Annotated in this window: 50 protein-coding genes (2 of these 50 running past the window's edge); 16 read left to right on the top strand and 34 right to left on the bottom strand. The window is 70.5% G+C overall.

The features are described 5' to 3' along the window. Positions 1 to 502: the start of a trypsin-like serine peptidase gene (locus tag ACIBQX_RS22540; RefSeq protein WP_397007459.1), read on the bottom strand. It extends 575 nt beyond the left edge of the window; 502 of the gene's 1,077 nt are visible here — the first part of the coding sequence; the start codon lies at positions 500 to 502; its stop codon lies off the left edge, out of view. 149 nt (positions 503 to 651) lie between these two features. Between ACIBQX_RS22540 and ACIBQX_RS22535 the strand changes: the two genes are divergently transcribed. The 5 genes from ACIBQX_RS22535 (at position 652) to ACIBQX_RS22515 (ending at position 8,130) form a co-directional block, all read left to right on the top strand. Beyond that, positions 652 to 1,209: a carboxymuconolactone decarboxylase family protein gene (locus ACIBQX_RS22535; protein WP_397007457.1), complete on the top strand. Its 558-nt coding sequence runs from the start codon at positions 652 to 654 to the stop codon at positions 1,207 to 1,209. A 138-nt stretch (positions 1,210 to 1,347) separates the two neighbouring features. After that, positions 1,348 to 3,444, top strand: a complete 2,097-nt coding sequence (locus ACIBQX_RS22530; RefSeq protein ID WP_397007455.1) for a PQQ-dependent sugar dehydrogenase — start codon at positions 1,348 to 1,350, stop codon at positions 3,442 to 3,444. A 15-nt stretch (positions 3,445 to 3,459) separates the two neighbouring features. After that, the gene (locus tag ACIBQX_RS22525; protein ID WP_397007453.1) at positions 3,460 to 4,356 is read left to right on the top strand and encodes a sugar phosphate isomerase/epimerase family protein; all 897 of its coding nucleotides are present in this window, start codon (positions 3,460 to 3,462) and stop codon (positions 4,354 to 4,356) included. 177 nt (positions 4,357 to 4,533) lie between these two features. Continuing rightward, positions 4,534 to 6,465, top strand: coding sequence for a hypothetical protein (locus ACIBQX_RS22520; RefSeq protein ID WP_397007451.1), 1,932 nt, complete (start codon positions 4,534 to 4,536; stop codon positions 6,463 to 6,465). Between the two features lie 114 nt (positions 6,466 to 6,579). After that, complete coding sequence (locus ACIBQX_RS22515) at positions 6,580 to 8,130, top strand: ABC transporter substrate-binding protein (protein ID WP_397007449.1); 1,551 nt, start codon at positions 6,580 to 6,582, stop codon at positions 8,128 to 8,130. 97 nt (positions 8,131 to 8,227) lie between these two features. Here the strand turns inward: ACIBQX_RS22515 and ACIBQX_RS22510 are convergent, their stop codons facing one another. The 7 genes from ACIBQX_RS22510 to ACIBQX_RS22480 form a co-directional block, all read right to left on the bottom strand. Continuing rightward, positions 8,228 to 9,208 carry an ABC transporter ATP-binding protein gene (locus tag ACIBQX_RS22510; RefSeq protein ID WP_397007447.1) on the bottom strand — a complete coding sequence of 327 codons (981 nt, stop codon included), beginning with the start codon at positions 9,206 to 9,208 and terminating at the stop codon, positions 8,228 to 8,230. Next, entirely contained in the window at positions 9,205 to 10,176 is a 972-nt protein-coding gene (locus tag ACIBQX_RS22505) for an ABC transporter ATP-binding protein (RefSeq protein WP_397007445.1), read from the bottom strand. Before ACIBQX_RS22505 ends, ACIBQX_RS22510 begins: the two co-directional genes overlap by 4 nt. 8 nt (positions 10,177 to 10,184) lie before the next feature. Then, positions 10,185 to 11,078, bottom strand: a complete 894-nt coding sequence (locus ACIBQX_RS22500; RefSeq protein WP_397007443.1) for an ABC transporter permease — start codon at positions 11,076 to 11,078, stop codon at positions 10,185 to 10,187. Then, on the bottom strand, positions 11,044 to 11,970 hold the full coding sequence (locus ACIBQX_RS22495; RefSeq protein ID WP_397007441.1) for an ABC transporter permease: 927 nt from the start codon (positions 11,968 to 11,970) through the stop codon (positions 11,044 to 11,046). Before ACIBQX_RS22495 ends, ACIBQX_RS22500 begins: the two co-directional genes overlap by 35 nt. Position 11,971: 1 nt before the next feature. Beyond that, on the bottom strand, positions 11,972 to 13,567 hold the full coding sequence (locus ACIBQX_RS22490; RefSeq protein ID WP_397007439.1) for an ABC transporter substrate-binding protein: 1,596 nt from the start codon (positions 13,565 to 13,567) through the stop codon (positions 11,972 to 11,974). Between the two features lie 99 nt (positions 13,568 to 13,666). After that, positions 13,667 to 15,139, bottom strand: a complete 1,473-nt coding sequence (locus tag ACIBQX_RS22485; protein WP_397007437.1) for an amidohydrolase — start codon at positions 15,137 to 15,139, stop codon at positions 13,667 to 13,669. A gap of 78 nt (positions 15,140 to 15,217) precedes the next feature. Continuing rightward, a complete protein-coding gene (locus tag ACIBQX_RS22480; RefSeq protein WP_397007435.1) occupies positions 15,218 to 16,825 on the bottom strand; it encodes a PucR family transcriptional regulator in 1,608 nt (535 codons plus the stop codon). Between the two features lie 103 nt (positions 16,826 to 16,928). Here ACIBQX_RS22480 and ACIBQX_RS22475 point away from each other — a divergent pair, with 103 nt between their 5' ends. Then, complete coding sequence (locus ACIBQX_RS22475) at positions 16,929 to 18,257, top strand: M14 family zinc carboxypeptidase (RefSeq protein ID WP_397007433.1); 1,329 nt, start codon at positions 16,929 to 16,931, stop codon at positions 18,255 to 18,257. A 53-nt stretch (positions 18,258 to 18,310) separates the two neighbouring features. On the opposite strand, the gene ACIBQX_RS22470 is transcribed toward ACIBQX_RS22475, so the two are convergent. The 12 genes from ACIBQX_RS22470 to ACIBQX_RS22415 all read right to left on the bottom strand — a co-directional run bounded on the left by ACIBQX_RS22470 (position 18,311) and on the right by ACIBQX_RS22415 (position 33,109). Next, positions 18,311 to 18,907: an FMN-binding negative transcriptional regulator gene (locus tag ACIBQX_RS22470; protein ID WP_397007431.1), complete on the bottom strand. Its 597-nt coding sequence runs from the start codon at positions 18,905 to 18,907 to the stop codon at positions 18,311 to 18,313. A 92-nt stretch (positions 18,908 to 18,999) separates the two neighbouring features. Beyond that, a complete protein-coding gene (locus ACIBQX_RS22465) occupies positions 19,000 to 20,622 on the bottom strand; it encodes a cytochrome bc complex cytochrome b subunit (RefSeq protein WP_397007429.1) in 1,623 nt (540 codons plus the stop codon). 118 nt (positions 20,623 to 20,740) lie between these two features. After that, the gene (locus ACIBQX_RS22460; RefSeq protein ID WP_397007427.1) at positions 20,741 to 21,787 is read right to left on the bottom strand and encodes a S1C family serine protease; all 1,047 of its coding nucleotides are present in this window, start codon (positions 21,785 to 21,787) and stop codon (positions 20,741 to 20,743) included. A gap of 22 nt (positions 21,788 to 21,809) precedes the next feature. Beyond that, complete coding sequence (locus ACIBQX_RS22455) at positions 21,810 to 22,961, bottom strand: SDR family oxidoreductase (protein ID WP_397007425.1); 1,152 nt, start codon at positions 22,959 to 22,961, stop codon at positions 21,810 to 21,812. Between the two features lie 75 nt (positions 22,962 to 23,036). Beyond that, positions 23,037 to 23,609 carry a TetR/AcrR family transcriptional regulator gene (locus ACIBQX_RS22450; protein WP_397007423.1) on the bottom strand — a complete coding sequence of 191 codons (573 nt, stop codon included), beginning with the start codon at positions 23,607 to 23,609 and terminating at the stop codon, positions 23,037 to 23,039. Between the two features lie 20 nt (positions 23,610 to 23,629). After that, complete coding sequence (locus ACIBQX_RS22445; protein ID WP_397007421.1) at positions 23,630 to 23,935, bottom strand: DUF3040 domain-containing protein; 306 nt, start codon at positions 23,933 to 23,935, stop codon at positions 23,630 to 23,632. 70 nt (positions 23,936 to 24,005) lie between these two features. After that, complete coding sequence (narI, locus tag ACIBQX_RS22440; RefSeq protein WP_397007419.1) at positions 24,006 to 24,728, bottom strand: respiratory nitrate reductase subunit gamma; 723 nt, start codon at positions 24,726 to 24,728, stop codon at positions 24,006 to 24,008. Further along, positions 24,725 to 25,348, bottom strand: coding sequence for a nitrate reductase molybdenum cofactor assembly chaperone (narJ, locus tag ACIBQX_RS22435; protein ID WP_397007417.1), 624 nt, complete (start codon positions 25,346 to 25,348; stop codon positions 24,725 to 24,727). Before narJ ends, narI begins: the two co-directional genes overlap by 4 nt. Continuing rightward, positions 25,345 to 27,006, bottom strand: coding sequence for a nitrate reductase subunit beta (gene narH, locus ACIBQX_RS22430; RefSeq protein WP_397007415.1), 1,662 nt, complete (start codon positions 27,004 to 27,006; stop codon positions 25,345 to 25,347). The genes narJ and narH overlap by 4 nt, the downstream gene beginning before the upstream one ends. Before the next feature lie 82 nt (positions 27,007 to 27,088). Then, positions 27,089 to 30,760: a nitrate reductase subunit alpha gene (locus ACIBQX_RS22425; protein ID WP_397007413.1), complete on the bottom strand. Its 3,672-nt coding sequence runs from the start codon at positions 30,758 to 30,760 to the stop codon at positions 27,089 to 27,091. A gap of 126 nt (positions 30,761 to 30,886) precedes the next feature. Then, positions 30,887 to 32,101 carry an MFS transporter gene (locus ACIBQX_RS22420; protein WP_397007411.1) on the bottom strand — a complete coding sequence of 405 codons (1,215 nt, stop codon included), beginning with the start codon at positions 32,099 to 32,101 and terminating at the stop codon, positions 30,887 to 30,889. 93 nt (positions 32,102 to 32,194) lie between these two features. Next, positions 32,195 to 33,109: an aminoglycoside phosphotransferase family protein gene (locus ACIBQX_RS22415; RefSeq protein WP_397007409.1), complete on the bottom strand. Its 915-nt coding sequence runs from the start codon at positions 33,107 to 33,109 to the stop codon at positions 32,195 to 32,197. A 186-nt stretch (positions 33,110 to 33,295) separates the two neighbouring features. Between ACIBQX_RS22415 and ACIBQX_RS22410 the strand changes: the two genes are divergently transcribed. Both ACIBQX_RS22410 and cpt read left to right on the top strand, forming a co-directional pair. Then, a complete protein-coding gene (locus ACIBQX_RS22410; RefSeq protein WP_397007407.1) occupies positions 33,296 to 34,156 on the top strand; it encodes a TIGR03619 family F420-dependent LLM class oxidoreductase in 861 nt (286 codons plus the stop codon). Between the two features lie 68 nt (positions 34,157 to 34,224). Further along, a complete protein-coding gene (gene cpt, locus ACIBQX_RS22405) occupies positions 34,225 to 34,788 on the top strand; it encodes a chloramphenicol phosphotransferase CPT (RefSeq protein WP_397007405.1) in 564 nt (187 codons plus the stop codon). A 238-nt stretch (positions 34,789 to 35,026) separates the two neighbouring features. Here the strand turns inward: cpt and ACIBQX_RS22400 are convergent, their stop codons facing one another. The 3 genes from ACIBQX_RS22400 to ACIBQX_RS22390 all read right to left on the bottom strand — a co-directional run bounded on the left by ACIBQX_RS22400 (position 35,027) and on the right by ACIBQX_RS22390 (position 36,657). Next, positions 35,027 to 35,230, bottom strand: coding sequence for an SMI1/KNR4 family protein (locus ACIBQX_RS22400; protein ID WP_397007403.1), 204 nt, complete (start codon positions 35,228 to 35,230; stop codon positions 35,027 to 35,029). A 90-nt stretch (positions 35,231 to 35,320) separates the two neighbouring features. Further along, on the bottom strand, positions 35,321 to 35,785 hold the full coding sequence (locus ACIBQX_RS22395; RefSeq protein WP_397007401.1) for a hypothetical protein: 465 nt from the start codon (positions 35,783 to 35,785) through the stop codon (positions 35,321 to 35,323). Between the two features lie 449 nt (positions 35,786 to 36,234). Continuing rightward, complete coding sequence (locus tag ACIBQX_RS22390) at positions 36,235 to 36,657, bottom strand: hypothetical protein (RefSeq protein WP_397007399.1); 423 nt, start codon at positions 36,655 to 36,657, stop codon at positions 36,235 to 36,237. A gap of 123 nt (positions 36,658 to 36,780) precedes the next feature. On the opposite strand from ACIBQX_RS22390, the gene ACIBQX_RS22385 reads away from it, so the two are divergent. Continuing rightward, positions 36,781 to 37,596, top strand: a complete 816-nt coding sequence (locus ACIBQX_RS22385; RefSeq protein WP_397007397.1) for a helix-turn-helix domain-containing protein — start codon at positions 36,781 to 36,783, stop codon at positions 37,594 to 37,596. Between the two features lie 172 nt (positions 37,597 to 37,768). On the opposite strand, the gene ACIBQX_RS22380 is transcribed toward ACIBQX_RS22385, so the two are convergent. Together ACIBQX_RS22380 and ACIBQX_RS22375 are read right to left on the bottom strand one after the other, a co-directional pair. Beyond that, the gene (locus ACIBQX_RS22380; RefSeq protein ID WP_397007395.1) at positions 37,769 to 38,284 is read right to left on the bottom strand and encodes a TetR/AcrR family transcriptional regulator; all 516 of its coding nucleotides are present in this window, start codon (positions 38,282 to 38,284) and stop codon (positions 37,769 to 37,771) included. A gap of 137 nt (positions 38,285 to 38,421) precedes the next feature. After that, on the bottom strand, positions 38,422 to 39,876 hold the full coding sequence (locus tag ACIBQX_RS22375) for an aldehyde dehydrogenase family protein (protein WP_397007393.1): 1,455 nt from the start codon (positions 39,874 to 39,876) through the stop codon (positions 38,422 to 38,424). 244 nt (positions 39,877 to 40,120) lie between these two features. Between ACIBQX_RS22375 and ACIBQX_RS22370 the strand changes: the two genes are divergently transcribed. After that, positions 40,121 to 40,939 carry a hypothetical protein gene (locus ACIBQX_RS22370; RefSeq protein WP_397007391.1) on the top strand — a complete coding sequence of 273 codons (819 nt, stop codon included), beginning with the start codon at positions 40,121 to 40,123 and terminating at the stop codon, positions 40,937 to 40,939. Positions 40,940 to 41,052: 113 nt separating this feature from the next. Continuing rightward, positions 41,053 to 43,170, top strand: coding sequence for a transglycosylase domain-containing protein (locus tag ACIBQX_RS22365; protein WP_397007389.1), 2,118 nt, complete (start codon positions 41,053 to 41,055; stop codon positions 43,168 to 43,170). On the opposite strand, the gene ACIBQX_RS22360 is transcribed toward ACIBQX_RS22365, so the two are convergent. Further along, positions 43,167 to 43,667, bottom strand: a complete 501-nt coding sequence (locus ACIBQX_RS22360; protein WP_397007387.1) for a hypothetical protein — start codon at positions 43,665 to 43,667, stop codon at positions 43,167 to 43,169. The genes ACIBQX_RS22365 and ACIBQX_RS22360 overlap by 4 nt on opposite strands. Before the next feature lie 117 nt (positions 43,668 to 43,784). Then, positions 43,785 to 44,831, bottom strand: coding sequence for a class I SAM-dependent methyltransferase (locus ACIBQX_RS22355; protein WP_397007385.1), 1,047 nt, complete (start codon positions 44,829 to 44,831; stop codon positions 43,785 to 43,787). A 152-nt stretch (positions 44,832 to 44,983) separates the two neighbouring features. Here ACIBQX_RS22355 and ACIBQX_RS22350 point away from each other — a divergent pair, with 152 nt between their 5' ends. From ACIBQX_RS22350 to ACIBQX_RS22340, 3 genes are all read left to right on the top strand, one after another. After that, positions 44,984 to 46,123 (top strand): acyltransferase family protein, encoded by a 1,140-nt coding sequence (locus ACIBQX_RS22350; protein WP_397007383.1) that lies wholly within the window; start codon positions 44,984 to 44,986, stop codon positions 46,121 to 46,123. Between the two features lie 111 nt (positions 46,124 to 46,234). Beyond that, positions 46,235 to 46,588, top strand: coding sequence for a YciI family protein (locus tag ACIBQX_RS22345; RefSeq protein ID WP_397007381.1), 354 nt, complete (start codon positions 46,235 to 46,237; stop codon positions 46,586 to 46,588). After that, the gene (locus ACIBQX_RS22340; RefSeq protein ID WP_397007842.1) at positions 46,585 to 47,823 is read left to right on the top strand and encodes an RNA polymerase sigma factor; all 1,239 of its coding nucleotides are present in this window, start codon (positions 46,585 to 46,587) and stop codon (positions 47,821 to 47,823) included. The genes ACIBQX_RS22345 and ACIBQX_RS22340 overlap by 4 nt, the downstream gene beginning before the upstream one ends. On the opposite strand, the gene ACIBQX_RS22335 is transcribed toward ACIBQX_RS22340, so the two are convergent. From ACIBQX_RS22335 to ACIBQX_RS22325, 3 genes are all read right to left on the bottom strand, one after another. After that, positions 47,794 to 49,146 (bottom strand): TrkH family potassium uptake protein, encoded by a 1,353-nt coding sequence (locus ACIBQX_RS22335; protein ID WP_397007379.1) that lies wholly within the window; start codon positions 49,144 to 49,146, stop codon positions 47,794 to 47,796. The two genes, ACIBQX_RS22340 and ACIBQX_RS22335, sit on opposite strands and share 30 nt — an antisense overlap. A gap of 39 nt (positions 49,147 to 49,185) precedes the next feature. Further along, positions 49,186 to 50,544 (bottom strand): TrkH family potassium uptake protein, encoded by a 1,359-nt coding sequence (locus ACIBQX_RS22330; RefSeq protein ID WP_397007377.1) that lies wholly within the window; start codon positions 50,542 to 50,544, stop codon positions 49,186 to 49,188. A gap of 200 nt (positions 50,545 to 50,744) precedes the next feature. Then, positions 50,745 to 51,737 (bottom strand): epimerase, encoded by a 993-nt coding sequence (locus ACIBQX_RS22325; RefSeq protein WP_397007375.1) that lies wholly within the window; start codon positions 51,735 to 51,737, stop codon positions 50,745 to 50,747. Positions 51,738 to 51,876: 139 nt separating this feature from the next. Here ACIBQX_RS22325 and ACIBQX_RS22320 point away from each other — a divergent pair, with 139 nt between their 5' ends. After that, positions 51,877 to 52,467: a hypothetical protein gene (locus ACIBQX_RS22320; RefSeq protein WP_397007373.1), complete on the top strand. Its 591-nt coding sequence runs from the start codon at positions 51,877 to 51,879 to the stop codon at positions 52,465 to 52,467. Between the two features lie 151 nt (positions 52,468 to 52,618). Next, positions 52,619 to 54,241, top strand: coding sequence for an AMP-binding protein (locus ACIBQX_RS22315; protein WP_397007371.1), 1,623 nt, complete (start codon positions 52,619 to 52,621; stop codon positions 54,239 to 54,241). On the opposite strand, the gene ACIBQX_RS22310 is transcribed toward ACIBQX_RS22315, so the two are convergent. From ACIBQX_RS22310 to pstC, 4 genes are all read right to left on the bottom strand, one after another. Continuing rightward, positions 54,232 to 54,921, bottom strand: a complete 690-nt coding sequence (locus ACIBQX_RS22310; RefSeq protein ID WP_397007840.1) for a response regulator transcription factor — start codon at positions 54,919 to 54,921, stop codon at positions 54,232 to 54,234. The genes ACIBQX_RS22315 and ACIBQX_RS22310 overlap by 10 nt on opposite strands. Positions 54,922 to 55,048: 127 nt before the next feature. Continuing rightward, positions 55,049 to 55,897: a phosphate ABC transporter ATP-binding protein PstB gene (pstB, locus tag ACIBQX_RS22305; RefSeq protein ID WP_397007369.1), complete on the bottom strand. Its 849-nt coding sequence runs from the start codon at positions 55,895 to 55,897 to the stop codon at positions 55,049 to 55,051. Positions 55,898 to 55,906: 9 nt separating this feature from the next. Further along, a complete protein-coding gene (gene pstA / locus ACIBQX_RS22300; RefSeq protein ID WP_397007367.1) occupies positions 55,907 to 56,797 on the bottom strand; it encodes a phosphate ABC transporter permease PstA in 891 nt (296 codons plus the stop codon). After that, positions 56,797 to 56,995, bottom strand: partial view of a phosphate ABC transporter permease subunit PstC gene (pstC, locus tag ACIBQX_RS22295; protein WP_397007365.1) — the 3' end only. It continues 740 nt past the right edge of the window; 199 of the gene's 939 nt are visible here — the last part of the coding sequence; its start codon lies beyond the right edge, outside the window; its stop codon occupies positions 56,797 to 56,799. The genes pstA and pstC overlap by 1 nt, the downstream gene beginning before the upstream one ends.

The following is a 56,995-nucleotide window of genomic DNA, read 5'->3' as shown; positions in this document are numbered from 1 at the left end:
TCGTCACGGCGGTGCCCGAGCAAGAGGAGTTCTGGCCGTCGGCGGTGGTGAAGAAGACCCGTCCGCTGGTGCGCACGATGGCGCCGTCGTCGGTCCACCGAAGGCCGGGACTGTTGGGCACCTGGGCCTGCCGGCGGGCGACGGTGGACATGGTGCCCTTGACCGCCCACGGTTTGCCCTGCGTGGCGGCGCCTTGGGTGACCCAGGGGGTGCGCTGGCCGGTGGTGGTCGAGGCGCCGCGCGTGGACCAGGGGTTGCCCCGGGTCGGGCCGTTCGATCGGGTGCGCCGCGGGGCGAGGGCGTCCAGTGGCTCGGCCGCCAGCATGCGCCGCGAGGTCCAGTAGTTCGAGACGGTTCTGCGTTCCTGCCAGGAGTCGGCGGCGGACCACCGGACCGGCTGTGGATCGAGGCCGGTCGAGGCGCCGGCCTGGGCGCCCATGGGGATCAGGGCGCCTGTGACGGCCAGCGCGACGGCGGAGAGCAGGGCGACTCTGCGGTGCATGACGTACCTCCCGAAACCGGAATCTGCCGTCAGGAGGTACGCACCGCGCTTCGGATCTGCCTCAAGGTATGCAGATATGGATATAGCAGCAATACAGCGGGTATACGGGCTGTCGCCCAGCGTGGTGGTCGATCGGCGACACTGATCCCATGACGAACCGGTTGCACCGCCCCACCCCCGACGAGCTCGACCCGGCGCAGCGTGAGCTGTACGAGACCATCACCGGCGGCCCACGCGCGGCCGGCCCGTCGCCGTTCGCCCTGGTGGACGCGGCCGGGCGGCTGAACGGGCCGTTCAACGCGATGCTGCTCGCGCCGGAGCTCGGGCAGGCGCTCCAGGCGCTCGGGGCGGCGATCCGCTACCGGTCCTCGCTCTCCCCGCGCGTCCGTGAGATGGCCGTCCTGGCGGTCGCAGCGCGGTGGGACAGTGAGTTCGAGCGCCACGCGCACGAGCCGGCCGGGCGGGCGGCCGGGCTCACCGAGGACGAGCTGGCCGCGCTGCGCGGCGGCTCGGTGCCCACGCTCGCCGACCGGGCGGAGGCGGCCGCCATGGAGCTGGTGTCGGCCCTGCTCGACGGGGACGCGGACGAGGTGACGTACACGCACGCGGTCGCCGCCGTCGGCGAGCGGGCGGTCTTCGAGCTGACCACGCTGGTCGGCTACTACGCGACGCTGGCGCTGCAACTGCGCGTCTTCCGGGTCGTCTAGGGGCCGGTCACTTCGGCCGATCAAGCGCGGAAGTCGATCGTTAAACCGCGATTAGGTCCTCCTCTTTCGGCATAACTCGGGTTACATTCACGGTGCTTTGCCCTCTCTTATCCCCCCACATCGACCGAAGGGAGAGGTATGAGAGCGAGAACCGCGATCGCGGCCGTAGCTGCTGCGGTGATCCTCCTGCCGGCAGGCGGTGCCCAAGCCGTCGGCGGCACGGCTCCGCCGCCGGACGACCGGTTCCAGAAGGTGACGCTCAACGACAACCCGGGTGAGCCCGTCGACCTGGCGGTGTTACCGGACTCGCGGGTGCTGCACACCACCCGCGCCGGCGTGGTCTGGCTGCACGATCCGAAGACCGGCCTCAACACGGTGGCCGCCGAGCTCGACGTCTACCAGCACGACGAGGAAGGCCTGCAGAGCATCGCCCTCAGCCCCGGCTTCGGCAAGGGCTCCAAGAAGGACGACTGGGTCTACCTCTACTACTCTCCGCCGCTCGACACCCCGATCGACGACCCGGCGACGCCCGACGTCAACGAGGGCGACGCCCCCTTCACCGGCACGCCGGAGGACTTCGAGCCCTTCAAGGGGCTGATCCGGCTGTCCCGGTTCCGCCTCACCGGCTCCACCCTCGACCTCCGTACCGAGCAGCGCGTGCTCGACGTGCCGGTGGACCGCGGCATCTGCTGCCACGTCGGCGGGGACATCGTCTTCGACGCCCACGGCAACCTCTACCTGTCGACGGGCGACGACACCAACCCGTTCTTCTCCGACGGCTACACCCCCATCGACGAGCGGGCCGACCGGAACCCCGCCTTCGACGCCCAGCGCAGCTCCGGCAACACCAACGACCTGCGCGGCAAGATCCTGCGCATCAAGGTCGGCTCGGACGGGTCCTACACGATCCCCCGGGGCAACCTCTTCCGGCCCGGCACGGCGCGCACCCGGCCCGAGATCTACGCGATGGGCCTGCGCAATCCCTTCCGGATCGAGCTGAACCGGTCCACCGGCGAGCTGTACGTCGCCGACTACTCGCCGGACGCGGGCGAGGCCGACCCGCAGCGCGGCCCGGCGGGAACCGGCAAGTGGATGACGATCCGCAAGGCCGGTAATTACGGCTGGCCGTATTGCGCGACCGCGCAGCTCCCTTACACCGACTACGACTTCGCGACCGAGACGTCGGGCGAGCCGTTCAGCTGCACCGCGCCGGTGAACGAGTCACCGCACAACACCGGCCTGCGCGAGCTGCCACCGGTCTCCCAGCCGGACGTGTGGTACTCCTACAGCGCGTCGCAGGAGTTCCCGGAGCTCGGCACCGGCGGCATCGGCCCGATGGCCGGACCCGCGTACGACTACGACTCGCGTGACGCACGCGGCCGCGCGACCGTGGCCTGGCCGCGCCACTACGACGGCGTCCCGCTCTTCTACGAGTGGACCCGCGACTACGTCAAGGCGTTTCACCAGGACGGGCGGCGGATCGAGGACGTGCTCTCGTCGATCGTCTTCGACAACCCGATCGACCTGGAGTTCGGCCCCGACGGCGCCCTCTACGTGCTGGAGTACGGTGACGGCTACTTCCGGGAGAACCCGGACGCCCAGCTGGCGCGGATCGACTACATCGGCCGCGACGGAAACCACTCGCCCCTCCCGGTGGCCTCGGCCTCGGTGACCGCCGGCCTCGCGCCGCTCACCGTCCAGTTCACCAGCCAGGGCACGACCGACCCGGACGGTGACAGGCTCCAGTACGCGTGGGACTTCGACGCCGACGGCAGGGTCGACTCCCGCAGGGCGGAGGCGTCGTACACCTTCGAGAAGAACGGCCTGTACAACGCCACGCTCAGGGTCAGCGACAGCCGTGGCCGGTCCGCCGCCACGTCGGTGCGGATCGTGATCGGCAACGCCACCCCGGTCGTGGAGCTGGTCCGTCCCGCCACCGGAGACGCGTTCGCCTTCGGCGACGTGGTCGAGTTCGAGGTGCGGGTCACCGACGACCAGCCGGTGGACTGCGCCCGCGTGACCGTGGACTACATCCTCGGCCATGACGACCACGGCCACGGCCAGTCCACGGCCCGCGGCTGCACGGGATCCATCCAGACCACCGTGCCGAGCGGGCACGACCCGGGCACCGACGACCTCACCGGCGTCTTCGTCGCCAGTTACACCGACTCCGGCGAAGGCGACCTGCCTCCGTTGACCGGCACCGCCAGGGTCGTTCTGGATCCCACCCCCTAGGAAGAGGAGATCTCCATGTGCTACGGCTACGGCCCCAGCAGGCGGTCCCTGCTCGCCGCGGGCCTGGGGCTGGGGGCGGCCGCCGTCGCCGCCGCCTCTCCCGCCGCGGCGGCGCACCCCGACCGCCCCGGCTGGCGCCGCCACATCCCCCCGAGCCAGATCAGCATGCAGCTGTGGACGGTGCGCGACGACCTGGCCAAGAACTACGACACCACCCTCCAATACCTGGCGGAGATCGGCTATCCGAGGATCGAGGTCGCGCTGGGCTACTTCGGCCGTACGGCTCAGCAGCTCCGCGAGTTCCTGGACGGGCTGGGCATCCGCGCCACGTCCAGCCATGACGGCATCGCCCCCGACGCCGCCGCCCTGGACACGAAGATCCAGAACGCGCTGACCCTCGGCCAGAAGTACATGGTGGTGCCGTACCTGGCCTCCGACAGCCTGGACCAGTGGAAGACGTGGGCCGAGCAGATGAACGTCGAGGCGGCGGCCGCCCGGCGGGCCGGCCTTCGGTACGGCTACCACAACCACGCCCACGAGTTCACCACCGACCTCGGCGGCGGGAAGGCGCCGTGGGACGTGCTCACCTCCGAGCTCGACCCGCGCCTGGTCCACCTGGAGATCGACCTCTACTGGGCGGTCACCGGCGGCGTCGGCCGCGGCGCCCCTGACCCGGTGCGCTTCGCCCTCGACGTCATCCGCAAGGCGCCGCAGCGCGTCCTGCAATTCCACGTCAAGGACCGGCACCTGGACGGCGACATGGCCGACCTCGGGACCGGGACCATCGATTTCCGGCGCATTTTCGACAAACACCGGGTGCAGGAGTACATCGTGGAGAACGACACCCCCGATGTCACTCCTGAGCAGACCTCGCGAGTCGGATACCGCTATCTGCGCAGGGTGAAGTTCTAGTACGCGTGCCGCCGGGCCCGGCTGTACCGGGTCCGGCGGAATAATCGAAGACCGTATATACCAATAAAGCGGGATCATTTACGGGCGGATTTGACTGGGGCTGGTCGTAAGTCTGAAAGAGCTGCTAAATTCCCTCCCAATTCGCAGGTCCTTGAGGCCGGGAGCGGGAAGGCGCGTATGGAGGTTCCGCCGCGGTCGAGCCTGGTTTCACTGATCGACCAGTTCATCGGGGTGGGGACGGGCCCCCAGGTGCCACGCGACTTTCCGCGCCCGATCCTGGTCCTCGAAGGGGTGGGCGGCTCCGGCCGCTCCCACGTCCTCGACGACACCTGGCGGCGGTGGGCGAAAAGGACGCCGATCGCCAAGGTGGATCCGCTGGTCGCGGCCGATGACGGCGACTCCATGCGGTCCGTGCTGACCGCGGTCATGCTGGGCCTGACGGCCGAGGCGCCCGGCTACCGGGTGTCCTTCCCCCGGGTGGTGCTCGCCCACATCGCGATGTCCGCCCCGATCGACGGGGCCGACCCGGCGAAGAGCATCCTGGTCATGCGCGAGCGGATCAACACCTACCGGGACCGAAGCCTGGTGGTCACGCTGTTGCAGAGGGTGCTGGCCATGGCCGCGGCCCCTCTCGGTCTCGACCCCGCGAGTCTGGACGTGACCCTTGAGCAGATGACCGGGCGGCTCGACAGGTCGGGCCTGCGGTCGAGACTTCTCTGGCGGGACGCCCTGGCCTGGTTCGAGCACCAGGACCAGGGCTTTCGCCACGATCCCGAACGCGCGCTGGTCCGCCTGAGCTTGCAGGCCAAGGTGCAGGACGCCGGTGTGCAGGAGGACGTCGACCGGTTGCTGGTGCTGGCGCTCCTGGCCGACCTGCGGAGCAGCTTCGACCGCGCGGTCAACCACCCGTCCCGTGCGGTCGTCCTGCTCGACAACGGTGATGTCCCCTCGGCGGCCGGCTTCATGCGGATCCTGGTCAAGGTGCGGGACATCCTGGCGCGTCACCAGGTGCCCCGGGACCCGCTGACCGTGATCACCACCAGCGGCGGTTACCTCCTGGCCGAAGCGGTGGGCCTGAGCGGCCGGGAGGCGCAATGGCCGGAGTCCGCGCTGGCCGGTCTGTCCGACTCCGACCTGAGCGACGCCAGGACGTGGCTGCGTGTCCTGCTCGACGGCCTCACCGCCGACGCCGTGCAGCACATGGTGGCGGCCGATCTCACCCAGTGGCCCTCCTCGCTCGGCACCGGCACCATCACCCGGTCCGTCCGGCTGCTCACCGACGGGCACGCCGAGGCCACGAACCTGGTGCTGGCCCGGCTCCGAGAAGATTCGGAGCTCATCGACGATCTGGGGCGCGTGCTGTCCGAGCGGGTGCCGGACCCTGCCCACACGATGGAGAGCTACCTGATCGACAAGATCACGATGGACATGAGCCCACGGCGGCGTCTCCTGGCGCCCATCCGCGAGGCCCTGATCACGCTGGCCGGGGCGCGCGACACCGACGAGGCGCGGTGCCTGACCCCGCTGCTGGGCAACGCGGTCCACGCCGAACCGATCTTGTTCTCCTCGCCGCCGTTGTGGCCGACACCATTGTCTGCGGAGCCCGAAAGGTGGGCGATGGCGCCGTTCGTGCGCTTCCTGTTGCTACGTGAGCTGGCCGCGCGCCCGGACAACCACCAGGCGAGCTGGGCCAAGGTCTTCCAACGGCTCCGCGACCACACCCAGGACCACGACATCTGCGGCAGACTCCATCACGAGCTCGCTCTGGGAAACCAGGAGATCGTCGTGGGCGAGCTGTCAGGGCTCCTGGCCGAGATCTCGGGGGCCGAGTGGCTGAAGTGCGTCGATCAGATCGTCGCCACGCCCGCCCGATCCCCACGGCGTGGGCCCACCCACCCCGGGCCGGACACAGGGCCCCGCGCAGCGGCCATCTCCCAGCTCGTCACCGCCCTGCACCGGCTCGCCGACCCGCTGCTCAGCGATCGGGAAACGCGCCACGGCCTTTACATCATCGCCGGAGAGGAGTGCAGGCGGCTTTCCGACGTCGACGCCCTTCCCTTTCTCGAACGCGCCCAGCATTTTCAGAAGTCGGCTGATGCCCTGGTCTGACGGAGCGACACCCCGCACACGCGCGTGATCCTCCCCTTGGAGCCCGAAACTATGGACACTTCCCCTTATCTTTGGCGGATTTACCCGAATCCGAAGCGGTTTCCGAAGAAGCGTGTGCACTGGTGGCGGCTGGCCGTCGCCCTCACCCTCGTGCCCGGCGTGGTGATCGTCACTCCCTGGGTGTGGGACAGGCTCTTCTGCCGTCCTGGGCTGCCGGTGAGCGAGGTGTGGGGGCAGGGAGGGGAATGTGTCGGGCTCAGCGCCGGACCGTACGCCTTCGATCGCCCCGAGCTCGCGGGCGTGATGACGAAGATCGCCGAGCAGAACGAGGCCGCGAAGGAGGGCTCGTGCGCCCGCGGCACCAAGCCGGTGACGGTCGGCGCGCTGGTCACCCTGACCTCGGTGGAAGCCGGCGGCAGAGCCCTGCACCAGCTCGAAGGCATCGCCGCGGCGCAGGCGATCGCCAATGAGACGGGCTGCGTACACCCGATCCGCCTGCGGGTCGCCCAGATGGGAGCCAGTGAGCAGGCGGCGACCGAGGTCGCCGAACTCCTCGCCGGCGAGGTGAGCGCCGTCGTCGGCATGGGGCTCAGCCTGCAGCAGACGGCCGACGCCGTCGACGTGCTGGCGAAGCACAAGATCCCGATGGTCGGCGATGTCATCACGGCGGAGGGTTTCGACAGAAACGGCTCCAAACAGGACAATCCTGACTTCAGGAGGTGCGACCCGTCGCACACCTACCAGGACGGCGTCGGCCAGGGATACTTCCACCGCGTCGCCTATCGCAACGCGGTTCAGGTCGATGAGCTCGCGAAATACCTGGAGTCGGCCACTCTGGACTCGGCCGGTCTGAAGCCGGCCCCGGGGGAGTCCGGCCAGAAGACGCTCAAGGCGACGCTCAAGATCGTCATGACGCCGATCAGCATGGATGACCCGTACACGTGCACGACGTTGCCCCTCCTGCACGCCAGGTTCGGCCCTCTGCGGCCGGTGGAGTTCGATCCCCTGGACCCGACGACGGTGAAGGACACAGCGGAGAGCATCTGCGCCGGCGAGGGGTCCGTAAGCGTCTTCTACGCCGCGCGGGCCAGCCATTTGCCGGAGTTCCTCAAGAAGCTCGCGGACGAGTCCGAACGCGGGCAGTGCAACAAGCTCACCAATCTCGTCGTCATCAGCACCTCGGACGCGGCGAGGATGCGCGCCGTGGAAGTCGACCCGAAACTCGACAAGTCGCGCACGGCGGCCCTCGGCACGCCGAAGTTCATGAACGGCGCCATCCGCCTGATCTACACGCCGCTGGCCGATCCTGACGTGCTGCCGGACGGCCTCGGGCTGAAGAGCCTGCGCACGTCGTTCGACGACCGGATCTACAAGGCCGCGGACCTGAACAGCGGCTGGGCGATCACGGGCTTCGACGCCATGACCACCGTGGCCGACGCGGTCAACGCGCTCTCCGCGCTGGAGCCGGTCACCTCCTCCCGGATCAAGGCGGAGATCGGCAGATTCGTCAAGGGCGACCGGTCGGTCAGCGGCGCCAGCGGGAACATCACGTTCGACGGCAACGGAAACCGCGACGACTCGGTCCCCAGCGTCGTGCGGCTCTGCTCCGTCATGGGCGGCGAGCCCAAGACCGTGTCGGTCTACCCGGACGAAGCACCGTGCTGACCGGCGGAGTCCGGTTCCCACGAGGCGCTGCCTACGGCGACCAGGGCCAGGAAGTGGTCCATGGCGGCGGGCGAGGTCGCGGGGCCTCGCCCGGGGCTCAGCCGGCCGAGGCGAGGTGGCAGGACACCTGATGTCCCGGCGCGAGCTCCACCGGCTCCGGAGTCCGCTCGGCGCACACGTCCACCGCGACCGGGCAGCGCGGGTGGAAGGAGCAGCCGCGCGGCGGGTCGAGCGGGCTCGGCGGCTCGCCCTCCAGCAGGTCGTCCAGGCTCCCGCGCAGGGCGGGATCCGGCACGGGCGCGGCCGCGTGCAGGGCCAGGGTGTACGGATGGGCGGCGTGGGCGTACACCCGGTCCTGAGGGCCGGTCTCGACCACGCGCCCGAGGTACATCACCGCGACCCGGTCGGCCAGGTGGCTCACCACGCTCAGGTCGTGCGCGATGAACACGTACGCCAGCCCGAACTCCCCGCGCAGCCGCTCCAGCAGGTTCACGATCTGCGCCTGCACCGAGACGTCGAGCGCCGACACCGGCTCGTCGCACACCAGCACCTCGGGCCGCAGGGCCAGCGCCCTGGCGATGCCGACCCGCTGCCGCTGCCCGCCGGACAGCTGGTGCGGGTAACGGTCGCCGTGGTCGGGGTTGAGCCCGACCACCTCCAGCAGCTCGCGCACGCGCCGGTCGCGCTCGCCGCGCGGCGCGAGGTCGGGATTGACGTCGTACGGCTCCCGCACCGCCGCCGCGACCGTCATCCGGGGGTCGAGGGAGCCCGACGGGTCCTGGAAGATGAGCTGGACGTGCCGCCTGGCCCGGCGCAGCTCGCCGCCGCGCAGGTCGCTCAGCGGCATGCCGAGCACGTCCACCCGCCCCGAGGTGGGCCGTTCGTGCGCGGTGAGCATGCGCGCCAGCGTGGACTTGCCGCAGCCGGACTCGCCGACGATGCCGAGCGTCTCCCCGGCCCGCAGTTCCAGGCTGACGCCGTCCACCGCCTTGAGCACGCCCACGGTGCGGCGCATCGGCCCGCGCCGGACGGGGAAGTGCTTGACCAGGTCGGTGACGCGGAGCACGGTCTCGCTCATGCGCTGCCCACCCTTTCCCACTCGTGGCAGGCGGTGCGCCTGCCGTCGCCGAGGTCGTGTTCCGGGGGCGCCTGCTTGCAGGCGTCGGCGCCGTACCGGCAGCGGGGGCGGAAGCGGCAGCCGGGGTCGGGCACGGACAGGTCCGGCGGCGCGCCCGGGATGACCGGTAGCTGCCGCCCGCGCAGGTGCGGGCGGGGGATGGCGCCTAGCAGCGCCTCGGTGTACGGATGGCGGGGCGCGGCGTAGATCTGGCCGGTGGCGGCCTGCTCGACGACGCGGCCCGCGTACATGACGGCGACCTGGTCGGCGACCTGGGCGACCACGGACATGTCGTGCGTGATGAGCACCAGCGCGGTGCCGTGCTCCCGCTGGATCTCGGCGAGCAGGCGGAGGATCTGCGCCTGGACGGTGACGTCGAGCGCGGTGGTGGGCTCGTCGGCGATGATGACGTCCGGCCGCAGCGCGATGGCCAGGGCGATGCCGACCCGCTGGCGCATACCGCCGGAGAACTGGTGCGGGTAGTCGCCGGCGCGCCGCGCGGCGGCCGGGATGCGCACCTGCCCGAGCACGTCCACGGCCGCGCGCCGGGCCTCGGCGCGGGACATGCCGCGATGCTCCCGGAACAGCTCGGCGATCTGGTAGCCGACGCTGAGCACCGGGTTGAGCGCCGACAGCGCGTCCTGGAAGACCATGGAGATCGTGGTGGAACGCAGCTTGCGCCGCTGCTCCTCCGGCAGCGCGAGCAGGTCCTGTCCATGCAGGAGTACGGTTCCGGCCGTGATCTGGCCTCGGGGCGGCCTGACCAGGCCCATGATCGCCCGGGCGGTCACGCTCTTGCCGCTGCCCGACTCGCCGAGAAGGGCGAGGGTCTGCCCGGCGGCGACGGAGAAGCCCACGCCGTTGACGACGTGCGTGGCGCCGAAGCGCACGTGCAGGCCGGACACGGCGAGGATGGGTGGCTCTGGCACGACGGCTCCTAGCTCAACCGGGGGTCGAAGGCGTCGCGCATCGCGTCGCCGATCAGGACGAAGCCGAGCACCGTCACGGTCAGGAACAGCGACGGGAAGATCAGCAGGTGGGGTGCGGTGGTGAAGTACTGCTGGGCGGTGTTGAGCTGCACGCCCCAGGAGATGGCCGGGGTGCGCAGGCCGACGCCGAGGAAGGTGAGGGCCGATTCCGAGGCGATGACGGTGCCGATGCTCACCCCGGCGAGCACCCCGACGGGGCCGAAGGAGTTGGGCAGCACATGGCGCAGCAGCACGCGCGGGGTGCTCGCGCCGACGCCGCGGGCGGCGGCGACGTACTCGCTGGCGGACGTGGCCAGCACCGAGCCGCGCATGACGCGGGTCAGCGTCGGCCAGCCGAACAGGACGAGCACGGCCGCGACCGTGACCTCGTTGTGCACGCTGAGCATCTGCAGGATGACGATCATGCCGACGAGGGCGGGGAAGCCGAAGAACACGTCCGTGATCCGGCCGATGACGGCGTCCACCCAGCCCCTGAAGTACCCGGCCAGGCAGCCCAGCAGGACGGCGATCGCCAGCATGCCCGCGGTGGCGAGCACGGCCACCAGGACCGACGAGCGGGCGCCGTACACGACGTTGCTGTAGAGGTCGCAGCCCTGGATGTCGAAGCCGAACGGGTGCCCCGCGCTGGGCGGCTGCCCGCTGCGGGACAGCTCGCACGCGCGCGGGTCACCGGCGCCGAACCAGCCGGCGAACAGCTGGGGGAAGGCGGCCATCGCGCACACCAGCACGGTCACCACGGCGGCGACCAGGAACGCGGGCCTGCGGAGCAGCGAGCGCCACGGCCCGTCGCGGCGGGCGGCCGGGGCCTCAGCCGAGGCGGATACGAGGGTCGAGAAGGCCATAGAGCAGATCCACCAGAAGGTTGACCAACAGGAACACGATGACGAGGACGGTCCCGATGCCGACGACGACCGGGCCGTCGTGCTGCGGGATCGCGGTGTAGATCTGGTAGCCGAGGCCGGGCAGGTTGAAGATGCCCTCGATGAGCACGGTCCCGCCCAGCAGATAGCCGAGGCTGACGCCGAGCAGGGAGACCACCGGGATCAGCGAGTTGCGCACCACGTGCCGGGACAGGACGGCCAGGCGGGGCAGGCCCTTGGCGACGGCGGTGTCGACGTGCTCGGCGCCGAGGCTGTCCAGCACGCTGGTCCGGGTCAGCCGGGCCACCTCCGGCAGCCCGTACAGGGCCAGGACCAGGCCGGGCATCAGGTACGCCAGCGGCCAGCCGGCGTCGGTGCCGGAGGTGGGCAGCCAGCCGAGCTGCACGCCGAAGATGATCTGGGCGACGTAGGCGACGACGAAGAACGGCACGCCCATGATGAGCGTGGTGCCCGCCAGGATCACCATGTCGGTGCTGCCCCGCCGGACCGCGGCCAGCACGCCCAGCAGCACCCCGGCGGTCGCCATCATGAGCCAGGCGGTGACGCCGAGCTGGACGGTGACGGGCCAGCCGGCGGCGATGATCTCGGCCACCGGCCGGCCGCTGAAGCTGGTGCCGAGGTCGCCGGACAGCAGGCCCCGCAGGTAGAGGCCGTACTGCACGAGCAGCGGCTCGTCCAGGTGGAACTGTTCGCGCAGCGCCTGCGCGACCGAGGGCGAGATCGCCTGGTTGGGCCCGGCCAGCGCCCGGATGGGGTCACCGGGCAGGGCGTAGACCGCCATGAAGATGATGAAGGTGGTGCCGAGCAGGACGGGGATCGCCATGACCGTCCTGCGCAGCACGTAGGCGCCCACCTCAGCCGACCTTGACCGCCGCCAGCCGCACGCCGCCCAGGAACTCGGGCGTGACCCCGCTGATCTTGGCCGAGTGGGCCAGCGCGCCGGTGGGCTGGAAGAGCGGTGACAGCGGCAGGTCCTTGAGCGCCTGGGCGGTGGCCTGCTGGGTGACGGACAGCACCTGGTCCTCGGGGACGTCGGCGGCCTTGGCCATCAGGTCCGCGAAGGCCGCGCTGTCGTAGCCTGTGACGTTGGCGGCCGATCCCTTGGTGAACAGCTGGTCGGCCAGCGCGTACAGGTGCGGGTACCCGGCGCCCATGTAGAGCAGGACGGGACCGTCGATCTTCTGCGCGTCGAGGTTCGGGTAGAGCTGGTCGACCGGCTGCGCCTGGGTGGTGATCGCCTCGATGCCGAGGTTGGTGCGCAGCTGGTTGGCGATGGCCTCCAGGATGGTGGAGTTCAGCGGGTCCTGGTAGGTCCAGAGCTTGAGCGGGCCGTCCCAGCCGCCCGCCTCGGCCAGCAGCGTCTTGGCCTTGGCCGGGTCGTAGGAGCACACCTCGCAGTCGGCCTCGCCGCCGCCCGGGACCGCGGTCCCGGCCAGGCCCTTGGCCGGCGAGCCGAACCCGCGCAGCAGCGTCTTGACGATGGTGTCGCGGTCCACGGCATGGGAGAAGGCCTGCCGCGTCTTCAGGTCGGCGAAGCGCTTGTCCCACATCGGGAAGCCGAGGTAGATCACGGCGGGGAAGGGCACCTGCACGAGCCGGTCCTTGAACTGCGTCGAGGCGCTCGGCAGGTTGTTGCCGGTGACGAGGGTGACGTCCAGGGCGCCGGACTGCAGGTCGCGGTAGGCGGCGTTCTCGTCCTGGTAGGACTTGACCTCGATGCGCTCGGACTGGCCCTGGTCGCCCTGGTAGGCGGCGAACCGCTTGAGCGCGATCTTGGTGGCCCCGGTCGTCACGCCGGCGCCGTCGATCTGGTACGGCCCGTTGCCGACGGGCTTGAGGTCGAAGGCGTTCAGGTCGGCGAAGGCCGCCTTCGGCATCGGCGCGAAGGGCGCCTGCGCCAGCATGTACGGCAGCAGCGACAGCGGCTTGTCCAGCGTGACCTTCAGCGTGGTCGGGTCGACGACCTCCACGCCGGACAGCGTCTTGGTCTTGGGCTCGCCCTTGGCCGGGTTGAGGTCGGTGTAGCCCTTGAAGGGGATGAACATGTAGTTGTTGGTGGCGGCGTTCGGCCCGTAGGCGGTCGAGTTCCACGAGTCGGCGAAGGACTGCGCGGTCACCGCCTCGCCGTTGTGGAACGTCCAGCCGGCGTTGAGCTTGATCGTCCAGGTGGTGTTGTCGGTCGTCTCGATGGAGGCGGCCACGGCGTTGACCGCCTTGCCGGTGGCCGGGTCGACCCGGGTGAGCGGGGTGAACAGGGCGGAGTCCAGGTTGCTGCCCGCGGCCTTGCCCGGCGAGAGGTGCGTCAGGAAGTAGGAGGTCACCCCCACCGAATAGGCCGACGGCCCGGCGGTGGCGCCACCACTTCCACCCTGCCCTGCCGAGCAGGCCGTGACGGTGAGCGTGATCGCGAGGAGTGCCCCCGCCCATCCGCGGCGTGATCGAAGTGTCATGCGTGACCTCCAGGGGCGCTGTGGGGGAGGGCACGAGAGTCCCACAGCGCTCCCAGGCGTGACATTGTCGAGAGAGTTGAACCCGGACGGGTGCCTTTGTCACATGGAACAGCGGGTGAACAGCGAGGGCGAACGGTGGGTCCACCGGCCGCCGAGCAGAGTCCCGACGATCTCGATGCCGCGCAGCGCGGCCGGGCCGAGGTCGGCCGGATCGGACGCGGTGAGCATCAGATCGGCGGGATCGCCCGGCCGCACCCCCGCCCTGCCCCTGCTGGCGGCCGGCAGCGCCGCGGACAGGGGGATCGCCTGCTCGGGATGCCAGGGGGCGCGGTCGTCGTCGGTCCTGGAGATCGCCGAGGCGATGCCGTCCCACGGGTCCAGCGGCGAGACCGGCGCGTCCGAGCCGAGCTCCAGCCGCGCGCCCGCCGCCAGGAGGTCGGCGTAGGCGAAGGCGCGGCCGGTCCTGCCGTGCCAGTGCAGGTCGGCCACGTCCCTGTCGTCGGGCGCGTGCGCGGGCTGCACCCCCGCCACCAGGCCCGGCTTGGCGAACCGGGCGAAGTCCGCAGGTCGGAGCAGCTGGGCGTGCTCGATCCGGCCGGGGCACCCGACGCTGTCGAAGGCGTCCAGCGCGATGCCCGCCGCCAGGTCGCCGATGGCGTGCACGGCCGGATGCAGGCCGTGCGCGAAGGCCCGCGCCATCGTGGCGCGCAGGTCCTCCGGCGGGGTCTCCAGCAGCCCGTGTGAGCTCGTGCCCGGGTAGGGGGTCTCGCAGTAGGCGGTCCTGGTGTTCAGCGAGCCGTCCACGAAGATCTTCAGCGGCCCGACCTCCAGCAGGCCGCCGGAGCCCGCCACGACCTCACCGGTGCGCAGACCTCGATCGATGGCCTCCTCCAGCCGCCCCTTGGGGATCGTGCAGGTGACCCGCACGTCCAGGCGGTGCTCGCGGCCCCGCCGGGCCCAGTCGGTGACGTTGTCGGCCAGCTCGAAGTCCTGCAGCCCGACGACGCCTCGCGCGGCGGCGGCCGTGGTCGCCTCGGCCACCCAGCGGTCCAGCTCGGCCGCCGGCGGCGGGGGCAGCTCGGCCACCGCCGTGTAGCACTCCTGCTCGCGCAGCACCCCGGTCGGGTGATCACCCCTGCCGATGAGGGTCAGCGCGGCAGGGCTGAGCCAGGCGGTGTGCAGGTCCTTGCTGATCATCACGATGGGTCTGCCGGGGGCCGCGGCCTCCAGCATCGCCTTGCCGGGGGTGTCGGGCCACAGCCCGTCGCGGAATCCGTACCCGACACTGAGCCCCGAGCAGGGCAGCATCAGGGAGACGGCCTCGCGCGCCGAGCGCGCGCCGCTGAGGTCGACGCGGCGGCGGGCCTGCGCCCACTGGACGGCGTGCACGTGCGCGTCCCACAGTCCGGGCAGCAGCGTGGCGCCCTGAACGTCCACCGACTCGTCGGCGGGAGGCGGCTCGGCGCTCACCTCGGTGACGAGGCCGCCGGCGATCAGGACGTGGCGGATGGGGCCGCGCGGGCCCATCCGCGCGTTGCGCAGCAAGAGAGAGGACGAGAGAGAGGAGGACATGGCCATGACGTTAGGAGTGAGGGCGCCGCCCGCTCATCGTTGAAAGCGGACGTCCCCCGGGGGGCGGCTTGTTCCCTTCTACAGCTCGCCCGCCAGTTGCAGCAACCGCAGCTGGAGCCAGACCACCAGGCGGTCGGTCGGGTCGCCCAGGTCCAGCGCGAACAGCTCCTGCAGCCTGCGCACCCGGTAGCGCAGCGTGTTCTCGTGCACCGACAGCTCGGCGGCGGCCTTGGCGGCCTCGCCGAAGGCGTCCAGATAGGCCAGCAGGCTGGCGGCGTGCGTGGTGGAGTGGGCGGCGTCGTGCTCCATCATCCTGCGCACCGGCTCCAGCAGCCGGTCCCGCTCCGCGCCGCCGCGTTCGACCAGGTCGAGCAGGGCGATGCGGCTGCGCACCTGCTCGTCGGTGGCGACCGACGGAGTCGTGCCGCCGCTCTCGGCCAGCACCTGGACCACCCGCTCGGCGAGCCGGCCGGAGGCGGCGGCCAGGCCCAGACCCTGCACCACCGGGCCGATGCCCGCGTGCAGCCCGACCCGCGCCGACTTGAGCACCGCCGACGTCACCTCGGTGACGGACTTGACGAGCTGCTCAACGGAAGTATCGGCGATCATCGGCAGCAGGGCGTGGATGCGGCCGCCGCCCATCGTGCACGCCGACTCCGGATGCCCCGCCTCGCAGGCCAGGCTCACCAGCTCCAGCACCCCGGCCATCGCGGTGCCCGGCTCGGCCGTCGGCGCGGCCGGCGCGAACACCACCACGGCGACCGGCGTGTCCGCCGGCAGGCCGAGCCGGGCGGCGGCGGCCGTCTCGGAGGTGTGGCCCTCCAGCAGCGCGCGCAGCGTCTCGGCCCGATGCCAGCGGCGCGGGTCGACGGGGGTACGCGCCCGCAGCAGGTGCAGGGCGGCGATCCTGGCGGCGTCGTCCAGCAGCCGCATCGCCTCCGGCTCGACCCCGGGCACCCCGTCCAGCACCCAGATGAAGCCGAGCAGCTGGGCGCCGGCCCGCACCGCCGTGGCCAGGCGCGGCGTGTGCCCGTCGAAGAGGCTGTCGAAGCGCACCGGCCCGTCGGCGTTGAACACCCGGCCGTACTCGGTGCGGTTCGTCGGCCGCTGCGGCGTCCTGCGGCCCAGGATGCCCTGCTTGCGGATCTCGTCGATCTCCTGGCCGGGCAGGTTGGAGTAGCTCAGCACGTTGCCCTGCGGATCCTCGATGCAGGTCGCGCCACCGATCGTCGAGGCGATCACGTTGGCCAGCGCGAACAGGTCACCCATGCCCACCGAGGAGTAGGTGGTGCCGGCCGCGCCCGGCCCGGCGATCGCGGTCGTCAGCAGCGCGTCCAGCTGCCGCCACGGCAGCCGCTCGGGGGCGATGAGCAGGGCGACCTCCGCCTGTTTCGCCGCCGTGACCAGCGGGGCGAGGTCGGCGCCGCGATCCTTGACCACGACCGCGTGATAGCCGTTCAGCCCCGCCTGCCCGACCAGCTCCGCCGTCGCCGAGCCGACCGCGAGCAGCACCCGGCCCGCCCCCTCCTCAAGGTGGTCCGCGGGGTCGTGCACCTCCGGCTCGCCCACCGTGACGGGCGCGCCCTCGGGCAGGTACGCGGCCGACAGCACATGACTGCCGAGCGTCTCCAGCACCTGGTCGAGCAGGGGTTGGTACGGCCTGGCCATCGAACCGTCAGCACCCATGCGGGCTAGGCTCTCACCGGCTTGACGATTCCGACAAGTCGCCGTCTCGGACGTTGGGACCTGCGACGATGCCCGGCGCCCGGCTCGTCTCGCACACTGGAGCGTGCTCGACGAACTCGACTCCGTCCCCGCCTTCGACCGCTTCGCCACCGTGGACGAGGTGCACGAAAGCCTCGCCGCCCTCGCCGACGGCCACCCCGGCGTGGCCGGCCTGCGCCGGATCGGCACCTCCCGCCTCGGCGACCCCCTGCTCTGCCTCACCGTGGGCGACGGCCCCCGGCACGCGATCGTCGCCGCCGGGCCGCATCCGAACGAGCCCATCGGCGGCCTGACCGTCACCCATCTGGCCACCCGGCTCTGCACCGACGCCGACCTGCGCCGCGCCACCGGCTACACCTGGCACATCGTCGGCTGCCTCGACCCGGACGGCACCCGCCTCAACGAGGGCTGGTTCGCCGGGCCGTTCACCAAGGCCCACTACGGCAGGCACTTCTACCGGCCGGCCCCCGACGAGCAGGTCGAATGGACCTTCCCGTTCTCCTACAAACGCTCCTACTTCGACCGGGTGCTCCCCGAGACGCTGGCCCTCATGCGGCTCATCGACGACACCCGGCCGGCCTTCTTCACCACCCTGCACAACGGCGAGTCCGGCGGCGTCTTCTACTACCTGAACCGGCCGGTCCCCGAGCTGCACGCCGTGCTGAAGGAACTGCCCGGCAGATACGGCGTGCCGCTGCACGCGGGCGAGGCCGAGCATCCCGCGGTCCGCTCCTTCGAGCAGGCCATCTACCAGGCCCCCACGATGGAGGACGCCTACGACTACCTGGAGGCCAACGGGCAGGACCCGGTCCCGCACATCGGCGGCGCGGCCAGCGACTCCTACATCAAGAAGTACGGCACCCTCGGACTGACCGCCGAGATCCCGTACTGGACCGAGCCGGAGGCCGCCGACACCTCGCCCGTGGGCCGCTCCTACCGTGACCTGATCCAGGAGCAGGCCAAGCGGATGCGCGAGACCCACGAGATCCTGGACGCGACGCTGTCCGCAGTCAGCGGCGACCTGGTGACGGCCTCGCCGTTCCTCAGTGCCAGCAGGGCGTTCGTGCCGATGCTGGCGGATTGGGCCGAGACCGACGAGCGGCGGGCCGTCGACCCCTCCGGAGACCGGCCCGCGACCGTGGCCGAGGTGTTCTCCTGCCGGGACAGCCTGGCCAGCGCGCGGCTGCGCTTCGGCGGGATCCTGCTGAGGGCGCTGGAGGGTGAGATGGCCGTCGGCAACGGCACTCCCGTCATCCGCGCCAGGGCCGGCGAGCTCGCCGAGCTGCACGCGCGCTGGTGCGAGGAGAGCGAGACCGCCGCCCGCACGATCCCCATCCACGACCTGGTGGCCATCCAGTACGGCGCGATCCTGGCGGGCGCGGCCCACGCCTGACGGGTCAGGGCGCCCGGCGGTGCGGCACGCGGCATGCGGCCCGCGCTTGAGGGTCAGGGTGTGCGGCGGTGAGCTTCCCGCATCGCCGCCACCAGGGCGCCCTCGGCCAAGCCGGCGATCACCCGGTCGGCCAGCTCGGCGGGCTTGTCCTGGCTGAGCTTGGCCTTGCCCACCGCCCGATCCGGCACCAGCCGGAACCCGGTCACGGCCGGCAGCAGCCGGTGCGCGTACTCCTCGACGCCGGACAGCCGGAACGGCCGCGGCCGATCCCGTTCGTAGTGGTCCACGCTGTCGGACAGCACCTGGTACGTCTCCTCCGGGCCGAGGATCTCCGGCGTGCCGTACAGGTGCACCGTCACGTAGTTCCACGTCGGCACGTACGGCCCGTCCTGGTAGAGCGTGGGGGAGACGTACCCGTGCGGCCCCTGCACCACCACGGCGACGGGCCGCTCGCCCAGCCCGTGCAGCTCGGCGTCCGCCCTGGCCACGTGCCCGACGATCTCCGGCCCGGCCGTCGCGGGGTCGGGGATGATCGGCACGTGGGAGACCACGGGACCGCCGTCGCTGACCAGCAGCGCCCATCCCTGCTCGGCGATCAGGGCGCGCAGGGTGGCGGGCTCGTTCAGGGCGAAGATTGGTTGTTCCAGCACAAGGCCATGAAACCCGCAGGTCGCGGCCGGCGTCAGCGTGGCCGGGGACAAGCCTGGGCCGCCCGGCTTGCCGAGTTCGACAAGCCGGCGGGTCAGCTGCGCGGCGGCTCGTCCCGTCCGGCGGGCACCTTCGCCTCGTGCTCCTCCTCGTGCTTCTCCTCCAGGGGCGCCTTCTCGCCGCCGTAGGCCCGGCTCATCCTGGTGCGGAGCCGGCCGATCAGGCCGCGCGCGGTCTCGGGCGGCACCTGGCCGTCGCCGTCCGCTCCCGGCAGCATCGGGATCGGCTTCTTGCCGCGTACGTGCGCCGCGAGGTCGTCGGCGGGCGGCGCGTGCACCTCGACGAACTCACCGTGCGGCAGCCGCGTGATCACCCCGGACTCCACACCGTGAGCGAGGACCCGGGCGTCGGCGCGCTGCAGGCCGACGCAGATCCGGTAGGTGACGACGTAGGCGATGGCCGGGCCGAGGAAGAGCGCGAACCGGCCGATCCAGGTGGTCCAGAACAGTGGGATGTGGAAGAAGGCGGAGAAGAGGTCGTTCGCCCCCATGATGGTGAGGATGGAGAAGAACGTGACGCCGGCCACGCCGATGGCCGTGCGGTGCGGGTTGTTGCGCGGCCGGTCGGCGATGTGGTGCTCGCGCCGGTCGCCGGTGATCCACTGTTCCAGGAACGGGTACAACGCCAGGCCGGTGAAGATCAATCCCAGCGGCACCAGCGCCGGGATCAGCACGCTGAGCGCCAGCGTGAAGCCGAAGGCGTTGATCTCCCAGGAGGGCATCAGGCGCAGGGCTCCCTCCAGGAAGCCCATGTAGAAGTCGGGCTGCGATCCGGCTGAGACGTCGGCCGGGCTGTAGGGGCCGTACAGCCAGATGGGGTTGATCTGGGCGAAGGTGGACAGCCCGGTGAGCACGGCGATGGTGAACAGCGTGTACGCGCCCGCCTTGGCCATGAACGCGGGGAAGAAGGGCGCGCCGACCACGTTCATCTCTGTACGGCCCTTGCCCGGCATCTGGGTGTGCTTCTGCACCCACATCAGGATCAGGTGCGCGGTGATGAGCGCCAGCAGGAGGCCCGGGATGAGCAGGATGTGGATCGAGTAGAACCGGGGGATCACCACCTCGCCCGGGTACTCGCCGCCGAAGAGGAAGAACGACAGGTAGGTGCCGATGACCGGGATCGACAGCATCACCCCCTGGGTGATCCGTAGCCCGGCACCCGACAGCAGGTCGTCCGGCAGCGAGTAGCCGGTCAGGCCCTCGACCAGGGCCACGGTGAACAGGGTCAGGCCGATCAGCCAGTTCAGCTCACGCGGCTTGCGGTAGGCGCCGGTGAAGAACACCCGGAGCATGTGCACCATCAGGCCGCCGATGAACAGCAGCGCCGCCCAGTGGTGGATCTGCCGGAGCAGCAGCCCGCCGCGCACCTCGAAGCTGATCTCCAGCGACGAGGCGTACGCCGCCGACATCTCGACGCCCCTCAGCGGCGCGTACGGGCCGTCGTAGGTGACGTGCTCCATGCTCGGGACGTACCAGAAGGTGAGGAACGTGCCGGTCAGCAGCAGGACGATGAACGCGTACAGTGCGATCTCGCCCAGCAGGAACGACCAGTGGTCCGGAAAGACCTTGCGCAGGTTCCGCTTGAGGAAGTTCGCCCCGCCCAGACGCTCGTCGAGAAACCGGCTCGGCCCCGCGACGGCTTTGCTGATCTTGGTCATGTACGGGCTCCAATCAACCTTCCCGACCGCCATCGCACGTTGTCGCGAGCGGCCGGCCCAGACTCCACGCCGATCTGGGGGGCCATCTTGAGCAAGCCTTGCCCGGCCGCGCGGCCCCTCATGACGCCGGAGCCTCGCCGATCGTGACGTCGACCTGCTCGGTGGATCCGTCACGCTGGACCTCGACGGTCGTCTTCGTACCCGGCCGGAGGTCACGCAGCTTGTCGACGACGTCCTCCGAGGTGCGGACCGGCTGCCCGGCGAAGGCGGTGATCACGTCACCCCGCCGGAGACCGGCGTCGGCGGCGGGGCCGCCCCTGACGATGGAGGTGATGATGGCGCCACCCTCGGTCCCGACGTCGAGGGACTGGGCGATCTCCGGCGTCAGCGTCCGCAGGCCGACGCCGAGGAAGGAGTGGGTGACCTTGCCCTTGTCGAGCAGCTGGTCGGCGGCCCAGGTGACGACGCCGGCGGGGATCGCGAAGCCGATGGACACCGCGCCCTCCTGCGGCGGGATGTAGGCCTCGTTGATGCCGACGACCTCGCCGCGGGCGTTCACCAGCGCGCCGCCGGAGACTCCGGGCGAGATCGCGGCGTCGGTCTGGATCAGGTCGACCAGGGCGTGGCCCGCCTGCGCCGAGTCCGGCACCTCCCGGTCCAGGCCGGAGATGATGCCGGCGGTCACCGTGTTCTCGAAGCCCAGCGGGCTGCCGAGGGCCAGTGCGAGCTCACCCGGCACCGGCAGCTTCGGCTGGAAGGTGGCCGGGTGCAGGTCGTCCCGCTCGGCCTTGACCACGGCCAGGTCGGTGCGGGCGTCGGTGGCCAGCACCCGGCCGTCGGTCCGCTTGCCGTCGGCGAAGGCCACCTGGACGCGCCGCTGGCCCTCGACGACGTGTTCGTTGGTCAGGATGATGCCGTCGGCGCGGTAGACCACCCCGCTGCCCAGCGACCCGGGGGTGAAGATGGTCACCACCGACGGCTCCACCTGCCGCACGATGCCGGGAATGCGGCTGAACAGGCCGTCCGGGCTCGGCGAGCTCTGCGGTCGTTCGGTGGCCGTCGGACTCGCCGGCGGAGATGCCGGTGGGCTCGCTGGAGCCCCCGTTCCGCACCCTGCCAGGCAGGCGATGGCGGTCAGCGTCGCGAGCAAGCGAACCAGGCACATGGCGGTTGCCTACCCGGCATACTCACGTCAAACGGCCGAAGCGGCAGCGACCTGGGCGACACGCCGTCGTCAGCGAGGTAGGTCCGGACCCCGGTGACCTGGTGGAACCCGCCGGCCGGGCGTCCTGGCCGAAGCGGTCGGCGACGAGCCGGTCGGCCCAGCGGCGCAGGGCGTCGGCCACGGGCGGGTGGCGCAGCCCGACGGCGTCGGCCGACGAGGTGTCGTAGCGCTCCTCGGACAGGAACGTCAGCGTCTCGGGGTCGGCTCCGGTCAGCGCGCGCGGCAGTCGCCGTACGAGACCGACCGGCAGGAGCAGGCGCGGCGCGCGCACGCCGAGGTGCCGGGCGAGGAGCGCGACCAGCTCGGGCAGCTCGGGGGTGGCGTCGTCGAGGACCCAGTGGGCGTGGTACGGCCCACGGTCGTGCTCGGGCACGGCGGCCAGGAAGCGGGCGAGGTGGTCGACGGTGACGACCGGGACGAACGTGCGCCGGGTGCCGGGCAGCGCCGGGAGCCGGCCGGCCCACAGCTGCCGGACCAGATCGGCCAGGCCGAGATACTGCCCGGCCTCGCCGGTGACCGAGTGCCCGATCACGGTGGCGGGATTGACCGTGGTCAGCGGGATCCCCTCCTTCTCCGCGATGGCGCGGACCGCCGCGTCACCCTCGCGCTTCGACGCCTCGTACGCGCCGTAGCGCCGGTAGAGGCCGGCCAGCCGGTCCTCCGACGCGGGGTGGGTCAGCGTCTCGGCGACCCGGTAACCGGACACGTGGACCAGCCGCCGCAGGTGGGGGCGGGCGCCGGCCCAGCGCAGGACGTTCAGGGCGCCGTCGACGTTGGCGCGCCGCGCTTCCTGCCGGCTCAGTCCGAAGCGGAAGGTGCCGGCGGTGTTGAAGACGTCCCGTACCGAAGCCAGCCGATCCTCGACGTCCCGTACGGGATTCAGCCGGTCGTCCTCGGACAGCCCGAGCCCTGTCCGGGTGGTGTCGGCCGGGACGACGGTGAGAGCCCGGTCGTCCACGCCGTGCTCGCGCAGCCAGGCGCGGAGCTCGGCGTCACGGGTGGGGCCGCCCCGGACGGTGGCGGCGACCGGCCGTCCCCGAGCGAGCAACTCCGCCGTCAGCCAGCGGCCGACGAAGCCGGTCGCGCCGACGACCAGGGTGTCCGGTTCCTGCACGATGACCACTCTTCCTGTAGACCGATCTACATAATCTGAAGCCATGCGAACGGCCTTGCCGAAAGGCCGTCGGGTTCAGGAGCCGAGCAGGGCTCCCACCGTACGCCGGGCCCGCTCGATCGGGGTCCGGCTGCGATGGGCGCGGGCCAGCACCAGCGCCCCCTCGATCAGGGCCAGCAAGGAGCAGGCCAGGTCCTCGGCGTCCCCGGCGGCGTGGCCGTCGGCGGCCAGGCGGTCGGCGAGCGCCCGCTGCCACCCGTCGTAGGCGTCCGCGCAGACCTTCTGGAGCGGGTCGTTGGTGGCCGCCACCTCCAGGGCGACCGTCGCGATCGGGCAGCCCTTGGAGTACGCCGCCTCCTCCATCCGGTCGGCCAGGGCGTCCAGCAGTGCCTCGACCAGTGCCCGGGTGTCGGGAGCGCGCTCCGCCAGGTCGCCGATCACCGTGTCGATCTCCCGCGCGGAGGCGGTGAGGGCCTCGGCGGTCAGCTGATCCTTGCCGCCGGGGAAATGGTGGTACAGCGAGCCCCGGGGAGCCTTGCCGGCCTCGATCACCTCGTTGAGGCCGGTGCCGAAGTAGCCCCGCGCCTCCACCAGCGTGCGCGCGGCGTCGATCAACCGCGCCCGCGTCTGGTCACCCTTGACCGCCATGCGGCTAAAGCTAGACCGATCTACATAATTTGCGCAACTTTCGTGACCGAAGGCTGCTCACAGGGGCCCTGTGCGCCGCGACAGGCCTCCTCCGGCGTGGTCACCGTCATGACGAGGCCGATCACGAACACCACGTAGGCCAGGACGGCGAGCACCCACCACGCGGCCAGGCCCATCGAGAACTTCCGCCGGGGCCCGAACCGCGCGGGCTGTGCGGGCTGTGCGGACTGCGCTCTGGTCAGCAGGGCGTCGAGATCGGGGTCGTCGAAGGCCAGCTGCTCCTCGATCTCCTGGAGCGCCCGTTCTTCCTCACGTGAAAGGCCCATGACCGCAATGTCGCCTCCTGATTTACCCCCTTTCTTGCAGTATGCGACTTTCCGTCCGTGGAGAGAAGTGTCAGCGGGAGGGCTCCCAGCCGCGCCGGGGTGGACGGGCGCCGGCCGGTTGCTCGTCGCGGCTGCGGTAGACCACGTAGGGCCGGGTCAGATAGCCGACGGGCGCGGTGAGCATGTGCACGAGCCGGGTGAACGGCCAGATGGCGAACAGCACCAGCGCGCTCAAAGCGTGCAGCTGGAACAGCAGCGGCGCGCCCGCCATCAACGCCGGATCGGGGCTGAGGTAGAAGATCGACCGGAACCAGGGGGAGATGGTGGTGCGGTAGTCGTAGCCGCCCCCGACGACGTTGGCCGCGACCGTGGCGGCCAGGCCGAGCACGATGGTGATCGCCAGCACCACGTACATCAGCTTGTCGTTGCGCGTGGTGGCGGTGAACACCGGCCCGACGGTGCGCCGCCGGTAGATGAGGATCGCCAGGCCGCCCAGGGTGGCGATGCCCGCGATGGTGCCGAGCACGACGGCGACCACGTGGTAGGCGGCCTCGCCGATGCCCACCGCCTCCGTCCAGCTCTTCGGGATGACCAGCCCGCCGATGTGGCCGAGCAGCACGACCAGGATGCCGAAGTGGAACAGCGGACTGCCGATGCGCAGCAGCCGCGACTCGTACATCTGGGACGAGCGGGTCGTCCAGCCGAACTTGTCATAGCGGTAGCGCCACAGGTGCCCGAGCACGAACAGCGTCAGCGCCACGTACGGCGCCACCACCCACAGCAGGATGCTCACCGGGATGCCTCCATGACGGCGTAGGGTTCCAGTCCGACCTCCTCGGCCGGCGGCCCCTCGGCCGCCAGCCGCAGCGTGGCCTCCTGCTCGCGCCGGCCGGCGGGGGGCAGCGTGGCCGTGACGGCGGCCACCACGTCCGCGTACGGCGAGCGCTCGTCCGCCAACGCGGTGCGCAGCAGCTCCAGCCCCGCCCGGTGCTCCCGCAGCAGGCGGCGGGCCTCGTGGACGGCGCCACGAGCCGACAGCTCGCACACCACCGCCACGTGATCGGGCAACTCACCGTCGGCGAGCTCGAAGCCCGCCGCGCGCAGCGCGTGCTTGAAGCGCAGCAGCGCCCCGCCGCGCTTGCGGGTGTCGCCGTAGGAGTAGTACGTCAGGTACGGGCAGCAGCGTCGTTTGAGGTCAAAAGTCGCCACATAGTGGGCGGCCAGGTCGCCCTGGGCGGTGACGGCGGTGTGGTCGAGGAACCCGGCCAGGCGGTCCCGCACCTCCCCGGCGGGCAGCGTGGCCACCGCCTCGGCCAGCACCCGCCGGGCGTCGTACAACCGGTCGTCGGGATAGCCGAGCAGCACCGAGGCCACCAGGTGGGCGGTGCGCAGCTCGCTCTCGCGCCACGTCATGATCCTTCTCCGTTCCGCTTCGGGAACAGCCCGTCAGGCGTGCCCTTGCCGTCCCAGTTGAGGAGGTTGACCCGGCCGCGCAGCTCGTCGGCGTCGCCCAGGTCGTCGCCCGCCTGCCGGTCGCGCAGCGCGTGGAAGTTCTCCACGGCCACCGGGTCAGGCGTGCCGGACGCCTCGCCGAACGGGCCGCTCATGCCGGGGCCGCCCTCGTAGTCGAGGCTGCAGCCGGTGGCCAGTTCCTCCAGTTGCCGTCCCTGCTCGGCGTGGGCCGTGGGGATGACGTACCGCTCGTCGTACGGAGCCAGGGCCAGCAGCCGGTGCATGTCCTCGATCTGCCGGCCGGCCATCCCCACGGCGGTGGCGATCGACTCGTCGGGGGCCTGGCCGAGGTTGAGGCGGCGCATGTAGGAGCGCATGGCGGCCAGCCGGTTCAGCACGCCCTTGACCGGCTCGGGGTCGCCGGCGGTGAACAACTCGGCGAGGTACTCCACCGGGATGCGCAGCGCGTCGATGGCGCCGAACAGGTTGCCCGCGTCCTCCCCGTCGTGGCCGGTCCTCGTCAGCACGTCCACCACGGGCGACAGCGGCGGGATGTACCAGACCATCGGCATCGTCCGGTACTCCGGGTGCAGCGGCAGCGCCACCCCGAACTCGAAGATCAGCCTGTGGACGGGCGAGTTCCTGGCCGCCTCCAGCCAGTCCTCGGGGATGCCCTCGGCGCGGGCGGCGGCGACCACCTCGGGGTCGCGCGGGTCCAGCAGCACGCTCTTCTGCGCCTCGAACAGGTCCTTCTCGTCAGGCACACTGGCCGCCTCGGCGACCTTGTCCGCGTCGTACAGGATGATCCCGATGTAGCGCAGCCGCCCCACGCAGGTCTCGGAGCAGACGGTGGGCAGGCCGACCTCGACGCGGGGATAGCAGAACGTGCACTTCTCGGCTTTGCCGGTGCGGTGGTTGAAATACACCTTCTTGTACGGGCAGCCGGTCACGCACATCCGCCAGCCACGGCACCGGTCCTGGTCGACCAGCACGATGCCGTCCTCGGCCCGCTTGTACATGGCGCCGGACGGGCAGGAGGCCACGCAGGACGGGTTCAGGCAGTGCTCGCAGATGCGCGGCAGGTAGAACATGAACGCCTGCTCGAACTCCAGCTTGACCTGGTCCGACAGCTTGCGCAGCACCGGGTCGGCGGGGGCCAGCTCCGGGGCGCCGCCCAGGTCGTCGTCCCAGTTCGCGCTCCAGGTGATCTTCGTGGGCTCGCCGGAGATCAGCGACCTGGGCCGGGCGACGGGGGTGTCCTCGGTGGCCGGGGCGGAGAAGAGCCGGTCGTAATCGTAGGTCCAGGGCTCGTAGTAGTCGCCGATGGACGGCATGAGGGGGTTGGCGAAGATGGTGAACAGCTTGCGCAGCCGCCCGCCCGCCTTCAGCTTGAGCCGGCCGCGCCGGTTCAGCTCCCAGCCGCCCTGCCACTTCTCCTGGTCCTGGTAGGTGCGGGGATAGCCCTGACCGGGGCGGGTCTCGACGTTGTTGAACCAGACGTACTCGGTGCCCGCCCGGTTGGTCCACGCCTGCTTGCAGGTGACCGAGCAGGTGTGGCAGCCGATGCACTTGTCCAGGTTCATCACCATGGCCAGCTGCGCCATGACCTTCGGGCTCATTGGTCGTTCACCCTCCTCATTCGCTTCGCGGACCCGCTCGTTCCTCGCGTGTCCACTCCGCTCACTGCGTCGGGTTCTCTCATCAGTAATCGACCTCCTGGGAACGGCGGCGGATCACGGTGATCTCGTCCCGCTGGTTGCCGGTGGGCCCGAGGTAGTTGAACGCGAACGACAGCTGGGCGTAGCCGCCGATCAGGTGGGTCGGCTTGACCAGCAGCCGGGTCAGCGAGTTGTGGATGCCGCCGCGCCGCCCGGAAGTCTCGCTCTTGGGCACGTCCACGACCCGCTCCTGCGCGTGGTACATGTACACGGTCCCTTCGGGCATGCGGTGCGAGACGATCGCGCGGGCCACGACGACGCCGTTGCGGTTGACCGCCTCGATCCAGTCGTTGTCGCGGATCTTCGCCTTGGCCGCGTCCGCCGGGCTCATCCAGATGGTGGGCCCGCCGCGTGACAGGGTCAGCATGAGCAGGTTGTCCTGATACTCGGAGTGGATGGACCACTTGGAGTGCGGGGTCAGATAGCGCACGGTGATGCCGTTCTCGCCGCCGTCCCCGATGCCGGGCTCGCCGAACATCGCGGTCATGTTCAGCGGTGGCCGGTAGACCGGCAGCGCCTCGCCCGCCTCGTGCATCCAGTCGTGGTCGAGGTAGAAGTGCTGGCGGCCGGTGAGGGTGTGCCAGGGTTTGCGGTGCTCGACGTTGATGGTGAACGCCGAGTAGCGCCGCCCGTCGGCCTCGCTGCCCGACCATTCGGGCGAGGTGATCACCGGCACCGGCCTGGCCTGGGTGTCGGCGAAGGTGATCTGCTTGTGCTCGTCGGCCAGGCCGTCGAAGGACGTTCCCGTACGGCGGCCCAGCGTGGCGAAGCCCTGGGCGGCCAGGTGCCCGTTGGTCGTGCCGGACAGGGCCAGGATCGCCTCGCACAGGTCGCTGTCGCGGGCCAGGGACGGCCGTCCGTCGGCGACGCCGCCACGGACGGTTCCGGTCATCCTGGCGAGTCGGCCGATCTCCCCGGAGACGTCGAACGTCAGCCCCTTGGTGGTGGCGCCGAGCCGTTCGAGCAGCGGGCCGAGGGCCGCCATCTTGTCCGCGACCGCGCCGTAGTCGCGCTCCACCGTGACCAGCTTGGGGAAGTCGACCCCCGGCGTGGGCGTGTCACCGGTCGCGCGCCAGTCGCGCACCCGCCCGTGCGGGTTGGCCAGCTCGTCCGGTGTGTCGTGCATCAGCGGCACCGCCACCAGGTCCGTACGCGTGCCGAGGTGCGTCCTGGCCAGGGCGCTGAAGGCGGTGGCGATGGCGTGGAAGGCGGCGAAGTCGGTGCGGGTCTGCCACGGCGGGTCGATCGCCGGGGTGAAAGCGTGCACGAACGGGTGCATGTCGGTGGACGACAGGTCGTGCTTCTCGTACCAGGTGGCGGCCGGCAGGACGATGTCGGAGAACAGCGTGGTCGAGGTCATCCGGAAGTCCAGCGACAGCAGCAGGTCGAGCTTGCCCCTGGGCGCCTCCTCCGGCCAGGCGACACTGTCCGGCCGCTGGTCGGGGGCCGCCTCCTCGGCACGCACGGCCGAGTCGGTGCCCAGCAGGTGACGCAGGAAGTACTCGTTGCCCTTGGCCGACGAACCGAGCAGGTTGGCCCGCCACACGGTCAGCACGCGCGGCCAGTTCTCCGGCGCGTCGGGGTCCTCGCAGGCGAAGCCCAGCCGGCCCGAGGTGACCTCTCCGGTGACGTACGGCCCGGCCTCCTGCCCTGCAGCGGCGGCCTCGTCGGCGAGGTCGAGCGGGTTGCGGTCGAAGGTCGGGTAGGACGGCATCCAGCCCAGCCGCGCCGACTGGGACAGCAGGTCGGCGGTGGACCTGCCGGCGAACGCGCCGTCGCCGAGCGCGGAGGAGACGACGTCGGCGGAGAAGGAGTCGTAGCGCCACTGGTCGGTGTGCAGATACCAGTAGGCGGTGCCGATCATGTGCCGTGGCGGGCGCGACCAGTCCAGCGCGGCGGCGAGCTGCGCCCAGCCGGTGGTCGGCCGGCACTTCTCCTGGCCGACGTAGTGCGCCCAGCCGCCGCCGTTGACCCCCTGGCAGCCGGTCAGCGTGGTCAGCGCCAGGAACGAGCGGTAGATCGTGTCGGAGTGGAACCAGTGGTTCGTCCCCGCACCCATGATGATCATCGATCGGCCGCCGGACTGTTCCGCATTGCGGGCGAACTCCCTGGCGATGCGGGTCGCCGCGACGGCCGGCACGGAGGTGAGCGCCTCCTGCCAGGCCGGGGTGTACGGCTCGGCAGCGTCGTCGTAGCCGGTGGGCCAGCGGCCCGGCAGCCCGTCGCGGGCGACGCCGTACTGCGCGAGCATCAGGTCGTACACCGTGGTGACCAGGTGATCCCCGACGCGCCGCACGGGGACGCCGCGCTCCAGCACGCCGTCGCCGTGACCGTCGAAGCGCGGCAGCGCGACCGGTACGGCCTCCCCGCCCTGGACGGTCAGCAGCGGGTCCACCTCGCCGAGGTCGAGGTTCCAGCGGCCCTTGCCCTGCTCGGAGTAGCGGAACGCGAGCGAGCCGTTCGGCACGACGGGCGCGCCGGTCCGCGCGTCCAGCAGCACCGTGGCGAACGCCGCCTCCTTGCCCTCCTGGCCGTCCTGGCCCTCCTGCCCGAGGTCGGCCGCGGTGAGGAACTTGTCCGGCAGGTACGCGCCGTCCCGCTCCCGCAGCCGGACCAGGAACGGCAGGTCGGTGAAACGCTTGACGTAGTCGGTGAAGGCGGGCGTGGTGGAGTCGACGAAGAACTCCTTGAGGATGACGTGCCCCATCGCCATGGCCAGGGCGCCGTCGGTGCCGGGGTTCGGCGCGAGCCACTCGTCGGCGAACTTGGAGGCGTCGCTGTAGTCGGGCGACAGCACCACCACCTTCTGGCCCCGGTAGCGCGCCTCGGCCATGAAGTGCGCGTCGGGCGTGCGGGTGACGGGCACGTTCGAGCCCCACAGCATCAGGTAGGAGGCGTCCCACCAGTCCGCCGACTCCGGCACGTCGGTCTGGTCGCCGAACACCTGCGGGGAGGCCACCGGCAGGTCGGCGTACCAGTCGTAGAACGACAGCATCGCGCCGCCGATCAGCGAGACGAACCGGGCGCCGACCGCGTGGGAGGCCATCGACATGGCGGGGATCGGGGAGAACCCGGCGATCCGGTCGGGGCCGTAGGTCTTGATGGTGTGCACGTGCGCCGCGGCGATGATCTCGGTGGCCTCGTCCCAGGTGACGCGCACCAGGCCGCCCTTGCCCCGGCCCGACTGGTAGCGGCGGCGCTTGGCCGGATCCGTGGTGATCTCCGCCCAGGCGGCGACCGGGTCGCCCAGCCTGGCCTTGGCCTCGCGGTACATCTCCACCAGCACGCCCCTGGCGTACGGGAAGCGGACCCGGGTGGGCGAGTAGGTGTACCAGGAGAAGGCGGCACCCCGGGGACAGCCGCGCGGCTCGTACTCCGGCCGGTCGCCGCCCACGCTCGGGTAGTCGGTCTGCTGGGCCTCCCAGGTGATCACGCCGTCCTTGACGTACACCTTCCACGAGCACGATCCGGTGCAGTTCACGCCGTGCGTGGAGCGCACCACCTTGTCGTGACTCCACCGGTCACGGTAGAAGACGTCCCCCTGCCGGCCGCCGATCTGGTGCAGGGTGCGCAGATCATCGGATACGGCGCCGGAGCGCAGGTGCCGGCCCAGCTTCAGCAGAGCATCGCTGACCGGTCCGTCCATACCCGTCATAGGTGCACTCCTTCATCGACAGCGCGATAAGCCCGGACATGCCCCCTGGTGAGGCGTTAATCCCAGCGTCCTCCAACCTCCTTCGCGGGGTCAGGGGCGAAAGTCCCGCCGAACCGCCTGCGGACGTCACCGCGCGGCCACTTCCTGGCGCCGCTGGGCCGTGGCGCGCACCACGGTGACCGTCAGCAGCAGCGTCAGCGCCGACACCATGGCCAGCAGAGCCAGCCCCACCCCGTACGAACCGAGCCGGCCGTAGACCGCCCCCATCACCAGCGGCGGCACGAACCCGCCCAGCCCGCCGGCCGCGCCGACCAGGCCGGTGACCGAGCCCACCTTGTCCGCCGGGGCCGCCGCCGCGACCAGGGCGAAGGTGGCCCCACTGCCCGCGCCGAGCGAAGCGGCCATGATGAGGAACGCGGCCGTGCCCAGCATCATCAGCGGCGGCGTGAACGCCTGCACCGAGGCGCAGAGCGCGACGATGGCGAACACCCCGGCCAGCACCGGGATCGCCCCCATCCGGTCCGACAACCAGCCGCCGACGGGACGCGCCGCGACGGCCAGGATCACGAACCCGGCCATCCGGTCGGACGCGTCGGCCTGCTCCAGACCGTACGCGGACTGCAGGTAGACCGGCAGGTAGACGGAGAAGGCGACGTACCCGCCGAAGGCCACCGCGTACAGCACGCACGCCTGCCAGGTGATCGGCAGCCGCACGGCCGCGCTCAGCCGCGCCATGCTGGACTGCGCCGGAGCCGTACGGCCCGGCGCGTCCCGCAGCACGAACCAGGCCACGACGGCGTAGACGGCGAGCACGGCGGCGGTGAGCAGGAACGGGGTGGCCGAATCGCCCGCCCGGACCAGCTTGACCGTGGTCAGGGCGCTGATCGCGGTGCCGCCCATGCCCATGCCGAACACCCCGATGGCCAGCCCGCGCCGCTCGGGCGGGAACCAGGCGCTGACGAACGGCACGCCCACGGCGAACACCGTCCCGCCGACGCCCAGGAAGAACCCGCCCACCAGCAACGCCACCAGCGAGCCCTGCCCGAGCACGCCGATGAACAGCACGGGGACGATGGTGGCCGCCGAGATCAGCGGAAACATCACCCGCCCGCCGTACCGGTCGGTGAGCGCCCCGACGGGGATGCGACCGAGCGACCCGACGATCACCGGCACCGCGACCAGCAGCGCCTGCTCGGCGGCCGACAGGCCGAGCAGCTCCTTGAACCTGGGCCCCAGCGGGCTCAGCAGCGCCCACGCCCAGAAGTTCACCGCGAATCCCACGGTCGCCAACGCCAGCATCACCATGGGCCGGCCGGCCGGGCGGGTCGTATCGGTGCTCATGTCGTCCGTCCTTGGTCGCGCCGACTCGTCTGTTGCATCTCACCGCAGATGCCTCATGCCCTCGTAGGGACAAAAGTCCCGCCGGCGAAGTGCCTAGGTCGCGGACCGCATCCCGCGCCCTACGTGATCGGCCAGGACCTCGCCGATCACGTACCGGGCGTTGGCGGCGATCGCCGGGTTCGTGTCGACGTAGTAGGGGAGTTGGATCAGCGCCATGGACAGCGCCCTGCCCCGGCCTCTCTCCCAGGTCGCGTCATCGACGTCCAGGCCCGCCCGGAAGACGCGCCTCGCCGTGGCCGGGAGCAGGTTCCACGCGGGAATCAGATCGCACGCGGGATCACCCACACCGGCGGTCGCGAAATCGATCACCCCGCTGAGTCGTCCCCGATCCACCAGCAGGTTGCCGGGCATCAGATCGGCATGCACCCAGCAGGGCGGCCCATCCCACTCACCGGCCCGCAACGCCGCCTCCCACGCCGCCGTCGCCGCGCCGGTGTCGATCATCCCCTCCAGCGCCCCGATCGCGTCGCGTGTCCCGGCGTCCTGCGCCTTCAACGGCCCACCCCGGTACGCGGGCGGCCCACCGTCCAGCCCGACCTGGCGGAACGCCGCGACGAACCCCGCCAGATCCGCCGCCAGCCCTTCGGGATCGGTCAGCCGTCCAGCCTCCGGATTCACCCCGTCGAGCCACCGATAGACGGACCAGGCCCACGGAAACTCCTCAGTCGGCTCCCCCTCCCCGAGCACGACGGGCACGGCCACCGGCAGCACCGGAGCCAGCGACGGCAACCACCGCCGCTCCTTCACCACATCCCCGACCCCACCCTCGATCCGGGGCAGCCGCACGGCCATGTCGTCCCCCAGCCGGTAAACCGCGTTCACGGTCCCACCCGACGGAAACGCCTCCACAGGCAGCTCGGCCCACTGGGGGAACTGCGCGCCCAGCAACCGCAGCACGAGAGCCACGTCGATGTCCCACTCGTCGGCATGCATCTTGCCCGCGCCCATGACCACCCTCCTTGATGTACGCGCGCCATTCGAACGCTTTCACGAGGTGCCCGTCCACTCCTTTTCCGCTACAGGGGTCAGGCCCTTCGTGAGGTCAGCACGTACCGAATCGGCGGTTCCGCGCTTGCCTTGACATCGACGACAGGGTTGTAGCGTGCTCGCGCATACCGACCCCTGAGGATGACGATGAAATTCGCGATCAGCTACTCCACGGCCGACGGTGTCGATCCCGACAAGCTCGTGACGTATGCCCGGCATGCCGAGGACTGCGGCTTCGAAGGGCTGTATCTCCCGGAGCACATCGTGCTGTATCCCGGCGCCACGCTCGGCCCCTTCGAGTTCCCGCCGGCCTTGCCCTACCCCGATCCGCTTGACTGCCTGGGCTTCGTCGCGGCGGCCACCCAGCGCATCCTGCTGGGCACCGCCGTGCTGCTGCTGCCGTACCACCACCCAGTGATCCTGGCCAAGCGCCTGGCGACCATCGACGTGTTGTCCAAGGGGCGGATGCGGCTGTTGACCGTGGGGCTGGGCACGCTGCCCGGCGAGGCCAGAGCGGTGGGAGTCGACTTCGGCACGCGCGGACGCCGTGCCGACGAAGCCATCGACGTGTTGCGGCTGCTCTGGGAAGGCGGCGAGGAGGGCATCGGCTTCGACGGCGAGTTCTTCGGCTTCGACGACGTGACCAGCTACCCCAAGCCCCATGGGGTAACCCACCTGCCGATCCACGTCGGAGGATCGAGCAGGGCGGCCGCCCGCCGCGCCGGGCGGCGTGGCGACGGCTACTTCCCCGGGGGCGCGCTCACCCCCGAGGAGCGCGCGATCCAGCTGGATCTGGCCCGGGCCGCCGCCGTCGAGGCCGGTCGCGACCCTGGCGCGCTGGAGTACACGCGATGGGGGTCAATCGACATGTCCGCCGAACGGGTCGCGACCTTCGCCGCGCAAGGCGTGACCCGCATCGTGGTCAGCCCCACTGCGACGGAACCGGAACAGCAGCGAGATGAGATGTACGCGTTCGCCCGGAGATTCGCCCTCCGCGGTATCGGCTGACGCCCCTGAACGGGTGCGGGCCGAAAAGGGTTCCGTGTTTTGAAGGCCGGAGCTCTACCCTGTACGCCGTGACCACTCAGGTGATCGTGCTCAACGGCGGATCCAGCGCGGGTAAGTCCGCGATCGTCCGGCACCTGCAGGCTGTCCTGCCGCAGCCGTGGCTTGCCTTCGGGGTCGACTCGCTCATTGAGGCGATGCCCCTGTCCATGCAGTCCTCGGATGCGGGTATCGAGTTCGCCCCCGACGGCGGGATCAGCGTCGGACCCGATTTCATGGCGCTGCAAGCGGCGTGGATGGAGGGGATCGCCGCGATGGCCCGTGCCGGAGCTCGGGTCATCATCGATGACGTCTTCCTCGGTGGGGCGGGGTCCCAGCAGCGGTGGCAGCGAGTTCTCGGCGGACTGGACGTCCTGTGGGTCGGCGTCAGGTGTGCCGGCGCGGTCGCGGCCGAGCGCGAGAAAGCTCGGGGGGACCGGATCCGGGGAATGGCCGAGGCGCAGGCGGACGTCGTGCACGAAGGTGTGGTCTACGGCCTGGAAGTGGACACCACGCGGACCGAGGCCCTGGTGTGCGCGGAGGCTATCGCCGACCACGTACGGCAATCCGGCGAACGTCCCCGGTCACAGCACTAGCGATGCGCCTGAATGCGTCGGAAGGCTGCGGCCAGGGCGACTGTAAGTCCTGCTTGGTTCTTGGATCTGGATGTTTTCGGTCAGCGCAGGTCCGCCAACGACGGCCTCATCTCGCGCGACGACCTGACGGGATACTTCGCCAAGTATTGCCGGTAACTCGCACCAAGGCGGAGGCAGCACAGGGCCGTCGGCCCCGCGCCGGCGTGGACGGCATCGTCATCATCGTCCGCAGCTTCTACTACGACCTGCCCACCTGGGCAGCCGACGAGCCCGAGCCCGACGCCAGGAAAGCCCGGTGGTCGTCGGCAAACTCGATGCCGTACTCCTGCTCAATACGCTGGAACTCGATCTCGCTCAGCCCCGGCGCCATCTCGCAGCAGTCCGCAGCGGCGAGAAGGCGCGCTGCTTCTATCCCCAGCTTCATCCCATCCGGCTTCATCACGTTGGAACAGTACTGGTCCCGTCATCTGAGGCCGGACAGTCTTCGAAGATCACCTGGCTGCAGTCGAAGCCCGCCTGACGCGAGATGAGCTCAAGCGCGCGGCGGCAGGACCTCGATCACGGTTGCCGTTCCGGCAACAGGTCGGGCTTCGTACATGGTGATCACATCGCCGCACTTCAGGTGCCTCCACTGCTCGGGGCTCAGAGGAGCCAGCCGAACGTCGGCGGTCTCTCCCGGGCCGAGCTCCTGCGCATACTCCACCCACAACCGGGCGATGTTCAGTTCTCGCTCCCCGCCAGCGGTGCGGTTGCCAATGTCCCACATCGGCCGGAGCCGCCCGTCTGCGGCAAAGGCAGTCCGGCGTCGGCCCTCCTCCGCACCCACCAGGCTCAGGGTCGCCCGGACGGTGCCGTGTCGGACTTCCCAGCCCCGCCACTCGCACCAGCGCCGGCTGCGGTCGAGCATCATCTGGCGAGCGGCCTCGGCGAGGAGTTCCCAGAAGTCAACGGACACGGGGTGGACATCCCCGATCTCAATGAGAACGTCGAGCACCATCTCTCACTCCTGGCGCACGATGTCCTCGCGCACACCCCCGACTGTCTGTCCGTTCTCTGCCGCTGCGTCCTCCGGCAGTAGATCGACGGCCTGCCGAAGAAGTGTGAACGCGTCATCCATGTGCTGTGGCTGCCGTTACACCGTGAGGTGAGCCGTCAAACTGCGGTGCGGTGGGATGTTGTCCTTAGTTCGAAAGACAATTCTCTCTGATAGCCGCGCGCGATCTCGCCACACGGACCGAACTCGCGCACGGCCGTCCTCTCCGCCTGCGCGCGGCCGAGCCCACGTCGCTGCCAGGTCCGTTGCGTCGAGCAGGCCATCGCGCGCCTCGGCAAGGAGATCGCGCTTGATGCGAGGTGGACCTTTCAACCTGCGGTGCAGACGGTCCACGTAGTCGTCGATGACGCTCGCACCTGCCGCGACCTTCTCTGCCATAGCCGCTCTTGTCATCACCTCGCCCCCAGCCGCCGAAGCCCAGCGAACTCAAGCCAGGCATAGATGGCGACCACCAGCGCGCCGACCAGCATGAAGGCAACCCCCAAGCCGGTCAGCGGTATGACGTCCGCGAATGCCAAGGCCAGCAGCGTCACACAGGACAGCGCGTTGCCCGCCACGACGAACGCCACATATCGCACAGGGATCCGCGGATGACCAGCGATGAGGCCGAGCGCTGCGGCCCCGCCCAGCATGGCTACGCCGAACGGGATGGACCAGGCGGTCGGCAGGCCAAGCGGGCCACTGAGCGGCTGGGCGGCGGCGAGCATGACCGCGCCGAAAACAGCGGTGCTCCACCCGTCGATCCGCAAAATTGTGCGCAGCGGGCCCATGGTGTCGGTCTGTGGATGCCGGGCGGTCCCGGTCGGCGTGCTCATACAGGTCTCCTTCGTCCCGAGTGGGTCCTAACTGGACAAGACCATGTCACCGCTGCGGTTACGAGCTCAATAACCTCCGAGGTCATGGCGTCGCCCACCTGGTGGTGGCCTATCCTCCTCGGCATGGACGTGGAACAGCCGTCTCGGGTAGGGGCCTTGCTGCGGGAGTGGCGACAGCGGCGCCGACTCAGCCAGCTCGATCTCGCCAATCTGGCCGACACCTCGGCGCGGCACCTGTCGTACATGGAGAACGGCCGCGCCCGCCCGAGCCGGGCCATGCTGCTGCGCCTGTCCGCCGCACTCGACGTGCCCCTGCGCGAGCGCAACACGCTGCTGCTGGCCGCCGACTACGCCCCGGCCTACCGGGAAAGCAGCCTCGACGACGACTACATGGCCTCGATCCGCTCCGCGCTGGAAACCATGCTGACGGCGCATGAGCCGTACCCAGCCGTCGTGGTCGACCGTATCTGGAACGTGCTGCAGGGCAACCACGCCATGGGCGTCCTGATGGACGGCATCCCGCCGCACCTGCTAAAGCCTCAGCCGAATGTGTTCCGGCTGGCCCTGCACCCCGACGGGCTGGCCGCGCGGCTGGCCAACCTGGAGGAAGTGAGGAAACTTTTCCTGGAACGGCTGTCACGCCAGGTCAACGCCACCGGAGACACCGAACTCCGCCTTCTCTACAAGGAGGTTTCCAGCTATCCGATGCCATCGAGCGAGGAGACGGACCGCAACGGAGCCCCGCGACACCAGCCCAGCCCGATTCAGGTGCCCCTGAGAATCCGCACCCCGTTCGGCGAACTGGCAATGTTCAGTACCATGGCGACCTTCGGCGCCCCGGCCGACGTGACGCTGTCTGAGCTGGCGATCGAGCTCTTCTATCCCCTCGACGACTTTACTGCCAACGCCCTCCGCGCCCTATCGCGTGGCGGGGCTTGAGCCGGTCGTGCTCGCACCGGAGGTTTCCTTCCGGCTCGGCTGATCGCGCACCACTCCTCGATGCTGCACTGTGTGCCAGGCTGGCATAGAGTGCCAAGCGTGTAGGGGGAACACGCCCGTCAGCGGACCAGAGGGATGAGGCGCTCTCCCCCCACGGTGGCGGCGCCGGACATCAAGTTCCAGTTAGCGCTTCCGGAGGAGTGGAACGGTAAGGCCGGGCTCGCGCCCGTATGTCAGCGTGCGGGCCGTCGTCGGCGGATGCGAGGCGGCGGCGGACCTCGGGAAGCAGCTCGTCCTGCCATTGACGGTGCTTTTCGGCGGAGCGGGCATACAGGGACGGCGTGCCGTACATCATTGCGGAGATCTTGAGCAACTGGTCACGGGGAACCGACGTCTGCTCCAGGTCGAGGAATGCTCCCAGCAGTGCGCTCCAGGCGTCCTCGTCGGCGGGACGCTGCTCCAGGGCGGTGCGCAGAACGGCGCCGTCAGTGGCGAGATAGCCGAGGACTACGTCTTCCTTGGTGCCGAAGTAACGGAAGAAGGAGCGGCGGGAGATGCCCGCGGCGGCCGCGATCTCGTCGATCGTGGTGGCCTCGAAACCTTGCTCCAGGAACAGGCCCATGGCGACGGCGGTGATTTCGCCGTGCACAGCGCGCCGGGTCCGAGTCCAGAGACCTTCGGTGGGCATCCCCCACTTTACAGGACCATGAATGCCGGACTCGGCGCCGTAACGCCCCGTAAGGTGTCTCGCTTCTTGGCAAAAACCGTAAGGTGTCTCGCTTCTTGGCGAAAAGGAAGCCGGACACCTTACGGGGGCGTCGGATATCAGGCGGGGAAGCCGACCGAGTGGGTGTCCATGAACTCGCGGATTCCCTCAAGGCCCATCTCGCGACCCATGCCGCTGTGGTTGAAGCCGCCGAACGGAGCCCGCTCGTCCAGGTGGGCGGCGCCGTGGGCGTTGACGAAGGTGTAGCCCGTGCGCAGCTGGGCGGCGAGAGCGGCGGCGTGGTCGAGGTCGGTGGTCCAGACCGAGGAGCAGAGGCCGGACCAGGTGTCGTTGGCGCGGGCCACGGCGTCGGCCTCGTCGTCGAAGGGCAGGATCGGCAGCGTGGGGCCGAACTGCTCCTCCACCACCACGCGGGTGTCGTCGGCGGGGTCGAGGACCAGGGACGGGCGCAGGAAGTTGCCCTGGGAGACGTCCGCGCCCTCGCCGAACTCGCGGACCTCGGCGCCGGAGGCGCGGGCCTGGTCGAGGAGCTCCAGGACGTACTCCTTCTGCCGGGAGCTGTGCAGCGGGCCCATGGTCGTCCGCTCGTCGAGGCCGTGGCCCAGGCGGGTGGCGGCGAGGTGGCCGGACAGGCCCTCGATCACCTCGTCGTAACGCGAGCGGTGCACGTACAGGCGCTTGGTGGCCATGCAGATCTGGCCGGTGGAGTCGTACGTGCCGGTGAAGAGCTTCTGCAGGGCGTCGGGGCCGAGGTCGGCGTCGGCGAGGACGATCGCGGGGTCGTTGCCGCCCAGCTCCAGGGCCACGCGGGTGAGGGAGCCGGCGGCCATGGACATGATCCGCTTGCCGCCGCCGGGGCTGCCGGTGAAGCACACCTTCTTGACCCGGTCGTCCTGGATCAGCGCCGCGCCGATCTCCGCGTCGTGGCCGGTGACGACGTTGAGGACGCCCGGCGGAAGCAGCCGTGCGACCTGCTCCACGGTACGGACGACGGACAGCGGCGTGGTGGGCGGCGGCTTCACCACGACGGTGTTGCCGGCCAGGAGCGCCTGCGGGAGTGAGGCGGCCAGGATCGCCAGCGGCCAGTTGAACGGCACGATGATCGTGACCACGCCGAGGGGCAGGTAGGAGATTTCGGTGCGGTACGGCGGCGCCGGCAGGTGGGTCACCGTCTGGACCTGGTCGGCCAGGCCGGCGGCCAGGCGGAAGCGGTGGTCGAAGACGATGGAGTCGATGAAGGACTCCATCCGGATCTTGCCGTTCTCGCGGGTGAGCACCTCCGCCGTCGCGGCCCGGTCGGCCTCCAGCGGGGCCAGCGCGGCGATCAGCGCCTCGGCGCGCTCCTGCGGCGTGCGCGCGGCCCAGGCGGGGAAGGCCCGGTCGGCGGCGGCGACCGCGGACGTGGCCTGCTTGGCGCTGGCGGCCGCGGCGTAACCCACGACCGACGTGAGGTCGGACGGGTCGATCACCTTCAGCGCGTCATCGGCTCCGACGCTCTCGCCGTCGATGTAGAGCTCGGTTCGGATCTCGGGCAGCTGGTCCAGCGGCGTCATCGGCTGTTACCTCGGAGTCGTCCCAGGGGGCCGGGTAACCGGTCCCGAACCTGATGGGTTAGTGCACGGTATATCACGTTTCTGATGGCGTCCTGGATGAAGAGGACCGTTCCATTCAGTACGTTTCGGCGAGGTCGAACGCGACAAATGACGTAGTGGACGGACGACCTCAGCCCGGTTACCTGAGCCGCCACCTGAGCGACCATGCCTCTTAGACCGAACGGTCACGAAGAGGACGTCGTCAATGCCCGAGGACAGGCTGAGCGAGATCGCCGAATTCGCCGAGGCCGAGAACCTGTTCCGCATCCAGGATGAGGCGCCCGAAGCGGTCAAGACCGCGCTGGGGATGGCCTCGGCCCGTATCGGGGGAGGCGTCGTCCTGGCGATGCGGAACGACCCGATCGGCGGCTGCTGGAACAAGGCACTCGGCCTGGGCTTCACCGAGCCGATCACCCACGGGCTCATCGAAGAGGTCTGCGGCTTCCTGCGCGAGCGGGGCAGCCCCGGCGCCCACCTGCAGATCGCGCCGTCGGTGCTGCCGCCGGACTGGGACGAGATCCGCGCCGCCCACGGTCTGACGGCCGAGGACGAGTGGGTGAAGCTCGTCTGCCCGATCGAGGAGTTCCGGCACGGCGCGACCGAGCTGCGGGTCGGCCCCGTGGACGGTCCCCGCGCGGGCGAAGCGGCCTCGATCTTCCTGCGCGGCTTCGAGATGCCCGAGGGCGCGCTGTCGGACATGTTCGCCACGGTCGTACGGCTCGACGGGTTCGGCGCCTTCGCCGCCTGGGACGGCGACGACATGGTCGCCAACGCCTACGTCCTGTTCAACGGGGAGGCGGCCGAGTTGTCCGGGGCGGCGACCTTGCGGGGTCACCGTAATCGGGGCGCGCAGACCGCGCTGCTGGGGCTGCGCGCCGACGCCGCGGCGAAGGCGGGCTGCCGGTGGCTGGTCGCCGAGACGAACCTGCCGCCCGTGGGCCTGGCCAATCCGTCGCTCAACAACATGCTGCGGGCCGGCTTCCGGCCGCTGTACACCCGGCGCAACTGGCTATGGAAGCCCTGACCTGCGTCCATAGGGGATCGGATATCGGTCCATTGCTGATAGCGCTATTAGACATCGCTTGACCGGATCTGCTTTGCTCCTGGCCTCTGGTGAATGACAAACAAGGGCAAAGCATGCGTTGGGGGACGAAGGTCGCGCGGCTCGCCGTCGCGGGCGGGGCGGCGGGCGTGCTGGTGGCGGGGATCGTGCTCCCGGTCGTGGGGGGCGCGGGGCTCGGGTTCAGGACGGTGGCGAACGAGGTCGACATCAAGCCGGTCGACCTCGTCGAGCCGCCGCCGGCCGAGGTCACGGTCGTGCGGGACGCCAAGGGGAAGGCGTTCGCCCGCTTCTACGAGGAGTACCGGGAGGTCGTCGCCTTCGACGAGATCGCCGACGTGATGAAGACGGCGATCGTCGCGATCGAGGACTACCGTTTCTACGAGCACGGCGCGATCGACCTGGAGGGCACCCTCCGGGCGCTGGCCACGAACCTGCGGGCGGGCCAGGTGAGCCAGGGCGGATCGAGCATCACCCAGCAGTACGTCAAGCAGGTGCTGCTCAACTCCGCCGACACCGACGAAGGCCGCGAAGCCGCCCTGGAGGCCAGCTACGCGCGCAAGCTGAACGAGCTCCGGTACGCCATGGGCGTCGAGGAGAAGTACACCAAGGACCAGATTCTCGAGAAATATCTGAACATCGCGTACTTCGGCGCCGGTGCCTACGGCGTCGAGGCGGCGGCCAAGCGGTTCTTCGGCGTCAAGGCCGCCCGACTCACGCTGCCCCAGGCGGCTACCCTGGCCGGAGCCGTCCAGGATCCCAACGCCACCGATCCGAACCTGGGCAGGAAGCACCGCGACCGCCTCCAGGACCGCCGCGACGTCGTCCTGAACCGCATGGCCGAACTAGGCAAGATCACCCCAGAGCAGGCGGCCAAGGCAAAGGCCACCAAGCTCGGCTACAAAGGCACAAAGCTCCCCGGCGGCTGCGAAGCCAGCAAATATCCGTACTTCTGCCTGTATGTCCGGCAGGAGATCCTGAGCAACCCCGACTTCGGCCCCACCGCCGACGCCCGCCTGAAGATGCTCAACAGAGGCGGCCTGACGATCACCACCACGATCGACCCCGCCATGCAGGTCGCGGCGGACCAGGCGATCAAGAGGTACGTCTCCGCCTCCGACGCCCCCGTGGCCGCCGAAGCCCTGGTCGAGCCGGGCACCGGCGCGGTCAAGGCGATGGCGGCGAGCAGGCCCTACGGGCGCAGCAAGGCCCGCGACGAGATCTCGTACAACGTCGTCGCGGACGCCGCGCACGGCGGCGGCATCGGCTTCCAGGCGGGCTCCACCTTCAAGACCTTCACCCTGATCACCGCCCTGAAGCAGGGCATGAAGGTCGACGACGGCCTCACCGCGGGCGCCGGATACCGCGCGCCCGGCTACGCGACGTTCAAGAACTGCGCGGGCGAGAACATCGGCGACCCGACGCACACCGTCACCAACGACGAGGGCTCCCCGGGCTTCAAGACGCTGCGGACCGGTACCTGGGGGTCGGTGAACACCTTCTTCATGGAGCTGGAGCAGCGGGTCGGGCTCTGTGAGACGGTCACCACCGCCAAGTCGCTGGGCATCCGGCGCGCGGACGGGCGCGAGCTGCAGGAGTACGAGACCTTCACGCTCGGCATCAACGAGATGGACCCGGTGACGGTGGCCACCGCGTACGCGGCCGTCGCGGCGCGCGGCACCTACTGCGCGCCGATGGCCATCACCCGGATCGCCGACCGCGACGGCGAGGCGACCACCTACCGGCCGAAGTGCCGCCGGGCGCTCGACCCGGCGACCGCGGACGCGACGGCCGACGTGCTGTCCGGCGTGTTCACCAAGGGCACGATGCGCCACGTCGGCGGCATCGGGCGGGACGCCGCGGGCAAGACCGGCACCACGGACGATTACGCCGCCGCGTGGTTCGCCGGGTTCACCCCGGATCTGGCGGCGGCGGTGAGCCTCGGCGACCCGCGCGGTTCCCAGCGGCACAAGCTGACCGGGGTGACGATCGGCGGCCGGTACTACGGGGCCGTGGCCGGAGGCACCCTTCCCGGCCCGATCTGGCGGGACACCATGATGGCCGCGCTGGACGGCGTGCCGCCGACGTCGTTCACCCCCATCGACTCGGCCCGGTTCGAGGGCTGCTCCCAGGACTGCCGGCCCGTGGCGGACGACGGCGACGTCACGGTGGAGCCCGGCCTCGACGACGACTAGCCGGAGGACTGTGGCGCGGGGGACAAGGTGGCGCGCCACTGCGTGGGCGGCAGCACAGGAACCAGCGTCTTCACCGGGCCGGCGGCCTTGAAGGTGAAGGTGACGGGGATGAAGCTGCCGCTGCGCAACTCCTCGGCCAGGCCGGTCAGCACGACCTGGGGCGCCGCGCCGCCGCCGACCAGCTCGTTCGTCCGTACCAGCAGCTTCCGGCCGGAGATGGTGGCACCGGAGAACATGGGCTTGGCGCTCACCGAGACGAGCTCGTCGGGCCGGCGGCGGTCGTTCACCAGGACGAAGTAGAGCGGGACGTCGTCGCCCTTCCGCAGCGCCTGCCCCGGCTTCGCGCCGATCGCGAAGGCGTTCCTGAGCACCATGTCGTTCACGGTCGCGTTGGCGCCCTCGTTGGGCGCGTACTCATCGGTGCTGCGTCCCGGAGGCTCCGATCCGCCGCACGCGCACAGAGCCAGCAGGACGAGCACGAGGACCGGCCATCTCATCGTTTCCTCCATCGCGGAGCAGGCGGCTGTCTTGCGGCTGCCCGAGCTGGTTACCCGAGCAGCCCGGGCCGACCCCTCACCTGGGAAGCGATGGCCGCACGTTGGCGATGTCCAGACTCACGGCCGGATCTCGTACACCACGTTGAACGGTGTCTCCGCGGCCCGCCGGAACCGGGTGAAGCCCGCGTCCGTGGTCACCTCGCGGATCGCGGACTCGCCCGCCTGCGCGCCCAGCGCGTACCCGCCCTCCTGGGACAGGGCGTTGGGCACGCACAGGAACGTGGAGGCGCTGTAGTACAGCCGCCCCACCGGGTTGAAGTTCTCCTCGACCTTGTCGGAGGCGTTCGGCTCCACCAGCAGCCAGGTGCCGTCCGGAGCCAGCGCCTCCCGCACCCGCCGGGCGGCGCTGAGCGGGTCGCCCATGTCGTGCAGGCAGTCGAACATGGTCACCAGGTCGAAGTCCGTCCCGGTGAACGTCCGCGCGGTCGCCACCTCGAAGCGGACCCGGTCGGTGACCCCCGCCTCGGCGGCCCGATCGCGCGCCCGCGCGATCGACTCGTCGTGGTAGTCGGAGCCGACGATCGTGGCGCGCGGGTACGCCTCGGCGAGCAGCATCGACGAGGAGCCGAGACCGCAGCCGACGTCGGCGACCCGGCCGCCGGCGGTGAGCTTCTCGTCGACCCCGTCCAGCGCCGGGATCCAGCTCGACACCAGCGCCGCCACGTATCCGGGCCGGTAGAAGGCGTCACAGCCGACGATCACGTCCTCGTGCTGCTCGTGCCAGGCGAGTCCGGCTCCCGTACGGAACGCCTCGGTGATGCGCGGTTCGGCGCGCAGCGTGCCCAGCGCGAGCAGGAACGCGGCGGGCACGTTGGGGCCGTTCGGATCGGCCAGGCAGAACGCCTGCTCCTCGCTCAGCGAGAACCGGCCGGTCTCCGGCTCGTAGCCGACGTACCCGCCCGCGGCCTGGCCGCGCAGCCATTCGGTGAGGTAGCGCGGGTGGCAGCCGGTGCGCTCGGCGAACTGCTCGGGCGTCGCGGGGCCCTGCGCGAGCGCGCGGTAGAGGCCGAGCCGCTGCCCGATCACGACCGAGCCGGCGGCGTCGGTCGCCGCCATGTCGGCGACGACCCGGCCCATGAACTCTTCGACTTTCTCGTTGTTCATTCCTGGTCTCCTTCGTGCACCGGCTGATGCCGGTCTTCACCACCAGGGCTTTTCGTCCCACTACCAGGGATATGGTCGTGCTAACAGGGAGATCACCCCCTCCTATACCGTTGGTGCATATGGCGACCACTCCTGCCGCAACCGTTCAGACAGTGCCTGCCAGGCTCGCCTGGCTGGACGCGCTGCGCGGCATCGGCGCGCTCGCGGTCGTGTGCGAACATCTGAGCACCTGGGCCATGCCGTGGTTGCGGCCCGTGTCGTACAACGCCGGGGTGTACGGCGTGCTGGTGTTCTTCCTGGTCAGCGGCTACATCATCCCGGCTTCGCTGGAGCGGCACGGTGACGTGCGGGCCTTCTGGATCGGCCGCGCCTTCCGCCTGTATCCGCTCTACCTCGCCGTCATCTGCCTGGTCCTGGCCATGTCGTGGTGGATCCCCGTCCGTGAGGCGGTGCCCAGGGACGTCTCCGCCGTGGCCGCGCACGCGACGATGCTGCTGGACGTCGTCGGCGTGGGCGGCGTGCTGAACACCATGTGGACGCTGTCGTACGAGATGGTCTTCTACCTGATCGCCGCCGCGCTGTTCGTCGTCGGCGTGCGGGACGATCGCGGGCTGCTTCCGGTCCTGTTCGGGGTGATGTGCTCCATCGCCGGGCTGGTCCTGTCCGGGGCGCTGCTGTCGGGGCGGTGGCTGGCCTGGGTGTCGTTCGTGGTGTTCGTCGTCGGCCTGGGGTGTGTGATCTCCGGGCGTGGCCGTAAGGCGGGGGCGTGCGTGCTGGGCGTCATGGCGCTGGCGCTGGTGTTGTTGAGCAGCAACGTGCCCTGGTTCGCCGCCGCGGTGCTGGCGGTCATGTTCACCGGCACGGCGATCCACCGGTGGGAACGCGGCGAGGGGCCGCTGTGGCCGGTGGCAGTCGCCGCCCTGCTCGTGACGTTGACCCCGATCTGGGCCATCAACGCCGGCTGGTGGTGGGTGCGACCGGCCGTGTGGAGCCTGACCATCGTCCTGGTGATCGCCACCTTCGCCGCCGCCATGGCCTGGCGGACCCGCCGCGTGCCCGCCTTCCTCAGCTGGCTCGGCACGATCAGCTACTCCCTCTATCTGGTGCACCTGCCGATCCTTCTCGTCTTCATGCACGTGGCGGGGGAGATGCGCGGGGCGCCGCCGCTCGCGCAGATCGGCATCAGCGTGGCCTTCCTCGCCCTGCTCCTGCCGGCCAGCTGGCTGTCCCACCGATTCCTTGAGCTCCCCCTGCAACGCGTCGGCCGCCGCCTCGCCGTTCAGCCCGCCTGAGCGCCCGCACCCTGTCGAGAATCGATCTGGCGGAGATGTCGAATTCCGGCATGCGGCGGAGTCACTATCACGCGACGCCGCACCGGCGATGCCTGGAGAAGGGACCCTGTCATGGAGTACGCACTGCTGATCTACGGCGACGAGAAGGTCTGGGCCGAGGAGGATGAGCGTCGGCTTCGCGAGAAGGACGCGGGGCACGCGCGTTTCGCCGCAGTTCTGGCGGAACAGGATGCGATGCGCGGCGGTAAGGAGCTGGAGCCGACGAGCTCGGCGACCACTCTGCGGCGCCGGGGCGACGAGGTGAGCGTCACCGATGGCCCGTTCGCCGAGACCGCCGAGGTGCTCGGCGGTTTCTACGTGATCGAGGCGGCCGACCTGGACGAGGCGATCGCGCTGGCCAAGCGGATGCCGGAGGGAGTGGTCGAGATCCGGCCGATCGTCCCCCCGAAGGAGAGTGGCAGCTGAACGCGCACGACGCGGTCGAGCAGGCCTACCGGGAACACTGGTCGCGCCTGCTCGCCCTGCTCCTGACCCGGTTGCGCCGGTTCGACGTCGCCGAGGACGGCCTGCAGGACGCCTTCGTCGCGGCAGCTCGGACGTGGCCGGATCAGGGCGTGCCGGATCGCCCGGCCGCCTGGCTGCTGACGACCGCGCATCGCCGCGCGCTCGACAGGATCCGCCGCGAGGACAACGACCGGCGGCGGCTGCCGCTGCTGGTGACCGGCACGACGCCGGAGGACGCCGACCCGGACGCCATCGCGGATGAGCGGCTGCGGCTGCTGTTCGCCTGCTGCCACCCCGCGTTGTCCGCCGACGCGCGGGCGGCGATGACGTTGCGGTTCGGGGCCGGACTGAGGACCGCCGAGATCGCCCGCCTGTTCCTGGTGCCGGAGCCGACGATGTCCGCCCGGCTGACGCGGGCCAAGGCGAAGATGGCGCGGGCGGGCATCCCGTTGCGCCGGCCGAGTGCCGATGACCTGCCCGAACGGCTCGGCGTCATGCTGAAGGTCGTCTACCTGCTGTTCACCGAGGGCTACCGGGCCACGGCCGGCCCGGAGTATCAGCGGCCGAGGCTGGCCGACGAGGCGATCCGGCTCGGCTATCTGCTCGGCGAGCTCCTGCCCGAGCAGGACGAGATTCTCGCCCTGCTCGCCCTGATGGTGCTGCAGCACGCCCGGCGCGACGCCCGCCTCGACGACGAGGGCCGCCTGGTCCTGCTGCCGGACCAGGACCGGGCGAAGTGGCGTCACGACGAGATCGATCGCGGCCTGGACCTGCTGCGAAGGCTGGGCCCGGCGGTGAGCGAATATCACCTGCAGGCGCTGATCGCCGCCGAGCACAGCACGACCGGTGCCACGGACTGGCCGCGCGTCGCCCAGTTGTACGCCGAACTGGAACGCCGCACCGCCTCGCCCGTCGTCCGGCTCAACCGGGCGGTCGCGATCGCTGAGGCCGGCTCCCCGCAGGCGGCACTGAGCCTGGTCGAAGGCCTGGAGAAGGTCCTGCCGGCCAGCCACCTGGTGCCCGCGGTGCGGGCGGAGCTGTTGTGCCGCCTGGACCACCGCGAGGACGCGGCCGCCGCGTTCGACGCCGCCCTGCGGCTGGTCCGCACCGACGCCGAACGCGACCACCTGCGGCGGCGCCGTGCCGACTGCCTGAATGCCGGAGGGTCAGCCGACGATCATCCGCTCCTCGGGTAGCTCGTAGCGGCGGGTCCGTTTCTTGAGGGCGAGCGCCGAGCCGACGGTGAGCGGTCCGATCCGGCCGATGAACATCAGCACACTGAGCAGTACGTGTCCCGCCAGCGAGATGTCGGCGGTGACGCCGGTGGACAGTCCGTTGGTGGCGAAGGCCGAGATGGCCTCGAAGAGCAGCTGGTCCAGACTGTGCGGGGTCATCAACATGAGCAGCCAGGTGGAGGTCCCGACCAGGAAGACACCCAGGAGGCCGATGGTGACCGCCTGGCGCTGGGTGGACTCCGGCAGCCTGCGGTGGGCGATGTTGACCTGGGTCTCGCCGCGCAGCTCCGCCCAGACGATGAAGAGGAGGAAGCCGAAGGTGGTGAGCTTGATGCCGCCCGCCGTGCCGGCGCTGCCGCCGCCGATGAACATCAGCACGTCGGTGACGAGCCAGCTGGACGGCTCCATCTGGCTGATGTCGATGCTGTTGAACCCGCCCGAGCGCGGCATGACCGCGGTGAAGAAGCTGGCGAGCAGCTTGCCGGAGTTGTCCAGCGGGCCCATGGTGGCCGGGTTGCGGGCCTCGGTCGCCATGAAGATGAGCGTGCCGGCGGTCAGCAGGATGACGGTCAGGCTCATGGTGAGCCGGGTCAGCATCGACCAGCGGGTGGGATGACGCCAGGACCGCAGGAGCTCGAAGACCACGGGGAAGCCGAGGCCGCCGACGATCACGGCGATCGCGATGGCGAGGCTGATCCACGGGTCGGTGACGAAGCGCATCAGGTTGTCCGGCCAGAGCGCGAACCCGGCGTTGTTGAACGCCGACACCGCGTGGAAGGCGCCCAGGTAGACCGCCCGCCCGAACGGCTCGCCGTACCCGAGGACGAAGCGGCCGGTGAGGACGGCGGCCACGATGATCTCGCAGACCAGGCTGAACAGTACGACCTTGCGCACCACCTGGCGCAGGTTGGCCGCGTTGACGGCCTTGGTCTCCAACTGGGTCGACATCCGGGCGCGCAGGCCGACCTTGCCGGAGATGAGCAGGGTGACCAGCGTGGCCAGGGTCATGATGCCCAGCCCGCCCGCCTGGATCAGCAGGGCGATGACGACCTCGCCGAAATCCGACCAGTAGGACGCGGTGTCCACCACGACCAGGCCTGTCAGGCACACCGCGGACGTGGCGGTGAACAGGGCGGTGACCCAGTGCGTCGAGTCACCCGCCGTGGTGGCGAGCGGCGTGGCCAGCACGGCGGTGCCGATGAGGATCGTGGTGCCGAAACCGACGGCCAGCACCGTGGCGGGATGCCGTGCGCGGCCGGGGGCGGCCGGTGATCGCCCTATCAACGCGTCGCACCTCCCTCGGGCCGGTGGTCGCTGCTCCTGTCAGCCAACGATCATCCTTTCCTCGGGGAGTTCGTAGCGGCGGGTGCGTTCCTTGAGCGCCAGGGCGGAGCCGAGGGTCAGCGGCCCGATCCGGCCGACGAACATCAGCAGGGAGAGCAGCAGCTGCCCGGCGGGGGTGGCGGTGGCGGTGATCCCGGTGGACAGGCCCACCGTGCCGAAGGCGGAGATGGCCTCGAACAGTACCTTCTCCAGGCTGTGCGGCGTCAGCACCAGCAGAAGGTAGGTGGAGACGACGACCACCATGATGCCGACCATGGTGATGGTGACCGCCTGCCTCGGTACGGTCTCCGGCAGCCGGCGGTTGCCGACGTTGACCCGGGGCTCTCCCCGCAACTCGGCCCAGACGATGAACGCCAGCAGCCCGAAGGTGGTGACCTTGATGCCGCCCGCGGTGCCCGCGCTGCCGCCGCCGATGAACATCAGCAGGTCGGTGACCAGCCAGCTGGAGGAGTGCATCTGCGCGATGTCCAGGCTGTTGAACCCGGCGGTGCGCGGCATGACGGCGGCGAAGAAGCCGGCCAGCACCTTCCCGGAGTCGGGCAACGGGCCCAGCGTCCGGGGGTTGGTCCATTCGGTGGCCAGGAGGACCGCGGTGCCGGCCAGCAGCAGGGCGGCGGTGACGCCGAGGGTGATGCGGGTCAGCAGGGACCAGCGGCTCGGCCGCCGCCAGGAGCGCCGCAGCTCGAACAGCACGGGGAAGCCGAGGCCGCCGACGATCACGGCGATGGCGATGGTGAGGCAGATCCACGGGTCGGTGACGAAGCGCATCAGGTTGTCCGGCCAGAGCGCGAAGCCCGCGTTGTTGAACGCCGACACCGCGTGGAAGACGCCGAGGTAGACCGCCCGCCCGAACGGCTCGCCGTACCCGAGCATGAACCGCAGGGTGAGCACGACGGCCACCACCGCCTCGCTGAACAGGCTGAACAGCACCACGTTGCGCACCACCCGCCGCAGGTCGATGGCGCTGAGCGACTTCGTCTCGGCCTGCGCGAACAGCCGCGCGCGCAACCCCAGCCGGCCCGAGACCAGCACGGTGAACACGGTGGCCAGGGTCATGATGCCCAGGCCGCCCACCTGGATCAGCACGGCGATCACCGCCTCGCCGAACGCCGACCAGTGCGCCGCCGTGTCGACGACCACCAGCCCGGTCACGCACACCGCCGAGGTCGCGGTGAACAGGGCGGTGATCCAATGGGTCGGCTCGCCCGAGGCGCTGGCCAGGGGCGACGACAGCAGCGCGGTGCCGGCCAGCACCGCGGCCGCGAAACCGGTCGAGATCACCCGTGCCGGGTGCTGGAAGCGTTCGCCCAGGGCCGCGGCCCATTCACCGCGACTCATGAAACGGGCGCCCGCCCCAGGTGGCCGCCGTGCCCAGCACGCCGGCCGGTCAGCCCGCGAACCACGACGATCATGTCCGGTTGTTCCTTTCAGAGGTGTGGGCACGGCGACGAACTCGCTTCGCGCGGCGCCGGGTGTGACCCGGGCGGGGACAGCTTACGGGCACCGCCGCACGCACCTCATCCAGGGCGGGTGGCCGGTCAGTCCACGGCGAGGGCCGCCAGGAGATCGCGCTCGCGGGCGGGGCTGAGGCCGGACCGCCGGGGCCGGTCCAGGCCCTGCTCACGCTCCCAGGCCAGCACGTCGGCCAGCAACTCGGCGCGCGGACGGTGGCGCAGCCCGGCTTTCGCCGCCACCGCGCCCGACCGCGCCGTCCGGCCCTCCAAGCCGGGGGTCACCAGCCACAGGGGCAGCGACTCCGGCCCCATGTACTCGTTGACCCCCTGGTCGAGCAGCCAGGATGACCCGGCCGTGACCACCGGGCCGGTGTGGCCGCCGAGCCGCCGGGACTCCTCGATCCAGTCGCCGAACGGCACGACCGGCCCGACGGCGTCGTAGGCGCCGGTGACGCGGGACCGGGCGCAGTCGAGGATCCACTCGGCCAGGTCGCGCACGTCGATCACCTGGGTGGGGGCCTGCGGGGTGTCGGGCACGAGCATCGGGTCCTCGGGGGCGCGCGCGGCCCGCGCCGCCCAGTAGCCCGTGCGGCCGGAGTGGTCGCCGGGACCGCCGATCAGCCCCGCCCTGGCGATGAGCAGCCGGTCGGCCACCGCCGCCGTGGACGCCTGCTCACAGGCCACCTTCGCCTCGCCGTACTCCTCCCGACCGACCTCCTGCCGGTCGGTGGGCGGCAGGAGCGGCGTCGTCTCGTCCGCGCCGAGCTGGGCGCTCTCGGCGTAGGCGCTGACCGACGAGACGTAGGTCCAGTGGGCGGCCCGCTCGCCGAGCGCCGCGAGCGCGCCCTGGACGAAGCCCGGCTGCCAGGACACCTCGACCACCGCGTCCCAGTCGCGGTGACGCACCCCGTCGTAGGCTTCGGGGGAGCGCCGGTCGGCGGTCACCAGGGCCGTGCCGTCGGCCACCGGCCCGCTCTCACCTCGCGCCAGGCAGGTCACCGCATGCCCGCGCTCGACCGCCAGGCGGCTCACCACCCGCCCCAGCCACGCCGTGCCACCAAGAATCAGTATGTTCATGACCGATAGTCAACCGCCCCGTGAGCCCGGACGCGGCGAGGTTCGCAGGCGGCATATTTACGACCAGGTGCCCAAGTTTCTGGACGACTCGATCGGCCGGCCTTGGCGTTCGTACGGTCGGGTGGCGAAGGTCGGTCGTATGGCAGACATCTCCACCGGAGAACCGCGAACGCACTCCGTGCTCACCTTCCTGGCGCACCGCTGGCCCACTCTGGCCGGCCTGGTCGCCATGGCTTTATCCGTTCTGGACATGACCATGGAAACGGCCATGGACGACGGTCGCAGTCAAGGGCTCGTCGTGTTCCTGGCCGCGCTGATCTACCTCGCCACGGCGGTGGTGGGCAGGCCCGGAGTGGTCTGGCCGCTGTTCGGCGTCTCCGTGGTGGCGGTCACGCTGCTGCGCCTGCTCGACGTACAGCTGTGGACCGCGCTGGTCGCCGGGGCGGTCTCCATCGCCATCGTCGGCCTGGCGGGCGGGCTGCTGCGCGGGCCACGGCTCAGCGCCGCGCAGGTCCCCGCGATGTTGGTCTTCGGCGCGGCGGCGGTCGTCGCGCTGTCCCTCGACCCCGCCCTCGGCAGCTACCTCGTCGCCGCCGCCCTGATCGGCCATGCCGTGCTCGACGTGATCGTCTGGCGGGCCAAGGAGGTGGTGACCCGGTCGCTCGCCGAGTTCTGCGCCGTCCTCGACCTCACCCTCGGCGTTGCCATCGTCGCCCTGCAGCTGGTCTGATCGCGCCTACGTCATTTGTCGCGTTCGTCGTTGGTCATCCTGCGAGGAGAGGGCCAGTCTTTGGGGTCGTGTCCCGAGGGGCGCCCGCGCCTACCGTGTGGCGAGGACGGGCCGATGCGGTGGGCCGAGAGCGAGAGAAGGGACTGATCTGATGAACGTCTCCTTCGGCACGATCTGGGAGGCCGTTGCCCGTAGCCTCCCCGACGCCGTGGCCGTCTCCGAGCCGGGACGCGACTACACCTACGCCGAGTTCGACGACCGTGCCGCACGGCTGGCCACGGCGCTGGTCCGGGCCGGGGTCGGGCCGGGTGACAAGGTGGCCTGCTACCTGTACAACGGCGCGCCGTACCTGGAGACCGTCTTCGCCGCGTTCAAGATCGGCGCCGTGCCGGTCAACGCGAACTACCGCTACACCGGGGAGGAGCTGTCCTCGGTGCTGGAGGACGCCGACGCGGCGGCGGTCGTCTTCAGCGGCGAGCTCGCCGCCAACGTCGCGCACGCCGCGCGGACGGTGTCCACGCTGCGGCTGCTCGTCCGGGTCGGCGCCGCCGGCGAGGGAGCCGACCCCGAGGCGATCGAGCTGAACGACCTCCTCGCCGGGACCGAGCCCCGGCCCGCCGAGCCGCGGCCGAGCTCCGACCAGCTGTTCATGTACACCGGCGGCACCACGGGCAAGCCGAAGGGCGTCATCTGGCGCCAGGGAGACCTCCTGCACTCGATCGCGGTGGCGATCTTCCATCCGCTCGGTGTGCCGGCACTGCCCGAGACGCTCGACGAGGCGGTGGAGATCGCGGTGCGCGCGCGGACGGAGGGCCGGGCGCCCGCGACGATGCCGGCGGTCCCGCTCATGCACGGCACGGGCCTGTTCAACTCGATGGGCGCCCTGCTCGTCGGCGGCCGGGTCATCACCGCGCGCCAGGGCGGCTTCGACGCGCGGCACATCTGGGAGACCGTCGCCGAACAGCGGGCCAGCACGATCATCGTGGCCGGGAACGCCGTGTGCCAGCCGCTCGTCACCGAGCTCGTCGCGGCCGAGCAGGCCGGCCGGCCGCATGACCTCGGGCCGCTTCGGTCGGTGCTCAGCTCCGGTACGGCTCTCAGCGACCGGCTCAAGCAGGCCCTGCACGAACGCACCGATGTCACGATCATTGACGCGATCGCCTCCAGCGAGGGCGGGCCGTTCGCCTTCGCCATCACCTCCTCGGTCGACGACCTGCCGGGCCGGTTCTTCCCGGTGCCCGCGACCAAGGTCATCTCCTCCGAGGACACCGAGGTCGTCCCCGGCAGTGGGGAGACGGGCATGCTCGGCTACTCCGGGCCGATGCCGCTGGGCTATTACAAGGACACCACCAAGACCGCGGCCACGTTCCGGGTGATCGACGGGGTCCGCTACGCCATCCCGGGTGACCTCGTGGAGGTGGAGGCGGACGGGGCGATCCGGTTCCTCGGCCGTGGCTCCGGCGTGATCAACACGGGCGGGGAGAAGGTGTTCCCCCAGGAGGTCGAGAACGCGCTGCTCACCCATCCGGCGGTGACCGACGCCATCGTGGTGGGGGCTCCGGACGACACCTGGGGTGAGCGCGTCTCGGCGGTGGTCGCCACGCCGGACGGCACCCTGACGGAGAAGGACCTCCAGGAGTGGGTACGCCGGGGCCTGGCCGGCTACAAGGTCCCCCGCACCATCGTGCTCATGTCCGCGCTGCGCAGAACGCCGACGGGCAAGCTGGAAGTGTCCTGGGCCAAGAGCGTCGTCCAGGAGCACGCTCAGGGCTGACCACCGCGCGGATCCAGGCGCGGAGCGGCCAGTCGGTAGCCCACCCCGCGGACCGTCTGGATCACGGTGTCGTCGGTGTCCCCGAGGCGCGCCCGCAGTCGCTTGACGTGCACGGCGATCGTGTTGGTCGCGACGTTGTCCCCCGAGGCCTGCCAGACGTGCCGCATGATCTGCTCACGCGTGACCGTCCGGTCGAGGTTGCGCATCAGGTAGTGCAGCAGCTCGAACTCGCGCAGCGGCAGGTGCACCACTTCGCCGTCGACCCGGACCTGGTAGGCGTTGATGTCGAGCTCGACGTTGCCCACCATGATGACCCTGTTGCCGTTGGCCTCACCGGACGCGGTGGCCTGGACCAGCGGCAGGAGCTCGTGCAGCCGGTAGGGCATGGCCACGCAGGCGGTCGCCCCCGCCGCCAGCGCCTGGACGGCCAGCTCCGCATGTCCCTCGCCCACGCCCAGCAGCACCGGCATCGGCCGGCTGGCGCGGATGGCCTTGATGAAGTCCACCGCGCCGATGAGCGGCAGCGAGGCGCTCACCAGCACGACGTCCGGCCGCAGGGCACCGGCCTGGAGGAGGGCCTGAGCGCCGTCGGACACGCCGGTGACGCCCACGCCCTCCCGCCCCAGCGCGTCCGAGAGTCTCTGCACGCCGGACGTGTCCGGGTCGGCCACCAGCAGCATGGGCACAGCGGACGCTGTGGTGGGCGCCCCTTGACGCGCCCGTGTCAGGCTTTCACCGCCTCGGGCGTCCTCGCCCCCGTCGAGTGTTGCCTGCGGCTGGATCACCCGGGTCCTCCTCTGAGTCGGGTCACCCGAAGCGCCCGGTGATGTAGTCCTCCGTGCGCTGGTCTGTCGGGTTCGTGAAGATACGGCTGGTCTCGTCGAACTCCACCAGGCGGCCGTGCCGCTCACCGTTGTCGTCGACATCGGCCGTGAAGAAGGCGGTGCGGTTGGAGACGCGGGCGGCCTGCTGCATGTTGTGCGTGACGATCACGATCGTGTAGTCGCGCGCCAGCTCCTGCATCAGGTCTTCGATCTTGGTGGTGGCGATCGGGTCGAGGGCCGAGCAGGGCTCGTCCATCAGGATGACCTCGGGCTTGACCGCGATCGCGCGCGCGATGCACAGACGCTGCTGCTGGCCACCGGACAGCGACAGGGCGTTCTGCTTGAGCTTGTCCTTGACCTCGTCCCAGAGCGCGGCCTGGGTGAGCGCCTGCTCGACCAGGTCGTCCATCTTGCCCTTGGTGCCGTTGACCCGGGGGCCGTAGGCGATGTTGTCGTAGATCGACTTGGGGAACGGGTTCGGCTTCTGGAAGACCATGCCGATGCGCCGCCGCACCTCGATCGGGTCGACGTGGTCGCCGTAGAGGTCCTCGCCGTGGTAAAGGATCTTGCCGGCGGCGCGGGCGCCGGGGATGAGGTCGTTCATCCGGTTGAAGCAGCGCAGCACCGTGCTCTTGCCGCAGCCGGAGGGGCCGATCATCGCGGTGATCTCGCGATTGCCGATGGACATGTCGACCTGGCGCACGGCTTCGTACTCGCCGTAGAAGACACTGAGGTCGGAGACGGTGAAGACCGGGTCGAGGGCTTCGGTGTTGCCAGGGGCCTTGGGCCCACGGACCACGACGTTCGGAATGGACGTTCCTGTTTCAGTCATTGTCTTCCCTTACCAGCGCTTCTGGTAGCGGTTACGGAGCCAGATGGCGACAGAGTTCATCAGCAGCAGGATCAGCAGCAGGATCACGATCGCCGCCGAGGCCAGAGTGTGGAAGCCCTCGCGCGACTGGGAGATCCAGTTGAAGATCTGGATCGGCAGGACGGTGTAGCTGGCGAAGACGCCGTCCGGGTTGAAGCGGATGAAGGACACCGCGCCCAGCATGAGCAGCGGGGCGGCCTCGCCGATCGCGCGGGAGAGCGCCAGGATCGAGCCGGTCGCGATGCCGGGGATCGAGGCGGGCAGCACCTGCCGGGAGATCGTCTGCCACTGCGTCGCGCCGAGAGCGAGCGAGCCCTCCCGGATGGACGGCGGGACCGCGCGGATCGCCTCACGGGAGGCGATGATCACGATGGGCAGGACGAGCAGGCCGAGGGTGATCGACGCGGTGATCACGCTGAATCCCAGGCCGAACGTCCGGGCGATGATGCCCAGGCCCAGGATGCCGTAGACGATCGAGGGGATCGCGGCGAGGTTCTGGATGTTCAGCTCGATGACCCGGTTCCACCAGCGGGTCTTGTCGGCGTACTCCTCCAGGTAGATCGCCGCGGCGATGCCGGTCGGCAGGGTGAGGACGGCGGTCAGGGAGATGACCCAGAGGGTGCCGGTGATGGCCGACTGGGCTCCGGCGATGTCCGGGTTGCGGACCGACGGCATGTTCTCCCAGAGGCGGGAGTCGATCCTCGGCCAGCCCTCAAGGAGGACGTAGGAGAGCAGCGCGATCAGGAAGACGAAGGCGATGCCCAGGCTCGCGATCAGAGCGGTCCTGAACAGGTGCTCCCTGATCGGCTGGCCCTTGCTCGCCAGTTGTACGGCCGAGCGTGGTGTCGAGAGAACGGCCATTACTCGTACACCTCACGATACCTGCGCACAAGGCGGGCGCTGACGTAGTTCATCGCGAACGTCATCACGAACAGCAGTGATCCGACCGCGAAGATGGTGTTGTAGTCGACGGTGCCGATCGGCACGTCTCCGGACCCGGCCTGCGCGATGAACGCGGCCATGGTCTGCATCGCCTTGCCGAGGTCGAAGGTGAAGTTG

The sequence above is a fragment of the Nonomuraea sp. NPDC049714 genome, from assembly GCF_044465295.1.
Lineage (GTDB): Bacteria > Actinomycetota > Actinomycetes > Streptosporangiales > Streptosporangiaceae > Nonomuraea.
Note: the sequence above shows the minus strand (reverse complement) of the source record. Positions and strands in the feature narration are given on the sequence as shown.

Bases quoted from the DNA above. Each gene is read 5' to 3' on its own strand.
- ACIBQX_RS22535 (WP_397007457.1), top strand. From the start codon at position 652: ATGACGAACCGGTTGCACCGCCCCACCCCCGACGAGCTCGACCCGGCG.
- ACIBQX_RS22530 (WP_397007455.1), top strand. From the start codon at position 1,348: ATGAGAGCGAGAACCGCGATCGCGGCCGTAGCTGCTGCGGTGATCCTC.
- ACIBQX_RS22525 (WP_397007453.1), top strand. From the start codon at position 3,460: ATGTGCTACGGCTACGGCCCCAGCAGGCGGTCCCTGCTCGCCGCGGGC.
- ACIBQX_RS22520 (WP_397007451.1), top strand. From the start codon at position 4,534: ATGGAGGTTCCGCCGCGGTCGAGCCTGGTTTCACTGATCGACCAGTTC.
- ACIBQX_RS22510 (WP_397007447.1), bottom strand. From the start codon at position 9,208: ATGAGCGAGACCGTGCTCCGCGTCACCGACCTGGTCAAGCACTTCCCC.
- ACIBQX_RS22500 (WP_397007443.1), bottom strand. From the start codon at position 11,078: ATGGCCTTCTCGACCCTCGTATCCGCCTCGGCTGAGGCCCCGGCCGCC.
- ACIBQX_RS22490 (WP_397007439.1), bottom strand. From the start codon at position 13,567: ATGACACTTCGATCACGCCGCGGATGGGCGGGGGCACTCCTCGCGATC.
- ACIBQX_RS22485 (WP_397007437.1), bottom strand. From the start codon at position 15,139: ATGTCCTCCTCTCTCTCGTCCTCTCTCTTGCTGCGCAACGCGCGGATG.
- ACIBQX_RS22480 (WP_397007435.1), bottom strand. From the start codon at position 16,825: ATGGGTGCTGACGGTTCGATGGCCAGGCCGTACCAACCCCTGCTCGAC.
- ACIBQX_RS22465 (WP_397007429.1), bottom strand. From the start codon at position 20,622: ATGACCAAGATCAGCAAAGCCGTCGCGGGGCCGAGCCGGTTTCTCGAC.
- ACIBQX_RS22460 (WP_397007427.1), bottom strand. From the start codon at position 21,787: ATGTGCCTGGTTCGCTTGCTCGCGACGCTGACCGCCATCGCCTGCCTG.
- ACIBQX_RS22450 (WP_397007423.1), bottom strand. From the start codon at position 23,609: ATGGCGGTCAAGGGTGACCAGACGCGGGCGCGGTTGATCGACGCCGCG.
- ACIBQX_RS22445 (WP_397007421.1), bottom strand. From the start codon at position 23,935: ATGGGCCTTTCACGTGAGGAAGAACGGGCGCTCCAGGAGATCGAGGAG.
- narJ (WP_397007417.1), bottom strand. From the start codon at position 25,348: ATGACGTGGCGCGAGAGCGAGCTGCGCACCGCCCACCTGGTGGCCTCG.
- narH (WP_397007415.1), bottom strand. From the start codon at position 27,006: ATGAGCCCGAAGGTCATGGCGCAGCTGGCCATGGTGATGAACCTGGAC.
- ACIBQX_RS22425 (WP_397007413.1), bottom strand. From the start codon at position 30,760: ATGACGGGTATGGACGGACCGGTCAGCGATGCTCTGCTGAAGCTGGGC.
- ACIBQX_RS22420 (WP_397007411.1), bottom strand. From the start codon at position 32,101: ATGAGCACCGATACGACCCGCCCGGCCGGCCGGCCCATGGTGATGCTG.
- ACIBQX_RS22415 (WP_397007409.1), bottom strand. From the start codon at position 33,109: ATGGGCGCGGGCAAGATGCATGCCGACGAGTGGGACATCGACGTGGCT.
- ACIBQX_RS22410 (WP_397007407.1), top strand. From the start codon at position 33,296: ATGAAATTCGCGATCAGCTACTCCACGGCCGACGGTGTCGATCCCGAC.
- ACIBQX_RS22395 (WP_397007401.1), bottom strand. From the start codon at position 35,785: ATGGTGCTCGACGTTCTCATTGAGATCGGGGATGTCCACCCCGTGTCC.
- ACIBQX_RS22390 (WP_397007399.1), bottom strand. From the start codon at position 36,657: ATGAGCACGCCGACCGGGACCGCCCGGCATCCACAGACCGACACCATG.
- ACIBQX_RS22385 (WP_397007397.1), top strand. From the start codon at position 36,781: ATGGACGTGGAACAGCCGTCTCGGGTAGGGGCCTTGCTGCGGGAGTGG.
- ACIBQX_RS22380 (WP_397007395.1), bottom strand. From the start codon at position 38,284: ATGCCCACCGAAGGTCTCTGGACTCGGACCCGGCGCGCTGTGCACGGC.
- ACIBQX_RS22375 (WP_397007393.1), bottom strand. From the start codon at position 39,876: ATGACGCCGCTGGACCAGCTGCCCGAGATCCGAACCGAGCTCTACATC.
- ACIBQX_RS22370 (WP_397007391.1), top strand. From the start codon at position 40,121: ATGCCCGAGGACAGGCTGAGCGAGATCGCCGAATTCGCCGAGGCCGAG.
- ACIBQX_RS22365 (WP_397007389.1), top strand. From the start codon at position 41,053: ATGCGTTGGGGGACGAAGGTCGCGCGGCTCGCCGTCGCGGGCGGGGCG.
- ACIBQX_RS22360 (WP_397007387.1), bottom strand. From the start codon at position 43,667: ATGAGATGGCCGGTCCTCGTGCTCGTCCTGCTGGCTCTGTGCGCGTGC.
- ACIBQX_RS22355 (WP_397007385.1), bottom strand. From the start codon at position 44,831: ATGAACAACGAGAAAGTCGAAGAGTTCATGGGCCGGGTCGTCGCCGAC.
- ACIBQX_RS22345 (WP_397007381.1), top strand. From the start codon at position 46,235: ATGGAGTACGCACTGCTGATCTACGGCGACGAGAAGGTCTGGGCCGAG.
- ACIBQX_RS22330 (WP_397007377.1), bottom strand. From the start codon at position 50,544: ATGAGTCGCGGTGAATGGGCCGCGGCCCTGGGCGAACGCTTCCAGCAC.
- ACIBQX_RS22325 (WP_397007375.1), bottom strand. From the start codon at position 51,737: ATGAACATACTGATTCTTGGTGGCACGGCGTGGCTGGGGCGGGTGGTG.
- ACIBQX_RS22320 (WP_397007373.1), top strand. From the start codon at position 51,877: ATGGCAGACATCTCCACCGGAGAACCGCGAACGCACTCCGTGCTCACC.
- ACIBQX_RS22315 (WP_397007371.1), top strand. From the start codon at position 52,619: ATGAACGTCTCCTTCGGCACGATCTGGGAGGCCGTTGCCCGTAGCCTC.
- ACIBQX_RS22310 (WP_397007840.1), bottom strand. From the start codon at position 54,921: ATGCTGCTGGTGGCCGACCCGGACACGTCCGGCGTGCAGAGACTCTCG.
- pstB (WP_397007369.1), bottom strand. From the start codon at position 55,897: ATGACTGAAACAGGAACGTCCATTCCGAACGTCGTGGTCCGTGGGCCC.
- pstA (WP_397007367.1), bottom strand. From the start codon at position 56,797: ATGGCCGTTCTCTCGACACCACGCTCGGCCGTACAACTGGCGAGCAAG.